Genomic DNA, 57,494 nt, shown 5'->3' on the forward strand with positions numbered 1-57,494 from the left:
GCAGGTCGGCAGGTCGGCAGGTCGGCAGGTCGGCAGGTCGGCAGGTCGGCAGGTCGGCAGGTCGGCAGGTCGGCAGGTCGGCAGGTCGGCAGGTCGGCAGGTCGGTGATGACGTACAGCTCCTGCCCGAGCGTTCCGTCGCTGTTGCGGCCGCGCTCACGCAGCAGGAATCCGCGGTGCTGAAGTTCTTCCAGGCCTGTGGTCACGGCATCGACGCGTTCGCGGCCGTGTCGGGCCAGGCCGGCGACGGTGATCTGTCAGCCGGCCCGGTGGGTGCTGACACGCTCATCGCGCCGTCCCGGGTGCAGCCGCGTACGCTGCCCACGGCAGCGCACCATACCCGCCAAGGCGGAGCGGCCGGTGGGCACGGCCGCGGAAGCGTACGTGCGTTCCATGCGATCAGCTCACCCAGCGCGCCGACCACTGAGATTCGCCGGGTAAGTGGTGGCGTGTTCCACTTACGGCTGGTGGTTGGTTTTCAAGTGTGGTCAGGCGAACCAGCTGTCGCGAGCGGCGCTCAAGCCGTCTGTCGTCGGGTCGGGGAGTAATTCGAAGAACTTCCATGCGTATTCATACGGATCGAGGCACTCGAAGTACCGCTCGCCCCACGGTGCATCGACCGGGCCGGCGATGATGGCGCATCCAGCCGAACGGCAGTAGAAGGCCGTCGCGTCGACGTCGTCCACCTCCATGCCGATGACTACACCTAGGCCCCGTGGCCCGATCTTCGTGAGGCGTTCTCGGCTGCTGTCGGGAAACGGCATGCCGTCCAGGGCATCGACGAGCAACTGGAACTCACCGCGGCGCAGGATCGCCATGACCGTCGAGCCGTCCAGACCGGGTATCGCTCCGATCGGCTCGAACCCGAGCCCCTGGTAGAACCCGACTGCCTCGGACACGTCCGGGACGCGAAGCCCGACCCGGAAGGAAGCCTCATCGGCCATGTCTCTCTCCGTTCAGCATGCTGGTCACGACCAGCACGATGTACCAACCTGGTAGACCGTGGCCAGTAGGCGGGGCTGCCCAGGCTGCCTGTGGCCGGGATCGGCCCCCGGCGGCGCCGGCGTTCGCTGCGAAATGCGGGCGGCCCCGATGAGGCCGGCCGAGGACGTCTTCGGCACCCTGGACGAGCGGACCGTCACCGTTCCCGGGAACCGAGGCGGCAGCGTTGATCGTCCCGAGCCTCGCCGGCTCACCGGCTCACCGGCGAACGGGGAACAGGTTGTGGACCGGGTGGTCCATGGCCCAGCAGGTGACAACAGTGTCGTGACGCATGGTGGCCATGACGTGGAAGACGTCCGCCTGCTCCCGCTCGAACCGCCGGCCCTTGCTGGAGCCGCAGGCGGAATCCACGGTCACCCGGCCGAACGGGATCCGGTCGGCCTGGCAGTTCTCGGTGCGGTCCGCGGTGCCGGAGTACTGCCGCTGCGCCCCGGCCGACCGCGTCCCCTTCTTCAGGAAGCCGGTGTCGTCGAGGATCAGGACGGCATCCCGGTCGCCGAGGTGTTCCACGACGTGGTCGCGGACATCGTCCAGGACCCGATCGGCGTCCCACTCGATCCGGTTCAGCATCCGCTCGATACGGTCCGGGCCGTCGTAACCGGCCTCCTCGGCCGGCGTCCAGCCGTTCTTGCGCCGAAGGGGACCTACCGGCCCCCGCATGCAGGCAAGAGGATTCACCCGGCTCCGACCTGTTGAATCGATGCACGAACCGCTCCTGCGAAGCGGTCAGTTCACCCGCCCACAACGGACCGCTGCCGGCACCACTCTTGCCCCGGATCCCGGATCGACCGAACAAGCACAGAAGAGGGGTTTTCTATCGCCATCCTCTTGTTCCACCGGAACTGAGCGGGTTGGTGGACGAGACGAGTCGGTTCCGGAAACGCCTGACAGCCTGCGGCGCGGCGAAAACCATAGGTGCGTTAAATCTTACCGAGTGGCGCCGCTCCAACGATCTTCAGGAGTCAGTCCTGCCATTCAGCAGGAAACCGATCCATCAGCGGGGATAACAGGTTTTCATCCGTGAGACCAGGCCTCCAGTTCCTCGCCGCCCATCAAGTGAGACAGCCGACGAAGACCAGTACGACCTGCCTGCACGGCCCGCGTCCGAAGCAGACCACTGGATTGAAGCGGCAAGCCTGCGCAGTTCCGGCAGGAACCGGCCCCGGTGACACACCGGCGCCCGCCGGAACACCCCGAGAAGCTCTCCGAGCAGTCCGGGGTGCCGCCCGTCGTCAGGCGGCGGGCAGCACCCCGCTCGAAGAGGTGGAAGCTACCGACGCCAGCCGTCCAGGCAGACCCAGTGCCCCCAGCCATGGTGGTGACTCCAGTAACAGTGACGGCCCCGGTCACGGTCGTGGTCTCCACCGCGGCCCCAGTCCCCGCCGCGGCCCCAGTCCCTGCCCCGGTCACGGTCGTGGTCGCGGTCGCGGTCGCGGTCGTGGTCGCGGTCGCCACCGCGGCCCCAATCGCCGGGCCGGTCACGGTCGTGGTCGCCGCCGCGGTCACGGTCGCCATCGTGGTCGACACCGGGGAGGCCCACACTCACAACCGCGGGGGATGTGACGGCACCGGGGCCCGTAGCAGCTGCCGCCGTTCCGGCAAGCGGCAGAACAGCGGCCCCGACCACCAGAACTGCGGCAGTCAGAGTTCCAGCCATACTCTTCACTGGTCGATCCTCCTTCGAAACGAAAGGAAACCCCTGTCGGGGCAACCGACACTACCCACAGATTTCGGATGTCCAATCTGGCCAACCGTCATCGAGTCGAATGGGCAGCCCGTGCCCGAAGGGAGCCAACCGGCAGGTCGGAGCACCTGAGCAAGGGGTTTCCCCAGCCCCTCCCCCATGGAAATTGAATCACCGAAAGCACTCGACCGGAGGATCAAATAAACCGGCTTCGGAAGATGCACAGGGTTCGCTTCCACTGTGCCTGTCCGGGCACACACAGATTCAAGGCTGTCTTTTTGACTTAAATACCTCGATTCCTTTGGGGAAATATTCCATATCTTTCCCATCCCTTTCCCGAGCCGCTTGCAAGGCGGTGCAGGCTTGCGGACAGACGAAGCACAGCCCCGCCTGCGGGCGCGGCAGCCGGTTCCCCGGGTGTCACAGCCGCAGCAAGCGACGGTCGCACGCAGCCGGCCGGCCCTGCCCCCGTCCGCGCACAAGACTTCCGGCGCGCCGTCGGCCCGGAAATGGCCCGCCGTAACAGCGCCGAACGCTCGGCCGACCTGCTGTCACTCATTCCCCGCATCTCGGGGGACCCTCGCACTGTCCGCCGTATCCGCCACAGCCCGTACGAACTCCTCGACGTGCGCGGTGGTGTTCCCCGTCCGCCAGACCGGGCCGCGTTCGATCGGGCGTGCATCGTGGAGGGGCACGTAGGTGACGTCAGGACGCGGGTAGTACAGGCGGGAATGCTCGCCTACCGGAAGGACCCCTTTGCCCATCGCGACGAGTGTGAGCATTTCGGAGAACGAGGCTCCGGCCGGTCCTTTCGGGATCGGGCGGCCCGACGGCGTGCGGTCCGGGGTGCGGTCCCGCTTGAACCCCACCGATGTGACCTCCGGGTACTGCACTACGGGGTGGTCCGCGAGCACCTCGACCGACACCGAACGCTCACCGGCGAGGGGATGCCCGGAAGCGACCGCGAGCACCCGCTTCTCCGTGATCAGCGCAGGACCACAAGCCATCCCGTCGAAGGGGTACGAGGCGACGAGGACGTCGACCGAACCGTCGACCAGGCTCGCACGGGAGTTGGACAGCTGCACTTCCCGGACCTCGACCCGGCAGTCGGGGTGCCGTTCGCCGAACAGCGCGACCGCCTTGAGCAGTGCGGGGGCCGTCCCCTCCCCGAGAAAGGCCACCCGGAGTTCGCCCGTGACACCTCGGCTCGCGTCGGCCGCCTTGCGCAGTGCGGTCTCCATCGCGGCGACGAGGGGGGCCAGCTCACCGGCCAACTGCTGGCCGACCGGGGTGAGTCGAACGGTCCTGCTCGTTCGCTCGAACAACGCACCGCCGATGTGCCGCTCCAATTTCCTGATCACCTGACTCACCCGGCCGGTCGTGAGCCCGAGGCGCTCCGCGGTACGGCCGAAGTGGAGCTCTTCGGCGAGAGCCAGGAAGGTCTCGATCTCCACACGCTCCAGCACGTCCCTCTCCCCCGTTCGTTGAGTCAGGCTCAACGATCGTATGGCAATGCCGCCTTGATGGCGCATCCGGTCCGGCGGATCCTGGAAGCACCCCGCCGACTCCACCATTGAGGGAAGATCTGTGATCAAGCCGAACGCCACCACCGGCCCGTCCGGAACTCACGCGTCCACGCAGGGCCACGGCCGCACTGCGCAGACCCGTCGCGAGGCATCCCGAGTGCCGTCCCTGCGGGTCAAGGCCTTCGACCACCTGGTCCTCAACGTGGCCGACGTCGAACGCTCCCTGACGTTCTACACCGGCCTCCTGGGCCTGGAGCCGGTACGCGTCGACGAGTGGCGACAGGCACAGGCGCCCTTTCCGTCGGTCAGAATCACCCCGGAGACCATCATCGACCTCGTCGCCGGCACCCGAGGGTCGGCCAACGTCGACCACATCTGTCTCACCGTCGACCCCCTGGACTGGGACGAGTTCATCGCATCCGCACCCTGCACGGTTCTCGAAGGGCCCGTCCCGCGATTCGGCGCACGCGGCACGGCCACCTCGGTCTACATCCAGGACCCGGACGGCAACGGAATCGAACTCCGCTGGTATCCCCAGGACGTCGACGACCGAGCCGGGCAAGGCCATGCTCCTCGTCACCCTGAGGGTCGGTGAACAGGCGCAGCCGGTGCTTGCCCTGGGCGATCTCCTTTTCCACGTCCCCCGCCGAGTGGGCTTGTCACCCTCGTGGTTGCGGGCAGTCCCGACGTATCGGCACTCGGCGGGACGCGCACGGCCGGGCGTAGGCTGTGACCGGCACGGAGACGGTGGGGGAGCACATGGCAGCCGAAAGCGCACGGAGTTGGGGATCGACCCTCGATGCTGTCGTGGTGTACGCGCAGGGCGCGCTCTGCCACCGACTGGCCCGGGGAACCGTGCCGCAGGACGGGCGGGTGCGCGTGACGGGGCTGCCGCGCTCCCTGGACCCGGGTTCGCTGCGGGCGCGCGTCAAAGGCTCTTCCGGACTGCGCGTGGTCGAGGCCCGGGTGGAGGTCGACGCCGAGCCGTCCGGCACCGGCTCGCACGACGAACTGCGGCGCGAGACGGAGCGGCTGCGTGAGGAGTACGCGGCGGCGCAGCACCGCCGGGACCGGCAGCTGAACCTGATCCAGGAAGTCACGGACCTGCGTCCGGTCCCGCCGGCCCGAAGGCGCGACGATCCGCACCGCCGCACCGCGGTCGACGCCTGGCTGACGCTGGCCGATTTCGTCGACGGGCGGATGACGACTCTGCACGCACGCCTGGTCGAGCTGGAGGAGGCGCTGAGCCGCATCGAGCACGAACTCGAGGTCGCCGTCGACAACCTCGCCCGAGCCTCCACCGACGCACCGTCGGCGCACGTGGACACGACGGTCTGCGCGGCCCTGACCCTCGACGGCACCGGCGAGGCGGAGATCGAACTCGAGTACGGGGTGCCTGGTGCCGTCTGGGTTCCGGCCTACCGTCTCGGGTACCGGCAGGGCGACGGCACCGGCCGACTGGTCCTGCGCGCCTCGGTCGCTCAGCGCACCGGAGAGGACTGGACCGGCGTACGCATCGCGCTGGCCACCGCCGACCTGCGGCGCCGCACCGACTTGCCGGAGCTTCGCTCGATCCGCATCGGGCGCCGCCAGCCCGCTCCCGCGCCCTCCGGCTGGCGCGAGCCCCCTGCGGGGCTCGCCGACCTGTTCACCGGGTACGACGCGGCGGGCCCGCGTCCCGCGACGTCCGCGGCTCCCCTGGCTGTCGGGGCGGCGGCCGGTGCCGGTGCGGCGGCGCCCGTATCCTTTGCGCCACCCCCGCCACCCCCGCCGCCCCCGGTCTACGGCAGGCCGGCGGCCGGTGCCGGTCCGGCCGCGCCCGTTCCCGCGGCGCCGGGATCACCGGTCTACGGCGGGCCGCCTTCCGTACCCGTGGCCCCACAGGTGCCCAGCGGCGCCGCAATGGCCTTCCCGGGCGCGGTAGCGGACCTCGCGCAGCCGGCCCGGCCGCTCGCCCGCAGCAGTTCCTTCGCCGGCCCCGCCGCCCCGGCTCCCGGCCAGGCGATGGCGCCACCGGCGCCGGCACTCGCCGCGGGAGCGCCACCGGCGCCGGCCGCCGGTCCGCCGCAGCCGAGCGACGGCGAACTCGACTACGCGTCCCTCGTCCTGTGCGGCCCCGACGACCCGGGCGATCGCAGGGGTCGGCTGTTCCCCGGCCCTTCTTTCGACCCGGTGGCCGCCGAGTACCGCCGCCGCGGTGAGGCGGTCGCCGCGCTGCCCCTGCCCGGACACGCCGTACGGCCCCGCGAGTCGGCCGGCTCCTTCGACCACCGGTTCGACGCCGCCGCCCGCGCCGACGTGCCGTCGGACGGCACCTGGCACACCGTCACGGTCACCGAGATCCCGGTCGGGCTGCGCACCGAATACCTCTGCGTACCGGCCGTGGAGCAGACCGTGTACGCGACATTGGTGGTATCCAACACCACCGACCAGGCCCTGCTGGCCGGGCCGGTGGAGATCACCGTCGACGGCGGCTTTCTGTCGACCGCCGCGCTGCCCACGCTCGCGCCGGGCGGTGTGCGCCGCGTGGGGCTCGGGCCGGCCGAGGACATCCGTGTCACCCGCCGCACGAACGTGCACGAATCGACGGCGGGCCTGCGCAACGGCACCACCGTGCTCGACCACCGTGTCCACGTGGAACTGGCCAGCCATCTCGCCAGGCCCGTCACCCTCGAGGTCCGCGAGCGGGTACCGGTCACCGCCGATGCGGACGTCCGCATCGTGGAGAACGCGGACTGGACGGCGCCCGAGGACGGCACGGGCCCCGATCAGCATGCTCCCGGTGTCCGCGTCTGGCGGGTGGATCTTCCCGCCGGCGGCTCCGTCGCCCTCGAAGGCGGTTACGAAATTCGCATCCCGACCGGCAAGGCCCTGGTCGGCGGCAACCGCAGGAGCTGACATCCACCATGTCCACGACCCCGAAGCCGATCGCGCTGCCCGTCACGGCCGTCACCTGTCTGGAGGATCGCGCCCAGGTCGAGCGGACCGCCGCGGTCGATCTGCGGGCCGGAGTCCAGCGGCTGCGGCTCGGGCCGGTCAGTGCGCTGGCCGTCGACCGCACCCTGCATGCCGAGTTGACCGCCGATCACCCGGCGACCGTGCTCGACGTGCGGATCGTCCGTAGCTGGACACCGCGCGGGCCGGTGCCGTCCCCCGACGACGACTCCGCCCTGCGCCTGCGCGCGCACGCCCTGGAGGAGGAGCAGGTCGCGCTGGAACAGCGGCGCGATCGTCTGCGTGCCCGCCTCGACCTGCTCGCCCGGCTCGCCGCCGACCTGCTGCGGGACATCGGCGAGGGGACCGGCTCCGGGGAGAGCGAGGTGCCCCGCTGGACCCGCGGGCTGGACCAGGTGGACGGCGAACGCGACACGTACGGCGAGGACCTGCGCGCCGTGGAGGCCCGGCTGACCGCCGTCGCCTGCGAGCAGGGGGAGATCCGGCGGGCCATGGATCTCGCCGAGGCGGAGCCCCTCGAACTGGTCGGCCATGTCGAGCTGACCGTGGACGCCGCGGCAGCCGGGCCGGCGGGGCTACGGCTGAGCCACCTCACCCCGTGCGCCTTGTGGCGGCCCGCCTACCGGGCCGTGCTCGTGGGGGACTCGCTCACCCTGGAGACCGACGCCGTGGTCTGGCAGCGCACCGGCGAGGACTGGTCGGACGTACGGCTGACGTTGTCGACGGCCCGGTCGGCGCTGGCCGCCGAGCCCCCGCGGCTGGGCGAGGACCGGTTGACGCTCAAGGACCGCTCCGCCGCGGAGCGGCGCACCCTCGACGTCGAGATGCGCGAGCAGGAGATCGGCGACCTCGGCCCGGCACCGACACTCGGCCTGCCCGGGCTGGCCGACGGCGGTGAGGCACGAGTGCTGCGCTCCCTCGCGCCGGTGTCCGTGCCCGGCGACGGCCGTGCGCACCGGGTGCCCATCTCCGCTTTCACCGCGGCCACCAGCAGTGAGTACGCCTGCTCCCCCGAGCTGTCCCCGCTGGTCACCCGGCTCGTCCGGTTCGGCAACGAGTCCGGACATGCGCTGCTGGCCGGGCCCGTGGATCTGATCCGCGACAGCGGATTCACCGGCCGCGGCACAGTGGACTTCGCCGCTCCCGGAGCCCCCGTGGAGCTTGCCTTCGGCAGCTGCGACGACTTCCGGGTGGTCCGGCATGCCGAGGAGTCCCGCGACTCCGTCGGGATGACCCAGAAAACCGTGATCTCCCGCACCGTCCGGCTTCACCTGTCCCGCTTCTCCGCACCCGAGGAGAACGACGAACGGACGGTGGTCGTCCGCGAGCGCATCCCGGTCTCCGAGGTCTCGGCGGTGGAGATACACCTGCGTAAGGAGGCCTGCTCCCCCGCACCCGACGTGGTCGACTCCGAAGGCATCGCCCGCTGGGACGTCACCGTCCCGCCCGGCGGCCACCGCACGGTCACCCTGGCCTACGACCTGTCGGCCAGCGCCAAGGTCACCGGCCTGTGAGCAGGACATCGTGGCGCCGGACCCGGGCCCTGCTAGCCGTCACCGCGGCATGAATCATGCGCCTTCCCAACTCCTCACCGGCGTCGCCGACCGCCACCCCCGATCACCGAGGCCTGGGCCGACGACGGCTGCAGAGCCGAAGCCGTCGAACACGCTGCCCGTCTGGGCATCGACTTCAGCGGTTGACTGTCCCGACGAATTCGGAGAGCGCGGTGAGGGCGGCCGCGAGAGTCATCGCCGTCGCAGCCGGGACCCCGAGAACCCGCCGGTCCGCGGGCCGCTGCTGACGGGCGAGTGTGAGAGCCACCCACGCCGCCTGCGCGAGTACGCCGCCGACGAAGGCGAGCAGCAGCGGCATGACGCCGTCCGGAACGGGCAATGCGCTCGCCACGAAGGCTCCCGCGATCGGACTCGAGCAAGCCAGCCCGATCCACGAAGCCACGCGCCGCCTCGGTCGCGCCCCCAGCAGTGAGGCCAACGCCAGGCCCTCGCCGGCCGCGTGCACGAGGAGCGCCGCCACCACCGCGACCGAGGCGGTCAGTGCCAAGGTCGCCCCTTCCAGGAAGCGGTGCAGCGCGAGCCCTGATGCCGCGCCGACGCCTCCCGCACGACCTGGCTTGCACGGGCAGCCGGTACGGACGACGGCACCCATCACCCCGTACGAGGCGAGTGCGGTGACCGGCACCGCCCACAGCGGCACGCCGGCCTCATGGGCCTCGTCCCACGCGTCGGGCAGAAGATCGAGAACCGCAATGCTCAGCAATATCCCTGACGCGGCGGCGAGCAGCAGCACCGACCGGCCGGATCCGCGCCGCGCCAGCCAGGCGCCCACCACGGTGGCCACAGCCACCAGCACCACGGCCACCAGCGTTTCGGTGGAGGGCAGCTGCCATCCGCTTGCGTCGTCCGTGTGCGCCCCTCCTGCGTAGAGCACGGAGGACATGTCCACTCGTCCCCTCCCTCCAAGGGTGGCGGAATCCTCGGCGCACTCCACCCATGGCGGCCCCGGCCGGGCCGGAACCGCACGACCTTCAGCAGGCCGTCTCGGAGCACAGGCGGTCAGCTGCGGTAACAGTACGAATCCGAGGAGGCGTCGCCGCCTTGCAGGCGCGTCTGGTGCACGCGCAAGCCCAGGAAGTCCGGGCCGTGCGGGTAGAAGCGGCTGTCGACGGAGAGCCCGCCGTGCAAGGTGTCGGCGTCGAGTTTGACCAGCCACGGGTCGATGCCCGCGGGATACACCTGTGCGTCCCAGGTGCTGTACAAGGAGTTCGTCAGGTACACGCGCCGCCCATCACGGCTGAGCTCGACCATCTGCGCTCCGCCGGTCAGCGGAGTGTCCGGCTCTGCGGGATGCGACTGCCGGCTGACGATGCCGCCAAGACGCACGGATGCGGTCCGCCTCGGATGGAACGGGTCGCTCACGTCGTACTGATGCAGATCGCCGGTTCCCCATGTGGATACGTAAAGCCACTGGTCGTCCACCGACAGGTCGATGTCGGCGATGAACGGGGGAACGGCGCCGAACGGCCGCAGCGCCGGAGGCAGATCCTCCGTCCGCGCGGGCTCGGCGGGGATGGTGATCACCTCGCGGACCACGAAGTCCTCGCCCTCCCGGTTCCACAGCCACACCGAGGCCGACAGGTCCTCGACGTCGACCACGGTGTTCACGAACCCCCACGTTGCCTCGGGGTCGTGCGCGGGACGCACCTCCAGCACCATCTGGTTCTCTTCCCCCAGATCGACGCGCTGCAGGTGCCGGCCGGAGTCCAACTCCCAGAAGTGCAGCGAGTGGCCGTACCGGCGATCCAGCAGCAGTTCGGGGACGAGGCCGTGCTCGTACATCGAGGGGGTGCCCCACTCGCTGGTCACGGCGACGTTCTGGCGCAGATGCCACCACAGGTCGTAGGCGAACCTCTGCGGTCCGCGGTCGCTCTCCCAGGCGCGCTGCACTTCGAAGCTTTCGTGGTCCAGGAGCGCGACGCCGCCCGGCCCGTCCTCACCGTCCGCGCCGCCCAGGCAGGACAGGAACACCCCGTCGGGACCGCAGTGGAGTGTGTGCGGACGCGAATATCCGGCCTTGGCGGCCAACTCCTCGGCCTCGACCACCTTGACCAGGCGCGGGCGGGCGGGATCGGGGTCCGTGTCGAAGATGTGCAGCCGGGAGGAACGCAGTCCCGGAACGATGAGGTAGCGCCGCGCAGCGTGATGATGACCGGCATGGGCCAGCGCGCTCGAGCAGGCGTTCCAGCCGAAGTGGTGCAGTTCGTTGCCCAGGCCGGGCAGCTCGGCGTGGGAGATCACGCGGCCGTATTCGGCGGATTCGGGGTCGGTGTCGACGGTGAACAACGCATCCGCGCGCTGTGCGGTCGGGTCGAAACCGACGACATAGGCGAGCTTCTCCGGAGGCGCGGCGACAGCATCCGCCGGAGTGCGGTACAACGTGGGGTCACTGTGGTCGTCGCGGTCGTGAGCGTGCTCAGTGGTCCTCATGGCTGTTCCCTACTCCCGAACGGAGCCTGGACCCGGGGGACTTCCGACAGGCAGCCGGACTCAACCGTTCGGGATCGATGTACCGGCTCGGGGCGGATATGCCATTGAACGAGCGTTTCACAGTCCCGGAGCACTGCCAAACCGACAGCGCGGGGCGCCGACCGTCTCGACGCGGCTCGCTTCCGGCACACCCGGGAAAGACGGCGCCGAGCGGAGACGGACCTTCCGACCGCCCTGCAGGTTGACCGTGTCGGACGACGCCGGGCCTGAGCCTCGTCGACCGCGGTGCAGACCGGGGTGAGATCCCCGGCGCGACGCGATCTGGAGCAGGGCATCGCCGCGGGCCGCTTCGACGTCCGGGACGCCACGATCGCCCTGTCCGCGCTGGGCGGGATGCTGCTGACGCTGGTGGAACTGCGCTTCGCCCGCCCCGACGTCGACGGTAGGGACACGGACACCGCACTGACCGGTCCCCCGCAGCCGGCCGGCGGGCACGGCTTTGCACGGCCGTCGTGCCGGTCGTGCAGCCCTCTCACTTCCCGAGCCCGTGACGCTCGGGCACGAGGTCAGACAGTGGCCCCGGCCGCCAGGTCGAGGGCGATGTCGGTGATCATGTCCTCCTGGCCGCCCACCAGGCCGCGTCGGCCGACCTCGACCAGGATCGTGCGGGTGTCGACCCCGTGCCGTCGCGCAGCCGCTTCGGCATGGCGCAGAAAACTGGAGTAGACGCCCGCGTAGCCGAGCGTGAGGGTCTCGCGGTCGACGCGGACCTCGCGGTCCTGGAGCGGACGCACGATGTCGTCGGCGGCGTCCATGAGGGGGAACAGATCGCAGCCGTGTTCCCAGCCCATCAGGTCGGCGACCGCGATGAACGCCTCCAGGGGGCAGTTGCCGGCGCCTGCGCCCTGGCCGGCGAGGGAGGCGTCGACCCGGGTGACGCCGTTCTCCACGGCGACGACGGAGTTGGCGATGCCCAGGCCGAGGTTGTGGTGGGCGTGGATGCCGATGCCGGTGGCCGGGTCGAGGGTGTCGCGATAGGCGCGGACCCGGTCGCGGACGCCGTCCATGGTGAGTCGGCCGCCGGAGTCGGTGACGTACACGGCGTGGGCGCCGTAGGACTCCATCAGCTTTGCCTGGCGGGCGAGTCCGGCGGGCTCGGCCATGTGGGACATCATCAGGAACCCGGCGACGTCCATGCCCAGTTCGCGGGCGGCGGCGATGTGCTGGGCGGAGATGTCGGCCTCGGTGCAGTGGGTGGCGACGCGGACCGAGCGGATGCCGAGGGCGTGGGCCTGGTGCAGGTCGTGCAGGGTGCCGATGCCGGGAAGGAGCAGGGTGGTGGGGACCGCGTGGGTGACGGCGGCGACGACGGTCTCGATCCACTCCCAGTCGGTGTGGGCGCCGATGCCGTAGGTGATGCCGGAGCCCGCGAGGCCGTCACCGTGGGCGATCTCGATCGCGGACACCCCGGCGGCGTCGAGGGCGGCGGCGATGGAGTGCGCCTGGTCGACGGTGTAGCGGTGGCGGACGGCGTGCATGCCGTCCCGCAGGGTGACGTCCTGGACGTAGAGGGGAGGCACGTTGCTCATGCGGTCACCGTCTTCGCGTGGGCGGCCATGCGCTCGGCGGTGCGCAGCGCGGCCGAGGTCATGATGTCGAGGTTTCCGGCATAGGCCGGCAGGTAGTGGGCGGCGCCCTCGACCTCGAGGAAGACGGACACTTTCGTCGCCCCTCCCGCGTGGCTGCCGGGAGGGAGCAGCGAGCGCAGTGGGTCGTCCGCGGCGACCAGTTCGAACTGCACCTTCTGCTTCAGCCGGTAGCCGGGGACGTACGTTCGTACGCGCTGCGCCATCTCCTCGACGGAGGCCGTGACGGCCGCGTCGTCGCAGTCGCCGACCAGGCAGTGGACGGTGTCCCGCATGATCAGCGGCGGCTCGGCGGGGTTGAGGACGATGATGGCCTTGCCGCGTCCGGCGCCGCCGACCTTCTCGATGGCGGCCGAGGTCGTCTCGGTGAACTCGTCGATGTTGGCGCGGGTGCCGGGGCCGGCCGAGCGGGAGGAGATCGACGCGACGATCTCGCCGTAGTGCACGGGGGTGACCGCGGAAACTGCCGCGACGATGGGGATGGTGGCCTGGCCGCCGCAGGTGACCATGTTGACGTTGGGCGCGTCGAGGTGGGTGTCGCCGTTGACCGGTGGGACGACGTAGGGGCCCAGGGCGGCCGGGGTGAGGTCGACGACCCTGCGCCCCAGGGCGCGCAGCACCTCGTCGTGGCGGCGGTGCGCCGCGGCGGAGGTGGCGTCGAAGACGATCTCGACGTCGGCGAACTCGTCCATCGCGACCAGTCCGTCCACGCCCTCGTGGGTGGTGGCGACCTTCAGGCGGCGAGCGCGGGCCAGGCCGTCGGAGTCCGGGTCGATGCCGGCCAGGGCGGCGATCTCCAGGTCGTCGGAGAGCCGCAGAATTTTGATCATCAGGTCGGTGCCGATGTTGCCGGATCCGATGACGGCGACCTTGGTGGTCATGCCGGGGTTCCTTCCGTGTCCGCGGCGGCGAAGGCGGCCGCCACCGTGCCGAGTCCTTCGATGCGGGCGGTGAACTCGTCCCCGGCTGCGGCGGCCGCCATGGGGCCCAGCGCCCCGGTGAGGATCACGTCGCCGGCCCTCAGCGGGTCGCCGAGGCCGGCGAGGGTGGCGGCGAGCCAGAGGGCCGCGGTCAGCGGGCTGCCCAGGCAGTCGGCGCCGCTGCCGGTGGAGACCGTCTCGCCGTTCTTCGTGAGTGTCATGCGAGCGGCGCGCAGGTCGAGCTGGTCCAGCGGGGCGGGCGTGCCGCCGAGGACGAACAGTCCGCAGGAGGCGTTGTCGGCGACGGTGTCGACGATGGTGATGTCCCAGTCGGCGATCCGGCTGTCGACGATCTCCAGCGCGGGCAGCGCGAACGCGGTAACTCGCAGCAGGTCGGCGACCGTCGGGTCCCGGTGCGGCAGGTCTGCCGCCAGGACCAGGGCGACCTCTGCCTCGACCTTCGGCTGGAGCAGCCGGCCCGGGGCGATCGGCCGGCCCTCGGGTACCGCCATGTCGGCGAAGAGCACGCCGAAGTCTGGCTGGGAGACGCCGAGTTGGCGCTGCACGGCCGGTGAGGTCAGACCGATCTTGCGGCCCGCCGCGCGCCGGCCGCCCGCCAGGGACCGCTCGACATGGCGGCGCTGCACCGCGTAGGCGGCTGCGACGTCCCCCTCGGGAAGCAGACCCCGCACGGGCGGACACGGTACGCCGTTGCGGGCGGCCTCCTCCAGGACGGACGCGGCCTCGGCCACCGCGGCGGAGTCAAGGACGCTCATGGCCGGGTCCCCCTTTGGTGCCGAGGTCGGCGTGACGGGTGTGAGACAGGGAAGTCCCCTCGGGGGAACGACGTGCGGGGGCTTCGTCGGGGATTCCCGCGCCGCTGAGTGCGGACACGGTGTCCTCGGGTCGGGTCAGCGATCGGGCGCCGGCCCGGAACTGGGCGAGCTTGTCCACGATGGTCTGGCCGACCGGGAGATGTCCCCAGACGCTGATGCCCTGGTGGGTGGTGGGTTCCCAGGTGTCCTCGTCGATGACGAGGGGGTTCCAGCCGACTTCCCACTCGAAGCCGGAGGGGGTGCGGGCGTAGTAGGACAGCTCCTTGTCGTTGGTGTGCCGGCCGACGGAGAGCGCCATGTCGAAGCCGAGTTCGTGGACGCGCTGGTAGCTCCGGGCGACGTCGTCGAGGGTTGCGGCCTGGATGTTGAGGTGCTGGACGCGGGTGCGGATCGGGTCGACGGGCAGGCCCTGGGTCGCGGCGACGGCGATGGAGTGGTGGCGTTCGTTGACGCGCAGGAAGCGGATCTTGAGCTTCACTCCGCTGATGGTCTCGTCGATGCAGTCGGTGAGCCGGGCGTCGAAGACGGTGTTGAAGTAGCCGCGCAGCCGGGCGGGTCTGGTGGAGGTGATCGCCACGTGTCCCATGCCGGAGTCACCGGTGACGAAGCCGGAGGCGAGCATCCGCAGTGGTTCGGCGGACAGGGTGGGGGTGGTGTAGATCTCCTGGGTGATGCCCTTGGGGCCGGGGAAGCGCAGCAGGCGTTCCACTCCGCGCAGGGCTGCCTCCTCCTCGGTGCCCTGGACGACGGGCACGCCGTGGGCCCGGACACGGGCCTCGATCTGCTCGAAGGAGGTGTGGTCGTCGATGTGCCAGCCGGTGGCGACGACGTCCTCGGCCGGACCGCGGCGGAGCAGGAAGCGGCACTCCTGGTCGTCGAGCCGGAAGCGCATGAGGTCGTGGGAGAGTGCGTCGTGGTGCATGCCGATCGCGTCGCTGCCGAAGCGGCGCCAGTCGGCGAAGCGGTCGGTCTCGATGACGATGTAGCCGAGGTGGACGGCCCCGAAGACGGAGGCGGTGGCGGTGGTCATCGGCGGCCGGCCAGGAAGTCGGCGCACAGGCGGTTGAAGAGGTCGGCGCGTTCGAACTGCACCCAGTGGCCGGTGTTGGCGACCAGGTAGAGGTCGCAGTTGGGCATCCGGTCGGCCAGCATGGGGCCGCCGGACGGCCGGTTGACCTTGTCGGCGGCGCCCCAGAGGACGAGGGTGGGCACGGGCAGCCGGTTCAGTCGCGGGTCGCGGGTGAAGTCCATCCTCCAGACGGTGCGCAGCGCGCCCGGGCCGGACGGGCGTTGCAGCGGCGGCGAGGCGACGACCTCGGGGACGATGCTCGCCTCGTAGCGTTCGTCGATGGTGGAGTCCGGCACGTCGGCGGCGTTGAAGACCAGGTAGTGGCGGATGAACTTCTCCAGCTTCGGGCGTGAGGGCCCGTCGCCCGTGTAGTAGTTCAGGAGACTGCTCAGGCCAGGTGTGGGCAGGGCGCGGGTGGTGCCGATCCCGCCGGGGCCCATCAGCACCATGCGGTCGACTCGTTCGGGAGTGTCCAGGGCCAGGCGCAGCGCGCAGGCGCCGCCGTAGGAGTTGCCCACCAGGTGGACCTTCTCCAGGTCGAGCGCGTCGAGGAGGCCACGGATGCCGTCGGCGAGGTCGCCGAACGGGTCGGCGGGGTCGATCCCCTTGGTGCTGCGGCCGTAGCCGGGCAGGTCGGGGACGATGACGCGGTACTGCTTGGCCAGTTCCGCGATGTTGCGGGCGTAGTTGGAGACGCCGGAGGCTCCGGGTCCGCCGCCGTGCAGCAGCAGGACGGGCGGGCCGTCGCCGGTCTCCGCCACGAAGATCTGGCGTGCGCCGATGTCGTAGGTGGTCTCCCGCATCACGGGCAGGCCGGTGGTCGTGGTCATGGCTTCGGTCCTCAGTGTGCGGTGATCGTCGGAGCCGGGATCGTGGCCGTCCCGGCCGGGGCCGTGCTGCCCGCGGGTGCGAATCCGTCCGGCGGGGCGGGCAGCCGCTCGCGCCCGGAGGCGTAGACGTAGGCGTCGGGGCGCAGGGCGAGCGTCGCGGCGCCGCGCGACTCCATCCAGGGCAGCAGGGTTCCGTCACTGTCGACGAGCGTGCCCTCGGCGGGCCGGGAGCCGCGGGGCGTGACCGTCAGGGAGGGAACGCCCAGCCGGTCCCAGGCCGGCCGGGCTGTGGCGGTGCGCGCGTGCAGGAGCAGCCAGCGGCCGTCGAGCACGTCGTCGAGGCGTACGCGGTCGCCGTCCGGGCCGGTCACCCAGGGCTGGGGGACCTGGAGTCCGGACGCCTTGGTGCGGGGGTGCGCCTGTAGACCCTGTGCGTAGCGGGCCACCGGGATCCAGTGGGAGTCCTGCGTCCAGTCGCTGAAGCCGGGGATCCGGCCCAGCGTGCGCAGCACCCGGTCGCGGGTCGCGGCGACCTTCGGGCGCCGCTCGGTGATGATGCGGCCGACGAACACGGCCCGCCGGGTCACCTCCTTGACGTGCGGTTTCCGTTCGGTCTCGTAGCTGTCGAGGACGGCTTGCGGCAGTTCGCGGCGCAGTACCGCGTCGAGTTTCCAGCACAGGTTGGCCACGTCACGGACGCCGGCCGCCATGCCCTGTCCGATCCACGGCGGCATCGCGTGGGCGGCGTCGCCCGCGAGGAAGACCCGGCCGGAGCGGAAGCGGGCGGCGAAGCGGACGTGGTGGCTGTAGACCGTGGCCCTGAGCACCTTGACGGCGTCCCGTGCGATCCCGTAGCGGGAGACCAGGGTGTACACCGCCTCCTCGGTGGTCAGCCGCTGTTCGTCGTCTCCGGGCAGGATGGGGAACTCCCACCGGTGGTGGCCGAGCGGGGTGGGGCAGTCCACGGCCGGACGCGCCGGGTCGCAGTGGAACCGCAGTTTGTCGTGGCCGGGCCACGGCTTGAGCATCTTGGTGTCGATGACCACCCAGCGGTCCTCGTACGTCCGCCCCTCGTAGCCGATGTTCAACTGGGCGCGGGTGAGGCTGGAGCCGCCGTCGGCGGCGATCACGTACGCGGCGCGGATCCGGCGCACGGAGTCGTCGGCCGTGCCGACCGCCGTCAGCTCGACCCCGTCGGCGTCCTGCTGCAGCCTCAGGCACTCGTGGCTCAGCAGCACCTCGACGTTGGGATAGCGCTCCACCCCGTCACGCAGAACCTGTTCCAGCGCCGGCTGGTAGATGAACATCTGCGGTGGATGGCCGTGGCCGCGCGGCGTGGGACGGGCGCTGAGGAAGGACCGGCCACCGGCATCCACGAAGTCGACGGGCCGTTCGGTCAGCATGTCCTGCTTGAGGCGTTCGGCCAGCCCGATGCGCTGCCAGATCCGGACGACCTCCTCGTCGGTGGAGATGGCCCGGGCCCGGGAGAACACCTCCGGTTCCCGTTCCAGGACGAGAACCCGCAGGCCCATGGCTCCCAACAGGTTGGCCGCGGTCACCCCCGTGGGGCCGTAGCCGATCACCACGACGTCGTACGGCTCGTCGTCCCCTGCTCTGATCCGGATGCCGTCCGCTGACATCAGGTCACCTCGCTTCATCCTTGATGTAGCGTTCACTCCAATTGGAACGAGCGCTACGCTAAGCACGGCTCGGGTATACGGTCAAGGCCCGGGTGCGACAGGAGGGACGTCACATGACCAGGCCACAGACAGTGCGCCGGAAGCGGGCCAACGGGGTGGAGTCACGGCAGCGCATCCTCGACGCAGCCGCCGACATCGCCGGTGAGCGCGGGTACGAGGGGACGTCGATCGCCGCGGTCAGCACCAAGTGCGGGCTGCCCGCCAGCTCGATCTACTGGCACTTCAAGGACAAGGACGACCTGATCGCGGCGGTGATCGAGCGCAGCTTCGACACCTGGCTGGCCGCGGTGCTCCTGCCGGGCGAGGAGTCGGGGACCACCCTGGAGCAGGCCACGGCCATGGCGGCCCGGGTGGCGAGGTCGCTGGTGGACCAGCCGGACTTCCTGAGGCTCGGCCTGATGCTCGCCCTGGAGCGGCGACCCGTCGAACCGCGCGGCCGGACCGTCTTCCTGCAGGTGCGCGACGTCGCCTCCCGCAAGATCGCCGAGACCGTCACCAGGCTCTTCCCCGGCCTGGACGATGCGGCGGTCCGCACGCTCACCACCTACGCCATCGCGGGCGCGGACGGCCTGTTCGTGCAGCAGGAGATCGGCGGCGACCCCATGGATCTGGTGGCCATGTTCGAGCTGCACGCCCGCTCGGTGCACGACCTGGCGGTCCGCCTGAGCGAGGGGTGAACGGGGCGGCCCCGTCGTCGGGCGGAGCCGTCGTCACCGTTCTCGACCGCCGCCGACGCCTTGTCACGAACGCGGCCTCGTGTATAGCGTCAGCCCCCTCACCGCCCGGCCCTCAGGGACGACTCGGGCCGGTCCGTGGTTCCGCTGCGGTACGCGAGCCGAGCCGCGCGGCCGCCACTCTCCGCGGCACGCACCTCGGCGTACGACCCGACGCGTCGGCGTCACCCGTGGTCGCCTCGCCGCCGCCCCTCACGCACGCCGCCGCGACCGACAGGCCCGTCCTCCCTCCCGCCCTGCCACGCGCATCTCGCGAAAGGCCGCTTCCTCATGACCTCTGCGCTTCAGCGAATCGACGTCCACCAGCATCTGGTGCCCGCCTTCTACCGTGACGCGCTCACGGCAGCGGGCATCGGTGAGGCCGGCGGGCGCCAACTGCCTTCCTGGAGTGTCGAGTCGGCCCTGGAACTGATGGAACTGCTCGGCACCCGCAGCGCGATCCTCTCCGTCTCGACCCCCGGTGTCGGGTTCCTAACCGACCCTGGAGAAGCAGCCGCCCTGGCTCGGCGTCTCAACGACCACTGCGCCGAACTGACTGCCGAACACGCCCCCGCCTTCGGCTACTTCGCCACCGTGCCGCTCCCGGACACCGCGGTAGCGGCCCGCGAGGCGGCACGCGCCCTGGACGAGGCGGGAGCCGACGGCGTCACCCTCCTCGCCAACAACGCAGGCACCTACCTGGGAGCTCCGGACCAGGACGAGTTGTGGCAGACGCTGGACGAACGCGGCGCGGTGGTGTTCGTCCACCCAGCCGAACTCCCGGCTCCCCCGGTCGAGGGCGTACCGCCCTTCGCCGCCGACTTCCTCCTCGACACGACCCGCGCCGCGTACCTCCTCGTCCGCAACGGCGTGATCCGGAGGTTCCCCCGCATCCGGTTCGTCCTCGGCCACGCCGGCGGATTCGTGCCGTACGCCTCCCACCGGATGGCCGTCACCATCGCCTCCGACGCCGGGCGCAGCCCGCTGGACGTACTGGACGACTTCCGCTCCTTCTACTTCGACACCGCCCTGTCCTCCAGCCCCGCCGCGCTCCCCACACTCCTCGCCTTCGCCCGCCCCGGACACGTCCTCTTCGGCAGCGACTGGCCCTTCGCCCCCACCCCGGCCGGCCAGTACTTCGCCAACGGCCTCGACACGTTCCTCACTCCGGGGCAGTCGGAAGCCGTCAACCGCACCAGTGCCGAAACTCTTTTCCCCCGCTTCGCCTCGGCGGCGTCCGTCGCCCCGCCGAGGCGCCCCGCCCCCGTCCGGCTGCGGCAGTCGGCCCAACGCGCCGCCGCCAGAATGGCCTTCAAACTCGTCCAGCCCGGAACGAAGTGAGATCCGGAGCCGTGACTCACGGGGCGGCGGCAGGGTCGTCCCCCTGCACCAGGGAATTCCCCGACGAACCCGGCCGCCCTCCGGGGGACTGCCGCTCAACGTACCCGCCCGAGGAGGAGAGGCCTCGCAAGCGCCGACCGGCCGAGCGAGTGTGGTGCGCCCGGCCGGGCCGGATCAGCCGACCGAGTCGACCAACATCTCGTTGGCCTTCTTTTGGCCCTCCTCGAAGATCTGCAAGCCCTCTTGCACCTGGGCCACCTGGTCGTCCGTCAAGCCCTCGCATTCACCAGGCACGCTGCCGTCCATGGTCGCGAGAACTGCGTTGAGGCACTGGGCGGCGGGATCGGCGTACTCCTGGTTCTGACCCGCTTGCCCGTCCGAGCCACCGGAATCGGTGCCATCCGGATCGGTCGCATCGGGATCGGCCGCATCGGAGGAGTCGGGAAGCTGCCGGCCGGTCGAGATGCCCTGTGGTTGCCGCCCGTCGGCGCCGGAGGCTCCGGTGTCATCGCCGGAGCAGCCGGTGACGAGCGCCAAGGCGGCCAGCGCGAGGGCGGCCGGGAACGTACGGTGCAAAGGATCCCCCCTGGGTCCAGAAAAATGATCAGTTGTCACGCTGGCACATCGACCAGGGAGGCACGCCTGTCGTGACGATCTCGTGACAATGGGTCGCCGCGCGACAGCAGAGAGCTACCTGCCTCCTTGGAGGAACAGGGCCTGGTGGTGCTTCGTCAGGTTCGTGCTGTGGATCTGGTGGCGGTGAGGGGGCGGCCGCGGCCGGTCTCTTCGGTGGCCTCGCCCGTCCGGGTGACACGCAGCACCGGCTCCGGGCGCGGCATGCCAAGTCGCCTGAGGACGTCCGCGCTCGGCTTCTAGGGTGACGCCAGGAGGTGGCGGATGCGGGTGGGTCTGCACGCGCTCGGCATCGGTGACGGTGCCCGCCCGGAGGTCATCCGGGCGGTGGCCGCAGCCGCGGAGGCACACGGCTTCGCCAGGCTCTGGTGCGGCGAGCACGTGGTGCTCGTGGATGCGCCCGTCTCCCCCTACCCCTACTCCGCCGACGGTCGGATCGCCGTGCCTTCCGACGCCGACTGGCTGGACCCGTTGCTCGCTCTGAGCTTCGCGGCGGCGGTCACCAGCCGGATCGAACTGGCCACCGGTGTCCTCCTGCTGCCCGAACACAACCCGATCGTGGTCGCCAAGCAGGCCGCAACACTCGACGTGCTCTCAGCCGGGAGGTTCACCCTCGGGGTCGGGATCGGCTGGTCCGCCGAGGAGTTCGCGGCGCTCGGAGTCCCCTTCGTCGGGCGCGGGCGGCGGACCGAGGAGTACCTCGCCGCGATGCGTACGGTCTGGACCGATGACCCGGCCTCCTTCGCGGGGGAGTTCACCCGTTTCGAGGCGATCCGGGTCAACCCGAAGCCCCTGCGCGGCGGCCGACTGCCGGTCGTCCTCGGCGGCAACAGCGACGCGGCCCTGCGCCGCGCCGTCACGCTCGCCGACGGCTGGTACGGCTTCAACCTTGCGGTGGCCGAGGTCCGTTCGCGCGTCGCCGTCCTCGCCGACGAATGCGCGTGCCACGGTCGCGCCTTCGACGGGTTCGCGGTTGCCGTCGCGTTGAGCGACGGCACACCGGAGGACCTGCCGGGCCTCGCGGCAGCGGGCGTCACGGAAGTCGTGGTCGTCGGCGCGCCCCCACCCGCTCCCGACGCGGCCGCCGCCTGGATCGCGGAGCTCGCCCGGACGTGGATCCGCCGCACGGCGTGACCGCGGCCGGCTGGAAGGGGTCGTGATCCTGCCGATCGCGCTCCTGTGTCCCCCACATCCGAGTCGTCCGCATCGGCAACAAGGCTCCCGCCTTCGACCCCTCCCCCTCATCGCCCGGGACGACGGTGGCCCGGGCGTCTTCATCCCCTGCTCAGCGGTGCAGTCGTACAAGTCCGGGCCCCTCATGGAGACCGGACACGGAGTGGGCTTTTCGGATCGTCGGCACGAGGCATGAGGGCGCCGCCGAGGGCCGCGCGCGGGCGGCGCCCTCATGTGGTCCGTCAGCTCGGGATGGCGTCGCCCGCGGGGGCCTGGCTGCGCCGGTCGGGCTTGGCGACGAACAGGTACACCAGGCCCAGGCCGATGACGAGGGCAGCCGAGATGATCACCAGGTAGTTGTCGTACCAGGCCGCGTCCGGGGTGCGCGGCCACGCCATGTTGACCGCGGCCGCCACTCCGTAGACCAGGGCGGCGATGTTCACCGGCAGTCCCCAGGCACCGAGGCGGAACGTACCGCTGGGCCGCCAGCCCCTCAGCCGTGCCCGCAGCGCGGCCAGGACGACCATCTGGAAGCCGACGTAGATCCCCAGCGCGGCGAAGGAGACGATCCGGGTCAGCGCGTTGGCGGAGACCGTCGAGCCGAGGATCACCAGCGCGGGCAGGATCGCGGTCACGGCCAGCGCGTACGGGGGCACGTGCCGGGCCGGGGAGAACCGGGCCAGGTACGTGCTGCCGAAGATCATGCGGTCGCGGGCGTAGGACTGCAGCAGCCGGCTGCCGGCGGCCTGCAGGCTCAGGGCACAGGACAGGAACGAGATCAGTACGACGCAGAGCACGATCCGGGTGCCGATGTCGCCGAAGGCGCCGCGCAGGACCGTGTACACGGGGTCGGCGTCCTGGCCGCTGATCACGGCCCCGAAGTCGGGCACCGCGAGCAGCAGGGCGACGGCCACGAAGGTCGCGGCGGCACCGCCGACGTAGATCGTCATGCGCATCGACTTGGGGATGCGCCGGCTGGGGTCGCTGACCTCCTCCGCGACGTCACCGCAGGCCTCGAAGCCGTAGTAGAGGTAGAGGCCGACCAGCCCGGAGGCGAGGAAGGCGGAGGTGTACGAGCCCGACGACCCGGCGCCGAAGGTGTGCAGCACGACGCCCAGACCGTGCTCGCGGTGGGTGGTCAGCAGCCAGATCCCCACCACGACGGCACCCGCCAGTTCGGCGGCGAAGCCGAAGATGGCGGCCGAGGTCATGACCCGGGTACCGCCGAGGTTGAGCAGGGTGGCGATGAGGATGACGGCGAGGGCGCACAGGACGGTGCTGGTGGTCCCGGGTGCGAATCCCAGGATCAGCGCGACGAACGGGCCGGCGCCGTAGCTGACCGAGGCGATGGTCGCCAGCAGTGCCAGCGCGTACACCCAGCCCGCCATCCAGGCCCAGCGGCGTCCCCACAGTCTGCGTGCCCACGGGTAGATGCCCCCGGACACCGGGAACTGGGAGACGATCTCGCCGTACACCAGGGAGACGAGCAACTGGCCGACGCCCGCGATGACCAGGCTCCAGATCATCGGCGGGCCGCCGGTGGCCAGGGCGAAGCCGAACAGGGTGTAGACGCCGACGACGGGCGAGAGGTATGTGAAACCGAGGGCGAAGTTGCCCCAAAGGCTCATCTCCCTCTTGTACTCGGAGGTGTAGCCGAGGGCGGCCAGCGCGGCGGCGTCGTCCTCCGGCGGAGAGGATTCGTCGCCCGTTCTCAATGCATCGGTTTCGGCCATCGGGGCTCCCAGGTCTGTTCTCGGAGGCTCGACGGGAAGGCTTCGCAGCCCCGTTCGAGTGGGGTCATGTTAGGTTTCCGCCACTCGGCGGCAGCCGCGCCGAATCGTTGAGATTCAGCCTCGCCGCCGCTCCAACCTGTCCAGGGACGCGATGTCCTGGACCAGTGCTGTCCGGAGCGTTGACATGCCGGTGACCGTCGCCGATCTCCTCGGCCTTCCCGGGCTGGGCCTTCGCCTGCTCACCGGGGATGCGCAGCGGGTCGTACGGTGGGCGCACGCCGTGGAGTTGCCCGATCCGACCCCCTGGCTGCAGGGCGGCGAACTCGTGCTGACCACCGGTCTGCGGCTCGGCCGCTCCGCACAGGCGCAGCGCGAGTACGCCGACCGGCTGGCCGACGGGAAGGTCACCGGGATCGGCTTCGGCACCGGCCTGAGCTACGACCGCGCGCCGACGGCGCTCGTCAAGCAATGCGCGGCCCGCGGCCTGGTGTTGGTGGAAGTCCCGTTGGCCACACCGTTCCTGGCCGTCAGCCAGGCTGTCGCCGCGGCACTGGCGCAGGAGCAGAACGCGGCCTTCAGACGGGTGCTGGCCCACCAGCACCAGATGACCAGGGCCGCACTCGGCAAGGGCATCCCCGGCATCCTGCGGCACCTGGCCAAGGCGCTCGACGCCGAGGTCGCGGTGACCGACGCCCATCAACGAGTTCTCGGAGCGGCGCCCGGGGACGGCGCCGCTCTGGTCGACCGGGTGCGGGCCGAAGTCGGTTCGGACGGCGGCCGGGCGGCGGGACCGCTGGGGCTGAGCGTCCGCGACGGGAGCAGGCATCTCATGGTCCAGTCGCTCGGGGTCGCCGGGACCCGGCGCGGGCTGCTGGCGGTGGCGGCCGACGCGGAGTTCACGCCCCTCGACCAGTTGCTGCTCACCCACGCGGCCTCGCTGCTGTCGCTGGAACTCGAACGGCCGCAGGAGGCCGTGGAAGCTCACCGGGCGCTGCGCGCGGCCGTCCTGGGCACACTGCTCGACGGCGGCCTCACCGCGCAGGCCGCGCACCGGTCTCTGCGCCACCTCGGCTTCGCGCCGTCCGACCGACTGGTGGTCCTGCTGTTGCTCCAGGCCAGATACCAGCGGCCGGTCCTCGTGCAGCAGGCCGCACGCGGCCTCGACGGCCTCGCCTCGTGTCCCTATCTCCTGCGGGAGGAAGAGGACGGCGTGGTGGTCGTGACCCGCATCGCGGATCTGGACGTGGTGCTGGACACTCTCGAAGCGGCCGACGTGACCATCGGGGTCAGCGGCTCCGCGGCACCGGACGACCTGTCCGCCGCGCTGCGCGCCGCACGATACGCGGCCGCCCAGGCGAAGGCGGATCGTCGGCGAGTGGCGCGTTACGGGCAGTTGCGGCTTCCCGCGCTGCTCGCGGACGCCGGCGTGCGCACGGCCGTCGGTCATCTGGCCGACGGCCTGCTGACGCCGCTCGAGGAACATCCGGTGCTCTACCAGTCGTTGGAGGCCTTCCTGCAGCACAACGGCGGGTGGGAGCCGGCTTCCCGGGCGCTGGGGGTGCACCGGCACACCTTGCGCCACCGCATGGCACGCGTGTCGGAACTCACCGGCCTCGACCTGGAATCGGCCCAGGACCGGGCGGCCCTGCTGCTGGCGGTCCTCTCACGCAGGCTGTAGAGCGGTACGGCGCGGTCCTCGCGCCGTACCGGCCCCGCGGGCGGGACCGGGGAGTCTCCCGTCCCGGCCGTATGCCTGCGGCCCCCCGACGCCGAGGCCGACAGGGCGGCGGCCTGCGTCAGTTGTCCCGCAGGATCCCTTCCAACGCGGCCACCGCGTGCCCCCGGTGCTCGTCGAGCAGGCGTACCGCTTCCTCCACCTGCCCGGCCCGCAGCGCGTCCAGCACCATGCGGTGCTCACGCAGCACATGGTCGCGGTGGCCCTCTTCGGCGTAGTACAGGGCGCGGTAGGCGTCGGTGGTGTCCCACAGGGTGGCGATCAGCCGGACCAGGCGCGGCATGCCCGCCGCCTCGTAGAGGATGAAGTGGAAGTCACGGTTCGCCCGCGTCATCGCGGTGACGTCGGCTGCCTGCGCCGCGGACTCCACCTCGCCCTGGGCCGCCTCCAGCGCCTGCGTCGTCGCCGCGTCCCACCGCGCGCCCGCCTGCCGTACGGCCTCGGCCTCCAGGATCTCCCGCAGCCGGTAGACCTCGCGGAGGTCGACCAGGGACAGGACGGCGACGAAGTAGCCGCGGTGCGCCTCGTGGCGCACCAGACCCTCCGCCTCCAGGGTCTTCAGGGCCTCCCGCAGAGGGAGCCTGCTGACGCCGAGCCGCTCGGCCAGCGCGTCCTGCCGGACCGGTGCGCCCGGCTCCAACTGTCCGCTGGTGATGGCCCGTCTGAGCTCCCCCAGCACGAACTGCTGGGTGGTGGGCGGTCGCCGCCTCGGGGTCGGGCTGGTCATGGCGGGGCTCTCCAATAATGCCGTCGTGGCCGGGATTTCAGGCCGGTGGGACAGATCGGCGGGTCAGTGGTCCGGTCGCCTGACGGCGGCACCCTGCGGACGCGGGGCGTTCGGGCGGACGGTCCACGAAGTCGCGTCCGGAGGGCCGGGACGCCGCCCGAACCGGGCGAGGACCTCGTCGGTGTGCTCGCCGAGCCTCGGCGGCGCGCTGTGGTAGGCGGCGGGCGTGGCACCCAGCCGGATGGGGTTGGCGACCTGCTCCACCGGCTGGTCGCGCCGCGGATCGCGGATCGTGACCCGGGCTTGCAGACCGAGCCCGTCGGCGAGTTCGAAGGCCGCCGCGAGATCGTTGATCGGTCCGCACGGAACGCCGACGGCGGTGAGGACCTCGAACCATGTCTGCGCCGGACGCGTGCGCAGCGGTGCGTCGAGTGCGGCGAGCAGGTCCTCGCGGTGGGCGACCCGGGCCGGATTGGTCGCGAAGCGCGGGTCGTCGGACAGTTCCGGGACACCCAGCTCGCGGCAGAGCGCCGCGAACTGCCGGTCGTTGCCGACGGCGAGGGCGAGGGGCCGGTCGGCCGCCTCCACCACTTCGTACGGCGCGATGGACGGGTGCCGGTTGCCCATGGCCCGCGGGACGATCCCGCCGGCGACGTACGCCGAGGACTGGTTGCTGAGCGCGGAGAGGAGCGAGGCGAGCAGGGAGACCTCCACCCGCTGCCCCTCCCCCGTGCGCTCGCGGTGGCGCAGCGCGGCCAGCACGCCCATGCCCGCGTGCAGTCCGGTGATGACGTCGACGAGGGCGACACCGGCCTTGGTGCCGGATCCGTCCGGCTCGCCGGTGACGCTCATCAGGCCGCCCATCGCCTGGACCAGCAGGTCGTATCCGGGCAGCGCGGCGCCGCCGTCCGTCCCGAAGCCGGTGACCGAGCAGTAGACCAGGCCGGGGTTGAGGGCGCTCAGCTCCTCGTAGCCGAGGCCGAGGCGCTCCATGGTGCCCGGCCGGAAGTTCTCCACGAGCACGTCGGCGCGGACGGCGATGTCCCGTGCGGCGGCCCGGTCGCGGTCGTCGGTCAGGTCCAGGGCGACGGAACGCTTGTTGCGGTTGACGCCCAGGAAGTAGGTCGCCTCGCCGTCGGCGTAGGGCGGGCCCCAGGCCCGGGTCTCGTCGCCGGTGACCGGGCGTTCGATCTTGACGACCTCGGCGCCGAGGTCCGCCAGGAGCATCGTCAGGTACGGGGCGGCCAGCACGCGGCCGAAGTCCGCGACGACGATCCCGGACAGGGCGCCGGGCGGGGCCGTTCGGTCGGGTGACATGCGGGCTCCCTTCATGTCTTGGCAAGCACTGGGCGTGCGGCTACGATCCGAATTGGATCCAACATCCGAGATCCGATATCCATGACCGGCATGCTAGCGCCGCCCCTCACCGTTGTCAGCACGTCAGGAGAGCCCGTGTCCGCCCAGCCCGTGCACCCCCTCGATCTGTTCGCAATCGACACCCTGCTCAGCGACGAGGAGCGCGACATCCGCGACACCGTCCGCGCCATGGGCGACCGCGAGCTACGGCCGCACGTCGCCGAATGGTTCGAGACGGGCGCCGTTCCGGCCCGCGAACTCGCCCTCTCCCTCGGCGAGTTGGGCGTCCTCGGCATGCATCTGCAGGGCTACGGCTGCGCCGGCACCAGCGCGGTCGCCTACGGCCTCGCCTGCATGGAGCTGGAAGCCGTCGACTCCGGCCTGCGCAGCCTGGTCTCCGTCCAGGGCTCGCTGGCGATGTACGCGATCTGGAAGTACGGCTCCGAGGAGCAGAAGCAGCAGTGGCTGCCCGGCATGGCCGCCGGCCGCCTCATCGGATGCTTCGGGCTGACCGAACCGGACGCTGGCTCCGACCCCGGTTCCATGCGCACCCGCGCCACGCGCGACGGATCCGACTGGATCCTCGACGGCACCAAGATGTGGATCACCAACGGCTCGGTGTCGGACGTGGCGGTGGTCTGGGCCCGCACCGACGACGGCGTGCGCGGCTTCCTCGTCCCCGCGGGTACTCCCGGCTTCACCCGCAACGACATCAAGCAGAAGCTGTCCCTGCGGGCCTCCGTCACGAGCGAGCTGGTCCTGGAGGGCGTCCGCCTCCCCGCGGACGCGATGCTGCCCCAGGCCCGGGGCCTGTCCGGTCCGCTCGGCTGCCTCAACGAAGCCAGGTTCGGCATCGTCTTCGGCGCGCTGGGCGCCGCCCGGGACTGCCTGGAGACGGCGATCTCGTACGCCGGCGACCGCACCGTCTTCGACCGCCCGCTGGCCGGCTTCCAGCTCACCCAGCAGAAGCTGGCCGACATGTCCCTGGAACTCGGCAAGGGCATGCTGCTCGCCGTGCATCTGGGCCGCCTGAAGGACGCGGGCCGGATCACCCCGGAGCGGATCAGCGTCGGCAAGCTCAACAACGTCCGGGAGGCGATCGCGATCGCCCGCGAGTGCCGCACCGTCCTCGGCGCGAACGGCATCACCCTCGAATACCCGGTGCTACGTCACGCCAACAACCTCGAGTCGGTCCTCACCTACGAAGGCACCAGCGAGGTCCACTCGCTGGTCATCGGCGGCGCGGTGACCGGTGTCGCCGCCTTCCGCTGAGCCTCCCGGCCCGCCGCAGGCCCCGGAACGGGGCCAGGCGCTCGGAGCGGGCGCTTCCCGGGCCCGTTCGCGCTCCGGCGGAACACCGCGCCGGGCGGGCTCCAGCACCAGCTCGGTGCCCTCCGGGCCCTCGGGCGAGACCACGGTCGGCCACCGGTGCTCGCCGAGCGGGACCTCGTGCTTCTTCACGAACCCCGGCACCTCCGTGCAGAAGCGCAGGGCCCGGTCCTGGTCGTCGACGCGGACGCTCGAGAGGTGGATCCTCGTTTTCCGGTCTCCGGTGCATCGGGCTTGAGCCACCGGGCAACGATCTGCTCGAGCGGTTCGGTGGTGAGGTCGTGGAAAAGCCGGACGTGCCACGTGGGCCCGCCGGGCCGGATCGACGAGACGGGCCTCGCGGCCGCCGGGCGGGCTCGCGTCGTCATGCGCGGACAGGACGGTCTCGACGCGCTCCCACAGCCGCACCACCGCCCTCGCGCACCTCTCTCCTCCGACCCTCTGCGTGGGTGGGGCCACGGGGACGGGCGGCGGTCTGCTGCGTGACGCTCGGCCACCCGGCCCCGCTCGTGTTCCTCCCTCCCGTCGAACCTCAGATCTCGCTCACCCCGTCGGCTCGTCGGGAGGCCATGGCGCCGCAGGGCGCCACCGGGGGTCGTCCGCCGGGTCCCGGTAGGGCACGGCGAAGCGATGCTGCCCGCAGCCGACCTCCTGCCGCTCGGCCCCCGGCAGCGCGACGACAGCGGTCGAGCCGGTCGGCACGGTCACCCGCACCCGCAGCTCACCGGCAGCGCGTTCCCAGGCGACCTCGGCGAGCCCGTACGGCGTGCGGTGCGCGGTGCGGGCCCAGGTGAGCCCGCCGCCGGGACGCGGCTCGACGAGCAGGGTCCGGTAGCCCGGCGATCCCGGCGCGAGCCCCGCCACCACGCGGTGCATCCAGTCGGCCACCGCGCCCAGTGCGTAGTGGTTGAACGACGTCATCTCACCGGGGTTGATCGAGCCGTCCGGGAGCATCGAGTCCCATCGTTCCCAGATCGTGGTGGCGCCCATCGTCACCGGGTACAACCAGGACGGGCATTCGGTCTGGAGCAGCATCCGGTAGGCGTCGTCGACCGCTCCCGCGGAGGTGAGCGCGTCACAGATCACCGGCGTTCCGAGGAAACCGGTGGCCACTTTGTGCTCCTTCTCCCGTACCAGCCGGACCAGTTGTCCGGCGGCACGGGCACGCTGATCGGCGTCGGTCAGGAGGCCGAACTCCAGGGCGAGCGCGTAGCCGGTCTGTCCCGAACCGGCGATCCTGCCGTTCTGGGTGACGAACTCGTCGTGGAACGCCTGACGCACGCCGTCGGCGAGTTCGGCGTACTTCGCCGCGTCCGCCTCCTGCCCGATCACCTCGGCGATGCGGGCCATCGTGTCGGCCACGTGGGCCCGGTAGGCGGTGGCCACCAGATGCGCGTCCGTCTCGGCACGCCACGGCGCGTCCGGCGGCGCGGCCGGGTCCAGCCAGTCCCCTAGCTGAAGGGCCGGCTTGTCGAAGAGGCCGGCGGGACCGAGCAGGTCGGTGAGCCCGTCGACCCAGGCCCGCATGCTCGCGTACTGGCGGCGCAGCAGCCCCGTGTCCCCGAAGCGCTGGAAGAGGACCCAGGGCACGATCACCGCGGCGTCGCTCCAGCCGGCCGTCGGCGCGGGATCCGCGAAGGGGCCGGGGAAGTCGACCCGTGGCACGAACAGCGGTACGACGCCGGTTTCGGTCTGGTCCGCCGAGAGATCCGCCAGCCACGACGTGAGAAGTCCGGCGCTGTCGTAGAGGTAGGAGGAGGTCGGGGCGAAGACCTGGACGTCGCCGGTCCAGCCCAGCCGTTCGTCACGTTGCGGGCAGTCCGTCGGGATGTCGACGAAGTTCCCGCGCATGCCCCAGACGACGTTCGCGTGGAGCTGGTTCAGCATGGGCTCGGAGCACTCGAACCATCCGGTGCGGCGCATGTCGGAGTGGTAGACGACGGCGACGGCGTCGAGGTCGTCGTAGTCGCCGCCGACCTCGGCGTAGCGAAAGCCGTGGAGGGTGAAGGACGGTTCCCAGCGTTCGCCCTCGAGGTCACCGCGCAGGATGTAGCGGTCGGTCGCCTCGGCGGTGCGCAGCGGCCGCACCCCGAGTTCGCCGTTCTCCAGCACCTCGGCGTGACGCATCGTGATCGTCGAGCCGCGGCGGCCCCGTACCGAGATGCGCAGGCGCCCGACCATGTTCTGCCCGAAGTCCAGCACGGTGCGGCCCGAGGGAGTGGTGATCGTCTCCATCGCGGTGCGCTCCTCGATCGCGCGGACGGGTGGCCCGGTCGGCGCCACGAGGGTGGCGAGGTCCCTCTGCCCACGTCGGACCCCGGCCCACTCTCGTTCGTCGTACCCGGGGGACGACCATCCGGGCCTCTCCTTCGTCGCGTCGTACGTCTCGCCCTCGTAGAGATCGGCCTTGCGGATCGGCCCGGTGGCCGACCGCCAGTTGTCGTCGGTCGCGACCACCTGGCGGCGGCCGTCGGCGTACTCGATCTCCAGCTGCGCCAGCAGACCGAGCGAACTGCCGTACGTGTCACGCCACTCGGGTACGAATCCCACGCGGCCGCGCCACCAGCCGTCGGCGACCTGTACGCCGATGGCGTTCTCGCCGGCCCGGAGCATCGCTGTGACGTCGTACGTCTGGTGGCGCAGCCGGTGCCGGTAGCTGGTCCAGCCCGGTGTCAGCGTGTGGTCCCCGACTCGCTCACCGTTGAGTTCGGCCTGGTACATGCCGTGCGCGGTGATGTGGAGCCTCGCGCGGACGACGTCCCCTCGCGCCGTGAACGAGCGGCGCAGCAAGGCCGCGGGGCCGCGTTCGTCGTGAGCGGGCTCGATCAGGGCGGCCTGCCATTCGCGCACGGTCAGCCCGCGTTCGACGGTCACGGGGTCGCTCCAGTCGGAGACCTCCCCGTCCGCGCCGATCACGCGCGCCCGGACCTCGCGCGCCTCCCTGGGCTCCAGCGGCGTGGCCGGCCAGGGCACCAGCACCGAGTCCGCCGACTCGACGTGGAAGAACTCCTCGCCGATCGTGAGCTCGTAGGCGGTCTGCCGCCAGCCGGGCCGGCCGGCGATCTGCCAGGAGAGGCGGGGGCGCTCCTCGCCGATGCCGAGGGGGTCGTCCCGGTGCTCGAAGCGCACCACCGAGATCTCATCCATGGCGCAGGTCCGCCACGAGCGCGCCGTAGACGCCCGCGCTGGGTTTCGGCGTGCGGTCGAAGGTCACCGGGTCGACACTGTGCAGGCCGAACCGGGGGCCGAAGCCGAAGATCCACTCGAAGTTGTCCATCAGGGTCCAGTGGAAGTAGCCGAGCACCGGGACGCCGTCGGTCATGGCTTGCTGGAGACCTTCCAGCGACGGCTCGATGAAGGCCGCCCGCTCGGTGTCGTCGTCGGCCTGGATGCCGTGCTCGGTCACCATGACGGGAACGCCGCTCACCGCGTGGGCGTAGCGGGCACAACTGCCCAGCGAGGCCGGGTCGGTGCGGTTCATCACGCCGCCCTGCGCCGCAGTGCCGTCGGCGTTCACGGCGCCCTCGGCGTCGTAGTAGTGCCGCTCGTAGTTCTGGATCCCGACGAAGTCGTCCTCGCGAGCGATCTCCAGCCACGGCTGGTAGACCTCGGCTCGTTTGCGGTCCCGCAGCGTGGCGTCGGTGCCGTGGACCAGGTCGTCGACGATCGCGATCGACAGGCCGGTCGGCAGATCCGGCCGGCGGGCCTTGATCGCGGCTCGGGCGGCCCGATGGCCCGCCGCCTGTCCGGCGAAGAGGGCGTCGGCCTCCTCGGCGACGGTGATGTTGGTGAGTCGGTAGCGTTCGACGCCCGCGGCCCGGGCGCACGCTTCGAGCGTGGCGCGCTCGAGGTCACGCACGACGTCGGGGAGTCCCGCCCAGGCCAGCATGGGCGGCAGATTGGGCTCGTTCATCGTCACGGCCGCGGCGATCCGGTCGCCGAACGCGGACATCACCCGGTCGCAGAACCGGGCGAAGCGCTCCGGAGCCCGTTCGCCGAGCCATCCGCCCTGCATCGCGAACCAGTGGGGAGCGACGAAGTGCTGGAACGTGACCACCGGTGCCAGACCGCGCTCGAGGCAGTGGTCGACGATCTCCTCGTAGTGGGCGAGCGCCTCGGTGGAGAACTCGCCCTCGGCCGGCTCGATCCGTGCCCACTCGACCGAGAACCGGTAGGCGGTGAGATGCATCCCGGCCGCGAGGTCGACGTCCTCGCGCCACCGCTCCCACCCGTTGCAGGCCTTGCCGGACCTCTCCTGGAAGACGGTCGGCGTCACGTTCTCGGCGAACCAGCAGTCGCTGGTGACGTTGTCACCTTCGTTCTGGTGTCCGGCGCCTGCCACGCCCCAGAGGAAGTCGGCGGGGAATCGGTGCATGGGTCTCTCCATCGTCGTCGTGGTGATGAGCGGTCGTCAGCGGGTGGCGAGCAGGGCGGGCACCTCGCCGACGCGATGGCAGGCGGCTTGCGAGTCGCCCGCCGGGACCAGTGGCGGACGCGAGCGTCGGCACTCGTCCACGGCGAGCGGACAACGGCTCGCGAACGGGCATCCGGCCGCGGCCGCGACGGCCGTGCCCGCCGCGCCGATGCCGAGCGCTTCCCGAGCGGCGCGGCGCGCTTGCTGCTCGGCCGGGTGCGGCACGGGCGCCGCCGCGGTGAGAGCCACCGTGTACGGGTGCCGCGGCCGCTGGGTGACCGCCTCGACGTCGCCCGCCTCCATCGCCCGGCCGCGGTAGAGCACCACGACGCGCTGGGAGAGGAACCGCACCACGCCGAGGTCGTGCGCGATGAACAGCAGCGCGAGCCGGCGCTGGTCGCGCAGATCGGCGAGCAGGTTCAGCACCTGGGCCTGGGTCGACAGATCGAGGGCGCTGACCGGCTCGTCGAGCACGATCACCTTCGGGTCGCAGACCAGCGCCCGGGCGATCGCCACCCGCTGACGCTGGCCGCCGGAGAACTGCGCCGGGTAGCGGTCGATCGCGTCGCCCGGCAGTCCGACGGCCTCGAGCGCCGCACGGGCCCGCTGCCACTGTTCCGGCTTCGGCACCCGCAGCACACGCAGGGGTTCGACCAGCGTCTGGCCTATGGTCCGGGCGGGGTTGAGCGACGAGTACGGGTCCTGGAAGACGACCCGCAGGTCGATCGCGCTGACCCGGCGCTGCCGCGACGACGCCCTGGTGATGTCCACGCCGTCGAGGAGGACGGAGCCGGAGGTCGGCGGCTGGAGGCCCAGGACGGCTTTGCCGATGGTGGACTTGCCCGAGCCGGACTCTCCGACCAGGCCCAGTGTCTCGCCCGGGGCGATGTCGAAGCTGACGTGGTCGATCGCCGGAGGTGTCCTGCGGCGCCGTCCGTAGTGGACGACGAGGTCGCGGACGGAGAGGGCGGGCCGGTTCATCGGGCGGCTCCGGGTTCGCTCGGGGCGACGGTCGTCGCCGTGGACAGCGGGTGGACGCACCGCACGGTGCCGTCGCGGTGTGCCGGTGCCGCCTCGATCGGTTCGTGACACCGGGAGGTGGCCAGGGCGCAGCGCCGTGCGAACCGGCAGCCGTCGGGCCAGTCCTCGGGCGCCGGCACCGTGCCCCGGATGGACGGCAGTCGGTCGGGCACCGCTTCGCCCCGCGGAATGTGGGGGTTCGCGCTCAGCAACGCGCCGGTGTAGGGGTGTGCGGCGTCGTCGAGGACTGCGGTGACGGTGCCCGACTCGACGACCTGACCCGCGTACATCACCGCGATGTCGTCGCACAGGTCGGCCACCACACCGAGGTCGTGGCTGACCAGCACCACGGAGAGGTCCGAGGTCCGCACCAGTGAACGCAGCAGGCTGAGGATCTCGGCCTGCACGGTGACGTCGAGCGCGGTGGTGGGCTCGTCGGCGATCAGCAGTTTCGGTGAGCCGGTGAGGGCCAGCGCGATGCAGACGCGCTGTGCCATGCCGCCGGAGAGTTCGTGGGGATGACTGCGCAGGACCCGCTGGGGGTCGACGATGCCCACCTGGGCGAGCAGGTCGAGGGCCGCGCGGCGCGCCTCGCGGCGACCGACGCCGCGGAAGCGGCGGATCGGCCGGGTCAGTTGGTATCCGACGGAGAACATCGGATCCAGGGCGACCATCGGCTCCTGCGAGATCATGGCGATCTCGCGGCCGCGAACGGCTCGCAGTTCGCGCTCGGTCAGGCCGACCAGGTCCCGGCCGCCGAAGTGGATGGAGCCCTCGGTCACGGCGACGCCGTCCGGCAGCAGCCCCAGCAGGGAGCGGGCCGTCATCGTCTTGCCGCAGCCCGACTCACCCACCAGGCCCAGTACGGTGCCGGGCCTGATGCGCACCGAGACGCCGCTCACCAGCTCGGGTCCGTCGTCGACACCGACATGCAGGTCGCGCACCTCGAGCAGCGCATCGCTCGTCCTGGCCGCACTCGGCCGTACGCCGGTCGGGGCGATCCGGCCCGTCCGGCGGGCGGGCTTGCGCGCCGGCGCGGTCCGCTCGCGCTCCCCGGCCGACGAGTCGGCGATCTGGTTGGCCGCGATGACGGTGAGCGCGAGGACGACTCCGGTCGGCACCATCATCCACGGGTCGTCGTAGATGTGCTGCTGCGCGTCGCCTATCAGCCCGCCCCAACTGGGCGTCGGTACCGCGGGCCCGTAGCCCATGAAGGCGAGTCCGGCCTCGATCAGGATGCCCAGGGCGAAGAGCTGGGCCGCCTGGACGGCGATGGTGGTGGCCAGCCCCGGCAGGACATGGCGCAGGTTCACCTGGAGCGATCCGACCCCGTTGGCCTTCGCCGCGTCGACGTACAGCCGGGTGCGCAGCGACTGGGCCAGTGCGAGGAGTATCCGGTAGACGGGCGCGGAGAGCAGCAGACCGAGCACTGCCATGATCGCCCAGACATGGACGCCGACGGAGCCGACGAACGCGAGCAGGATGACCGTGGTGGGCAGCGCCAGGAGCAATTCGGCCACCCGGCTGCAACTCCACTCGGCCCGTCGGCCGTGTTCCGCCGCCAGGAGAGCCATCGGCACCCCGACGCCGAAGGCGACGGCCACGGCGAGCAACGCCGGACCGATCGAGATCCAGCCGCCGGCGACCAGGCGCGAGAAGATGTCGCGACCCAGTTCGTCGGTGCCCAGCAGATGCCTGGCGGTCGGTCCGCCGAGCACCTGGCCGAGGTCCTGGTGTCCGGCGGGGAAGGGAGTCCACCAGCGGGCGGTGGCCGAGGCGAGAACGACCAGGACCAGCCATGCGCCGGCGACGATCGTGCCCGGTCGGCGCAGCCCGCGCGGAAGGCGTCGGCGCGTCGACGGCTCGGCGGGGGACGGCAGTTGGATCGGCTCGGTCGAGACGCTCATGCGGCACGCACCTTCGGGTCGAGGGTGGCGAGGACGAGGTCGAGGACCAGGTTGGTGGCGACCACCACCACGGTCGCGATGACGACGACGCCCTGGACCGCCGGGAAGTCATGGGTGTTGATCGCGTTCTGCGCGGCCTGTCCCAGGCCCGGCAGCGCGAAGAGCTGCTCGATGATCACCGAGCCGCCGAAGAGGGCGATGAACTGGACGCCGAGCACGGCCACCACCGGGGCGCCCGCGAACCGCAGGGCGTGGAGGTAGCGGATCCGCCAGGGCGGTGTGCCGAGGGCACGCAGGGTACGGATGTGCTCCTGCCGCAGGGCGTCGACCATCCCGGCGCGTGTGGTGCGCGCGATGACCGCCGCGCCCGTCAGGCCGAGCGCCAGCACCGGGAGCGTCAGACTCCGGGCGTACTGCGACGGCGAGGCGGTGAACGCGACGTAGCCGGTGGCCGGCAGGAGGCGGCCCTTCACCGCGATCAGGTAGACGAGCACGATCCCCACCCAGAACTGCGGCAGTGAGAGCGTGATCCCGCTCAACGTGGTGATCACGCGGTCGAGACGGCCGCCGCGGACCGCCGCGAGCACTCCCGGCAGGATCCCGAGGACGCCGCTGACGAGCGTCGCGAAGACGGCCGTCGAGGCGGTGACGGGCAGCCGCTGCGTCAGGTCCGGCCAGATGGTGTGGCCGTCGATCAGCGAGGCGCCGAGGTCACCACGGACCGCGTGCGTCAGCCAGGTCGCGTACTGCGCCGTCAGCGACCGGTTCCAGCCGAGGCGATCGTTCTCGGCGGCGATCTGGGCCTTGGTCGCTCCTTCCCCCGCGGTGATGACGCCAGGACTTCCTCCGGAGGCGTGGACCAGAAGAAAACTCAAGACCGACGCCACCAGCACGGTGACGACGCCGAGCCCGAAGCGTCGGGCGAGGTAGGTGAGCATGAGAGGTCCTCTTCGAATCTGTCTCGGTGGTCGGCCCGGGCGGACGGCCGAAGGACGCCGGTCCGCACCGGGCCGCCGAACGAGCGGCTGTGGCAGGGGCTGTCAGGCGACCGGCCGGAAGGCGCTGAGGAGCGGGTAGCCGTCGGTGCCGGGGAAGGCCGGCGCCTTGAGCGCCTTGGAGTCGTAGCCGACGTACGCGTACTGCTCGGCGATCGGGATCAGCCAGCCCTCGTCGATCAGCGCCTCGTTCAGCTTCTGCAGGGCGGCGGGGCGGTCCGACGCGGCGGCGTTCGTCGCGGCGCCCAGGGCGGCGCCGACGGCCGGGGACTGCGTCTTGTGCGGGTTGGCGAAGCCGCCCACCAGGACACCGGCCGTGATGCCGATCTCATTGCTCATCGTCAGAGGTATGAATCCCAGCGGCTGGGTGTTGACCGCGGCGAAGATCTGGTCGGTCGAGCTGGTGACGTCGATCTTCATCGTGACCCCGACGGCCTTGAACTGGTTCTGCAGGAATTCCAGGTCGGCCTTGTCGGTGGGGCTGGCCGTGACGGTGAACGAGAAGCCCTTCGGGTATCCGGCCTTCGCGAGGAGTTGCCTCGCCTTGGTGGTGCTGTGGGCGTACCGCGTGTCGAGGCCGGGAACGTAGCCCGGCGACGACTTCGGGAAGGCGTTGGCCGTCGGCTCCGCCCCCTTGGCCACGGTGTCGACGAAAGCCTGGCGGTCGATGGCGTGGCTCAGTGCCAGACGGACGTCCGGGTCGGCGAACGGCCTGGATGTCGCACCGCTCTTGTCGAAGACCAGGATGTCCAGCATCGTGCCGCCGTTCCTGGCGAGCGCGACATGGTTGGACGCCGCTGTCCGCTCCGTCGACGTGTCGATGATCGACGCGTCCGTCTGGCCCGAGATCTGGGCGTTCAGGCGTGCGTTCTTGTCCAGGTAGGCCTTGTACACGACCGTCTTGAACGGATGGGTGGTCGCGCCGGCCCCCGGCTGCCGGGTCATGGTGTAGCTGCTGCCCTTGACCGAGGCCGTCATCCTGTACGGCCCGGAGCCGTCGGGCCCCTGGTTCAGCGTGCTCGGGTCGCTGATCGCCCGCTGCCCGACGATCATGCCGGGGATGCCTGCCAGGTTGGTCTGGAACGTGGCCTGCGGTGCCGCGAAGGTGAGGACGACCGTGTCGGTGCTCGCGGCCTTCACGTCCTTGATCTCCGTGGCGCCGCCCTTCGCGAAGCCCGCGTACGACTGGAGCTTGGAGTTGCTGCGGCGGTCGAGGTTGTCCTTGACGAGCTGCGCGGTGAGCTCTGAGCCGTCGGTGAAGGTGACACCCGACTTGAGCTTCAGCGTCATCTGGGTGTTGGCCTTGTTGTAGCCGAAGCTCGAGACCAGTTCCGGGACGGCCTGTCCGTCGGCGCCCTCGGCGAAGAGCGACTGGTACACCGATTCGTAGAAGAGGCGCTGGCCGGCACCGTAGAGCAGCGGGTCGTAGCCCTGGGGAGCGGGATCCGAGTCGTATCCCAGGGTGAGTGCGGTGCCGGGGGAACCGCCCGCACCGTCGGTCGAGCCGCCGCAGGCCGTCACGGAGACGGTGATCGAAGCCAGAGCCAGCGCGCTGACCCCCAGGCGCTTGAAGTTGAAGCCGGTCATCGGAGCCTCTTGGGTGTCCAGGTCGGGGCCTTCGCCCAACTTGCCGAGAAGAATGGGTGGCGCACCTCACACCCGTCAGCAATGATTGCCATTGAATGAAACGTGTTTCCGAAAGGTGTCGTGTGAGTGACGCAGCCGCCCCCGCCCGGCCCAGGGGCAAGCGCCCGCCCCACGGCGAGCCCGTCGTCGACCGGGCCCTGGCCCTGCTGGCGGCCTTCGACGCGACCCGGCGCCGACTCAGTCTTCGCGAGCTGAGCCGGATCAGCGGCATACCGACCAGCACCACGCTGCGCTTGGCCGGCCGCCTGCTGGAGTGGGGTGCCCTCGAACGGGACGAGGCCGGCTACTACACGATCGGGCTGCGCCTGCTCGAGATCGCCTCGCTGGCACCACGGGGGCACGGCCTGCGCCAGACCGCGCTGCCCTTCATGAGCGACCTCGGCGCGGTGACACGTCAGCATGTGCAGCTCGCGGTGCGCGAGGGACTGCAGGCGACCCTGGTCGAGCGCCTGTCGGCCCACAGCGCGGTCCAGGTGCACTACCGGGTCGGCGGCAAGATGCCGTTGCACGCGACCGGCATGGGCCTGGCGCTCCTCGCGTTCGCGCCGGTCGACGTACAGGAGGAGATCCTCTCCCGTCCGCTGCACAGTGAGCCCGACAAGCGGCTGATCCCGGCCGCGGCGATGCGCCGGACCCTGGCGGAACTGCGCAGGGAACGCGTCGCCATCTTCCGCCGCGCCGAACTGGAGACGCTGGTGGCGGTGGCGGCTCCGATCTTCGACGAGAGCGACGAGGCGGTGGCCGCGATCGGCGTACTGCTTCCCGAACGCGAAGCGCAGCCGCGCCGGCTCAGCTACGCGGTGCGCACCGCCGCCCAGGGCATCTCACGTGCCCTGGGCGCCCCGAGCGCGGCCATGGTCTGAACTGCCCCCCTCAGCGGGTGACGAGGTGCCTGCCTGGACCGAGGAGCCGGACCGCCCCGGCCGGCACGGCGACCTCCGCCGAGGTTCCGGGGGGCACGGTGACCTCGAGCCGGAATCCCTCCGCCGCGATCCGCCATGCCGCCTCGATGCGCCCGTACGGCGATTCCAGCGTCGCCGAGGCGGCCGTCAGACCGCCGCCCGGCACCGGTGCCACGCGGAAGCGCCGGTACCCGGGTTCCAGCGGCCGCAGACCCGCCGTGCAGCGATGCAGGAAACTGATCACCGCGCCCTTCGAGTAGTGGTTCAGCGACTCGTGCGGAGTGCCGTCGTCGTCGATGCCGTTCCACCGCTCCCAGATCGTGGACGCGCCGCGGTCGATCATGTGCAGCCAGGAGGGCGGGCTGTCCTGGAGCAGCAACTCGTAGGCCAGGTCGGCCCGGCCGTGTTCGACCAGGGTGGGCAGCAGGAGGGGCGTCGCGAGGAAGCCGGTGGCGAGATGCGTCCCGGCCGCCCGGATCCGTTCCACGAGCTGGGCGACGACCGTGGCCCGATGTTCCTCGGGCACCAGGCCGAAGGCGAGTGCGCGCACGAGGTTGGCCTGGGTGGCCGGGCGCACCATGCCGTCCGGCATGGCGAACTCGGCCCGCCAGGCGGCGGTGACCCGCTCCGCGAGTTCGCGGTAGCGAACCATGTCGGCGGGTCGGTCCAGCACCTGCGCGATCCGCGCCATCAGCCGCGCGGAGTGCGCGAAGTACGCCGTCGCGACATCGCTCTTGTCGGCAGCCAGGAAGGCACCGAAGTCGTCGACGTCGTTGCCCGGCTCTAGCCATTCGCCCCAGTGGAATCCGGTGTCCCACAGGTACCGCTCGTGCGGGGCCCGCGGCCCCGTGCGGGCCGGATGTCTGCCCGATGCCGCCATCCGTTCGCTGCGTTCGAGCCAGCGCACCATGCTGGGCCACATGTCGGCCAGGATCCGCTCGTCGCCGTAGGCGCGGTAGAGCTCCCACGGCACGATCACGACGGCGTCACCCCAGCCGGCCGAGCCCTGCAACCGCGCCGTCGGACCCTGCCGGCCCTCCATCGGACCGTGGGGGGAGATGTTGGCGACGGTGCCGTCCTCCCACTGCTCGACGGCGACGTCGGCGAGCCACTTCGCCGAGAAGCCCGCGACGTCGTAGAGGAAGGCGGCGGTGGGCACGTACAGCTGCCAGTCGCCGGTCCAGCCCGCGCGCTCCCGGTGCGGGCAGTCGGTCGGGATCTCACAGGCGTTGCCGCGGAAGCTCCATACCGCCGCCTCGTGCAGCCGGTCGATCCGCTCGTCGCTGCACGAGAACCAGCCGGTGCGGCGCAGGTCGGTGTGCACCACCACGCCGGTCAGGTCCGCGGGGCTCAGTTCCTCGGGATGTCCCTCGATCCGGACGTACTGGAAGCCGTGGGTGGTGTGCCGCGGCTCGAAGGCGTCACCGGCCCGGCCCGCGGAGACCACGGTGTCGGTCTGTCCCGCCGGGAGCGGCTCGGGCAGGAAGGGCACGGCCGGCTTCAGGTGCTCGGTGGTGACGTCGCCGTCCGGGCCGAGTGCTTCGCCGTGTGTCAGGGTCAGTTCGGTGCCTTCGGGGCCGAGCCGTTCGAGCCGGACCCAGCCGTTGATGTTCTGCCCCAGGTCGACGACCTGGCGGTCCCCGACCCGGGTGACGGACCTCGGGTGCAGCTCCTCGATCCGGCGGACCGGTGGAGCCGGGGACCAGACGAGCGTCCCGTAGCCGAGCGGGGCGACCTCCACCGGCTCCCATCCGGCGTCCGGATCGTTCGCCCCGCCCCCTCCACGCCGGTCCTCGGTCACGCCGGCGATGAGGTCGGCGCGGATCAGGGTCGAGACCCGCCACTCCCAACCGGCGTCCGTGCCGAACACGGTCACAGCGCCGTCGACGTACTCGACCTCCAGCTGCGCCAGGAACGCCGTGCGTTCGCCCCACTGGTCCGCGGCCCGGAAGATGCCGAGCTGGCCACGGAACCAGCCGTCGCTGAGCAGTGCGCCGAGCGTGACCTCTCCGGGCGCGAGGAGGGCCGTGACGTCGTAGGCCTGGACAGGCAGGCGACGGGTGTAGTGGGTGTATCCGGGTGCGAGTTCGACGTCGCCGATGCGAGTGCCGTCGAGGAACGTCTCGTAGACGCCGTGCGCGGTCGCGTAGAGGCGGGCCCGGCGCACCGGCCGGTCGACGACGAACCGGCGGCGCAAGGCGTAGGCCGGGCGCCGACCGGCCGGGGCGACCCCGGGCTCCCGGGGGCGGATCCAGTCGGCGGACCAGTCCCCCTCGTCCAGCAGCCCGGTCTCGAAGACGGCCCGTTGCGACCAGGCGGACTCGCCGAGATCGGTCCGCAGCCGCACCCGCCAGGCGACCTCGGCCGCCGAGCCCAGCGGCGCGAACGGCCAGGCGACCAGTACGCCGTCGCCGCCCTCGATCCAGCCCGTGTCGTGCTCGGTGCCGTCGATCTCGGCCAGGATGCGGTACGCCTCCTGCGCCGCCGTTCCCTCCGGAAGGCGCCAGGACAGCCGCGGCGAGCGTTCACCGAGGCCGAGCGGGCGGGCTCCGAGATGCTCGACGGCAAGGGAGTTCGGGACGCTCATGCCGTGATCCGTTCCGCCTGGCGCACGGTGGAGGAGATGAGATCCAGAGCCCTCGCCGTGGGCTCCAGGGTGGCCGCCCAGTTCAAGAAGCCGTGCGGCATGGTGCGCACCATCACCTGGCGGACGTCGGCACCCGCCCGGGCGAGTGCCGCCGCGAACCCCTCGCCGGAGACCCGCAGGTCGTCGTACTCGCCGTTGAGCACCAGCGTCGGACACGAGCCGCGCAGGTCGCCGAGGATCGGGAACGCGTAGCCGTCGGCCCCGCTGAGCGGGCCGCCGAGGTAGTTGTGGTTGAAGAACCGGTGCGTCGCGGGCGGCATCCGCATCTCCTGCGGCAGTTCGTCCATCAGCGCCAGATACTCCGGCGGCAGAGCCGGCAGGACCGCGTGGGCCACTCCGTAGGCGAAGACCAGGCAGGCGAGGGGACGCTGGTCCTCGTCGCGGAGCCTCAGCGCCGCGCCGGCCGCCAGATTGGCCCCGGCGCTCGCGCCTCCGGCCGAGACCCGGTCGGGGTCGACACCGAGTTCGGCGGCGCTCTCCCGGACCCAGCGCACCGCCGCGACCACGTCGTCGTGCGGCACCGGGTGGTGGACCCCGTCCCGGCAGAGCCGGTAGTCCACCGAGACGACGACCACGTCGCCGCGGACGGCCACTTCGCGCGCGGTCCAGTCGGCCTCGGGCATGTCGAGGTCGCCCATCATGAAGGCCCCGCCGTGCATCCAGACCAGGCACGGCCGCGGGCCCGCACCGGGACGTTCCCCGTAGACCCGTACCGGCACCGGGCCGTGCGGCCCCGGTGCCGTGGTGTCGCGTACGGGGAGGTCGGGCACCTCGTAGTCCGGCCAGGACCGGTAGGCCGCACGCCGCTCGGCGTACTGCGGATCCTCGAAGAAGGCCCGCATGTCGGGCGCGCCTTCGATCAGTTTCAATCGCCTGAGAACTTCGGGGTGAATCGGCATGGACCGCAGGGTTCCGGAAGCCGTGCGCCCGGTCACTGCGCCGTGCCGTTCAATGAAACGTCAGGCGCGTCCGGTGTAGCGCAGCCGGCGGACGATCACGTCGCCCTCGCTCGCGAAGGGGCCGACCACACGGCCGGTGAACGCCTTGGCCGTCTCGAAGCACCAGTGCCGGCCGTCGAGCTCGGCCAGGGTGACCTGGGTGCCGGCCGACCGGGCGGTCAGGCGGATCCGGTCGCCGCCGACCGCGCCCGCGGAGAAGTCGGCGGGCGGCGGCGTCATCGTGAAGGTGAGCTCGACCTCGCCGGTCGGCAGGGTCGCGTGCCAGCTCCGGTCGAAGCCGGCCACGACGGCGCGCGCGGTGACCTCGACTCCCGCGGCGCTCGCACGCGCCTCCAGCGCGACGACGTTGTCCTCCGCATTGCGCAGGGCCAGGCCGCCGGTCCCCGCACGGACGTCGAACGCCGCGCTGACGGTGGCCGCCAGGTGCCGCTGCCTGCGGCCGAGGAACGCCGGGCGCAGCCCGTCAAGCCCGGTGCTTGCGGCACTCGAGATCAGCAGCCCGCCGGGGACGGTCCGGGCGAACTCGGCCGCCGGCCGGCGCACCGCGATCCACTCGGGGTCGCGGAGCGCCGACGGCGTCGTGAAGTCGTGGTCGACCTCTTCCGGTGGCGACGGCGGCAGGTCGGCCAGTCGGGCCTGCGGCCAGCCGTCCACCCAGTCGACGGTCCCCAGGAAGGTCTCCCTGCCGAGGGGGGAGAACGACTTGGCCAGTCCCACGGGCCGGACGCCCAGGCAGACAAACGCCGTGCCCCGATCGGTCTCGACCAGGTCCGCGTGACCGAGGTTCTGCACCGGCGAACCGGTGCCGGAAGCCGTCAGGACGGGGTTGGCCGGGCAACCCTCGAACGGGCCTTCGGGACGCCGTGCGCGGGCGACCGTCACGGCGTGGCCGCGGTCGGTGCCGCCTTCGGCCACCACGAGGTACCACCACTCGCCCCGCTGGTAGAGGTGCGGCCCCTCCGGGGAGTACAGCCCGCTGCCCCGCCAGATCGCCCGCGGCGCCTCCAGCGCCTCCCCCGTGGAGAGGTCGACCCGGACCTGCTGGACCGGGTCGGGATGGCGCGCGAAGGTGACGATCGCCGTGCCGTCCTCGTCCCAGGCGAGATCGGGGTCGATGCCGTCGACCGCCGGAATCGGCACGCCGTCGCTCCACGGGCCCGCCGGGTCCGTCGCGGTGAACACGACGCAGCCGCGCCCGCCGAGGAAGACGGTGACGATCAGGTGGAAGACGCCGTTTCGGTACCGCAGTGTCGGGGCCCAGACACCGCCCGGAGTCGGCACCCGGTCGAGCCGGACCTGTTCGGGACGGGTCGCCACGTGCCCGATCCGACGCCAGTTGCGCAGGTCGGTGCTGTGATGGACCGGAAGCCCGGGAAGGTATTCGAACGACGAGGTGACGAGGAAGTAGTCGTCTCCCACCCGCACCACGCTGGGATCCGGGTTGAAGCCCGGCAGCAACGGACGACTCATGCCTCCGCCAGGTCACGCAGGAACCCGATCGCCTGTCGGTGGATGGCCGACGGGTCCTCGGCACCGTCCCAGAAATGACCGGCGCCGGGCACGAGGACGAGTTCGGCGGTGCCGCCCGACGCGATGAGCGCGGACACGAAGGTCGTGCTCTGGCTGTACGGCACCATCGTGTCGCTGTCTCCGTGCACGACCAGCATCGGCGGCGCGTCGGCGCGGACGTGGGTGATCGGGCTCGCCTCGCGTGCCAGCTCGGGCACCGCGCCGGTGGGAGCGCCGAGGAACAGGGCCTCGCGCGTCCGCGGGTCGGACGATCCGGGCATGGCGGCCAGGTCGGTCACCGGGAACCAGGCCACCACGCCGGCCGCCTCCGCGCCGGTGAGCGCCGCCAGCAACGCGAGGTGGCCGCCCGCCGAGTCACCCCACAGGAAGACCGGGCCCGCGCTCACCCCGTGTTCGGCCAGCAGCCCGGCGACCGCCGCCACCGCGGCCCGGACGTCCTCGACAGCCGCCGGATAGGTCGCCTCGCCACTGAGGCGGTAGTCGATCGCGGCGACGGCGAAACCCGCGCGCACCATCGCCGGGTAGAACTCCTCCCGGAGGCGGGGCAGTGGGTGGCGGCGCGAGCCGCGTCGCCACCCGCCACCGTGCACGTGGACGATGACCGCCACCCGGGACTTCGCCTCGTCGGCGGAGAGCTCGGGCACGTGCAGATCGAGCTCCAACGGACGAAAGCCCGGGACCGCGCCGTACTCGACGCCGGAAAAGCTCCTCATGCGACGGACAGCGCGAGCCGGTCGGCCCGCTTGTGGAAGCGGCCGCCCTGCATGATGGCGAGAAGGTTGTCGGCGTCCTGGAGCACCGTGACGTCCTGGGTCGGGTCGCCGTCCACGACGAGAACGTCCGCCAGGTGGCCCGGGACCAGGTGACCGACCGGCATGTCGAGCACCTGACCGCCGTAGAAGGTGGCGGCCTTGAGCGCCTCGAGCGGGGTGTAGCCGAAGAGCTTCACGAACAGCTCGAGGTCGCGGGCATTGCGGCCGATCGGATTGTTCGGGAAGCCGTAGTCGCCACCGGGCAGCACGCGCAGACCGCGCTTGCGCAGCTCGGGGTAGAGCCGCGTCATCGCCTCGAGCGACTTCACCGAGCCCATCTCCTCGGCCGTCGCCGGGTCGATGCCGAACTCCTCGCCCTCGTGGACATTGGCCCACATGATGCCGACCGCCGGCGAAAGGAAGATCGAGTCCTTCGCCTCGTCGAGCAGATCGACGGCCTCCGCGTCCGCGTAGGAACAGTGGTAGATCGAGCGGAAGCCGCTGGTGACGGCCAGCTTGATGGACTCGGGGTTCTGGGCGTGGCAGTTGAGCCACACTCCGGACTCGCGGGCCTGCTCACCGGCGGCACGCGCCTCCTCTGCGCTGTACTGCGTGACCATCGAGCCGCCGGCAAAGAAGACGTCGTCGTTGCTCATCAGAAGCTTCACGCTGTCGAAGCCGAGAGCCGCCTGTTCGCGGATGAACTCGCGTACGGCGTCCGGACCGGTCTTCTGCTCGCGCGGACCGTCGGGACCCATCCGCACCGGGTTGTTGTCCCGCTCGAAGGACGCCGCGCGCATCCGCGGTCCGACTGCCGCACCGGCCTTGATCCGGTCCCGCAGGACGACCTCGGTCGGTACCGGAGTGAGCGAGCCCGCCGAATAGGCGCTGGTGAAGCCCTGGTCGAGCAGGATGCGAGCGTTGCGCCCGGCGATCTCGAGGTGCTCGTCCGGCGTCGGCATGTGATGGAAGAAGCTGACGTCCAGCGGCGGGTTGAAGGTCGGATCGATGTGCCCGACCGCCGAAGGGAAGGTCAGGTGGCAGTGGGACTCGACCATGCCGGGCATGACCGTCCTGCCCGCGCAGTCGACGACCCGGTCTCCCGGCCGCGCCGCCACGCCGCCTCCGGCGACCACGGCCTCGATCGTGTCGCCTTCGACCACCACGTCGGCGGTGAACGCCGGCTCTCCCGATCCGTCGAAGACAGCACCGTTGACGAAGAGGACGCGCTGGGCAGTCATGTCAGGCTCCGATCATGTTGTAGCCGCCGTCGGCCACGAAGTAGCTGCCGGTGATGTGGGTGGCGTCGGGCGTCGCGAGGAAGAGCGCCGCGCCTGCGACCTCCTCGGGCCGGGGAATGTGGCGCATCGGTGTCATCTCCCGCAGCTTGTCTCCCCGGCCGGTCCTGTAGTCCTCCCTGCCGAGCATCCGCTCCGTCTCCATGAAGCCCGGCGCGAAGGTGTTCACCCGGACCTTGGGCGCAAACGCCTGTGCGTAGGACTTGGTGATGCCCAGAACGCCGTACTTGGCGGCCGCGTACTGAGGCGCGCGGGCGCTGCCGCGCACCACGACGGTCGAACCCACGTTGACGATCGCGCCCCCTTGGGGCTGCTCAAGCATGCGTGAGCCGAATTCGTGGGTGCACATCAGGGTGCCCTTGAGGTCGACGGCCAGAGTGTGATCGACGGCCTCTTCGGTGATCTCCCGCCAGGACATCTGCTCGCTGGCCATGTCGCCCACGTTGTTGACGGCGACATCGAGGCGGCCGAAGTGGTTCCACACCTCGTCGGCCATGCGCTTGATCTGGGCCCACTCGACGATGTCGGCCCTGACGAGGAAGGCCTTGCGCCCTTCCGCCTCGACCCGTTCCGCGGTGCGGCGGGCCCCGGCCTCGGAGCTGCGGTAGTGGATCGCGACGTCGGCGCCCTCTTGTGCGGCACGGACGGCGATCTCAGCACCGAGGCCCGTGCCGGCGCCCGTGACCAGAACGACCCTGTCGGCGAATCGATGGGGGGAAGTCATGAGAAGTGCTGCCTTTCAGACAAGGGTCCGGCCGCCGTCGACGTACATGACGTGGCCCGTCACGAACGCGGACCGGGCGGAGCTGAGGAAGAGGAGCGGTCCGACCAGGTCGTCGGTCGTGCCGAGACGGCCGGCCGGCACCAGGCCGACCATGGATTCCCGCATGCCGGGCCTGTCCAGGTAGGTGCGCGTCAGGTCGGTCTCGGTGTAGCCGGGTGCGATCGCGTTGACCGTGACCCCGTGGGGTGCCCATTCACGGGCCATGACCCGGCAGAGCTGGTTGACGCCGCCCTTGGTCGCGGCGTACGGCGCGTGATGGGCGTGGGCGAGCAGACCGGAGACGGACGAGACGAACACGATCCGGCCGTACCCTGCGTCGACCATCAGCGCGCCCGCCGCCTGCGCCGTCCAGACCGCGCTCTTGAGGTTCACGTCGATGATCCGCTGCCAGACCTCGTCGGGCGTCTCCAGAGCGGGCCGCCGGTCGTTCGTCCCGACGGCGTGGAGGAAGACGTCGAGGCCTCCCAGCGCTGCGGCGGCACCGGCGACGGCCTTGCGGGCGTCCTCGGCGTCGGTGAGGTCGGCGACCCGCGTGTCGAGGCCCACGCCGAGTTCGGCGGCCTGCTCCGTCAGTCCTGCCAGCCGTTCCTCGTCGACATCCGCCACCACCACGCGCGCGCCCTGTCGGGCGAGGGCCAGCGCGGCCGCCGCGCCGATGCCACCGGCACCGGCGACGAGAGCAGCGCGATCATGAAGTCCGAGCCAATCCGTCATGCCGAGCATCCAAGGCGGCCCGGGTGACGCGCACTACAGGTGTTTCATTCACCGGCACACGCCGGGTCCGGCATGCCATTGCCCGGCATGCCCGTCGCCACGGCCCGGCGTCCGCCGCAGGGTGAGGGCATGACCCGCCTCCCCCGCCTCACACCCCATGAACTGGACGCCGCGCAACGTGTCCTCTACGACGCCATCGCGGGCGGCCCCCGAGCGAACGGTCCACAGCACTTCTCCCTCACGGACGGCGAAGGACGTCTGAACGGACCGTTCAACGCGATGCTGCACGCCCCGGCCGTCGGATCCGCGTTGCAGGAACTCGGATCGGCCCTCAGGTACCGCTCCACACTGAGCGACCGCGTTCGTGAGACGGCCGTCCTGATCGTCGCGGCGCACTGGGACTGCGCCTTCGAGCGGTACGCCCACGAGCCGATCGGCCGAGCGGCCGGCCTCAGCGACGCCCAGCTCGTCGCCATCCGCTCCGGCACGGCACCGGAGCCGAGCGACCCGGCGGAAGCGGCCGCGGCCGATCTCGTGACGGCGCTGGTGGCGAGCGGCGACGCCGACGACGCGCTCTTCGGCCGCGCCGTTTCATTGAACGGCATGGAGGCGGTGGTGGAGCTCACCGTCCTGGTGGGCTACTACGCGACGCTCGCGCTCCAGCTGCGCGTCTTCCGCGTCGGACAACCAGGAGACCCCGCATGAAACTCGTGACCTTCGACAACGGCCAGGTCGGCCGCCTCGACGGCGATGACGTGGTGGAACTCGACGTTCCGTCGATGCGCGACTACTTCGAGCGCGGCGGCGAGGTCGGCGAGACCGGCCGGCGCTTCGCCCTCGCGGACGTACGTCTGCGGGCACCGATCGTGCCGAAGAAGTTCTTCCACACGGCCGGCAACTTCACCGACCACCACGACGAACTGACCGCCGTGGACTGGTCGCACCCGGTGCACAAGGGCATCGTCTTCTTCCAGAACGTCGACGCGATCATCGGCCCCGACGAGGCGATCGTCTACCCCGAGGGACTCACCGAGGAGCTCGACTACGAGCTCGAGCTGGCGATCGTGATCGGCAGGAGCGGCAAGTTCTTCGGCCCGGAGGAAGCCGAGGACTACATCGCCGGCTACACCGTTTTCAACGACATCACCGCCCGCGACATCCAACGCCGCGAGATGCAGTCCGGCGTCTTCTCCTTCTCCAAGGCGATCGACACCTTCTGCCCCATCGGCCCGTGGATCGTCACCAAGGACGAGGTGCCGAACCCGCAGGCGCTCGCCATGGAGCTGCGCGTCAACGGCGAGCGGCGGCAGACCGGCAACACACGGCAGATGGTGATCTCCATCCCGCATCTGGTGGCCTACCACTCGGCGCAGGGCTACAGCGCCGGCGACATCGTCACCACCGGAACGATCTCGGGGGTCGCGGCGGTGCAGCCCAACCCCTTCGACTTCTACCTCCGAGCGGGCGACCGGATCGAAGCCGAGATCGAAGGGGTCGGCACCCTGCGCAATCCGGTGATCGCCTGGAAGGACGCGCACGACAGCGAACCGTACTCGATCGACCTCTACGGTCCGACGAACTGAGGAGAGCCGGATGCGACTCGCCACGCTGGCCGACCGCGCCGTCCTCCTCGTCGGGGACGGGGCGGTCGACATCGCCACCGCCTCCCACGGCCGCTTCGGCTCCGACCCGATGCAACTCCTGGCCGAATGGGACGAGTTCGTCGCCTGGGCCGGGCAGGCGGAACTGCCCGCCCCGACGCCCTACCGCGAAACCGACCTGAACGCACCCGTCCCCCGTCCCCGGCAGGTATTCGCCGTCGCCTTGAACTACCGGCCGCACGCGGCCGAGGCGGGCTACGTCGCTCCCGAGATCCCGCTGCTCTTCACCAAGTTCCCCTCGTGCATCACGGGCCCCCACGCCGAGGTCGAACTGCCCGACGGCAACGTCGACTGGGAGCTGGAGATGGTGGCCGTGATCGGCCGGGCCTGCCACCGTGTCCCGGCCGCCGAGGCATGGGAGGTCGTCGCCGGCCTGACCGTGGGCCAGGACCTGTCCGAACGGCGGCTGCAACTGACCGGCAAGCCGGCCCAGTTCTCCTTGGGCAAGTCCTATCCCGGCTTCGGCCCGACCGGACCTGCCCTGGTCACCCCGGACGAGCTCGCCGACCGTGACGATCTGGCCATCGAGTGCCTGCTCAACGGCGAGAGCGTCCAGGCCGCCCGGACCAGCGAGATGATCTTCTCGGTTCCCCGGCTGATCGAGTTCATCAGCGCGGTCTGCCCGCTCCACCCGGGTGACCTCGTCTTCACGGGAACGCCTTCGGGCGTCGGCAACCGTCGGGTGCCGCAGCGCTTCCTCGGCCCCGACGACGTCCTGGTCAGCCGAATCCAAGGTCTGGGCGAGCTGCGCCAGACCTTCCGCCCGGATCCGGAGGCCTTGCGGCCTGCTTCGACCTGAAGTCATCGCCGGGCGCACGAGGGTGACAACCACCGGCGTGCGCCCGCCCGGCCGACGGCAGACCCGGCGTGCCGTCGTCTTCGGCCTCGGCGGCACCACCTGCTGCGACTCCAGCGGTATCACCGTCCTGATCGCCTGCCGCGACGTCGCCCCTCCAGGCCCACGCCGGCATCGCCCCGGCCGCCGCCTCCGAGCGCGTCAGCCGGATCTTCGGCATCGCCGGACTCGACCAGGTCCTCCCCACCCACCCCTGAACATGAGCGGGGTACAACACCGCGTCAGTACGCCCGATGCGCGCCGCTCGCGGGCGCACTGGGCCCGGTCGTCCCCGGCTGCCCCGCCACGCAGCTCCCGACCCGCGTGTCATGCGCCCCTCGCGGCCCGTGCGCCGGGCCCGAGCGGATGCATGGAGCCTTCGAACGCATGGAAGGCTCACCGGCAGATCCGGCAGATCCGGCAGCGAACGGCCCGGGAGTGGGAGCCGTCGTCCAGAGATGTTCTCGGGCACGGCGGGAACAGCCGGTCCGGCCGGCGCTGTTGCACCGGTCGAGGGAGCGGGGCCGCGCGGGCGGGGCACGGAGATACCGGAAGGTCGTCCGCCGGAGGCGATCCTGGGCCCTCGGGTCGGGTGCGTCCGGCCACCCGATGCCGGGGCGGCCACCCGTCCGTCCGCCCCGGGTTCGGACAGAAGCCTTTTCACACCGGAGGACTTGTTCATGAATGACCGGCCCTTGACGCTCATGGCGGTACACGCCCACCCCGACGACGAGGCCACGGGGACGGGAGGTGTCCTCGCGCGCTACGCGGCGGAGGGCATCCGCACGGTCCTCGTGACGTGTACCGACGGCGGTTGCGGCGACGGACCGGGGGGTGTCAAGCCGGGCGAGCCCGGGCACGATCCGGCGGCCGTCGCCTCGATGCGACGTCGCGAACTCGAGGCGAGCTGCGAAGTCCTGAAGGTCAGCCACCTGGAGACGCTGGACTACGCCGACTCCGGGATGATGGGCTGGCCGGACAACGACGCCCCCGGATCCTTCTGGCGGACGCCCGTCGAGGAGGGCGCCGCCCGGCTCTCGGAACTCCTGCGGCGCTATCGGCCCGATGTGGTCGTCACCTACGACGAGAACGGCTTCTACGGCCACCCCGACCACATCCAGGCCAACCGCATCACGATGGCGGCGCTCGCCATGACCGCGCGGACACCGAAGGTGTACTGGACGACCGCGCCCCGCTCGATGATGCAGCGGTTCGGGGAGACCATGCGCGAGTTCGGCGCCGACTGGCAGGAGCCGGATCCCGCCGAGGCCGCCGCGATGGCCGAGATCGGGCTCCCCGACGAGGAGATCACCACCTGGGTGGACACCTCCGCCTTCGGCGCTCAGAAGTTCGACGCGCTGGCCGCGCACGCCAGCCAGGGCGAGAACATCTTCTTCCTCAAGATGGGCCGGCAGAGGTTCACCGAGCTGATGGGGGTCGAGACCTTCGTACGCGTCCAGGACACCACCGGCGCGGCCGTGCCCGAGAACGACCTCTTCGCCGGGCTGCGTTGACCCGCCCGCCCGCCGGGGCCCGTCGGCCGCCGAGTCGACCCGTCACCGAGCGTCGACTCGGCGACCGACGGGCTCGTGCGGCCGCCAGGCCGAGACGGTCGCGGACACCGTCTGCGCCGCCGTGGCACGGGCGTACCCGGGGCTCCCTGCCATGGACCCCGTGCACGACGGGATGCCCGAGGCTGCCCGTCTGCGCGAGGTGCCGGCCGCAGGCTACCCATCGGCCGGGTTCCTTCACTCCGGCCTGATCCGCGCCGGACCGCTGCCGGGGCCGCCCGGGGCGAGCGCGGCCGCGTCGTCGCCGGTCGTGATCGCTGTCGCGGTGGCCGGCACGGCCGCCGCGACAGACCCGCGCCGAGGCTCCGGGTCCTCCGCCCTCGTATCGTCCGTGGAGAGCGACCCGCCGTCCCCGACAGGAACTGTGTTGTGACCGATCAGACCCGCCCCTCCACCGTTCGCGTGTTCATCGCCCTCGCCCCGCCCGACCACGCCAAGGAGGAACTGGCCCGGGAACTGCACTCCGCCTACGGCACGCATCCGCACATGCGATGGAACCGGGTGGAGGACTGGCACATCACTCTGGCGTTCCTCGGAGAGTTGCCGCCCGAGACAGCGCTGCTGCTGCAGGCGCCGCTCGCCGAACTCGCTGCCGGGCGACAGCCGATCCCCCTGTCCCTGCGCGGCAGCGGAGACTTCGACGACCGCGTGCTGTGGAGCGGAGTCGACGGAGACCTCGATGCGCTGCACGTGCTCGCCGCCGATGTGCGTACCGCGGTCAAGAACTGCGGGATCGCCTTCGAAGAGCGGCCCTTGCGCCCCCATCTGACGCTGGCGCGTGCCCGCCGAGGAGATCGGTCGTCGGCTGGGGAGATCGCTGAAGCCCTGGCCGAATTCACGGGTCTGCCCTGGCCTGCCGAACGTCTGCACCTGGTCGGCAGCAATGCCGGGCGCAGCCGCGGGCCGATCCATTACCGCGACATCGAGTCGTGGGCTCTCGGCAGCGGCGCCCCCACCGGTTCCCGAACGGACCGACAGTTCCCGAGGTGACCGGCGCAGCGCCTCACAGCACGTGGTCCTCCGGGGAGTCGCCCTGGGGGAAGTGAGGGCTGGACGGGGGCAGGGACTGTCCGCCGCGGGCCTTGACAAACGAATTGGTCTGGACCAAATTGAGCGCGCTCCGCAGTTCAACCACCCCCCACCCGGAGGCACTTGTGGACCGCCCCAGACCTGTCCTCGCCCTGCTGACGACTGCGGCACTGGCCGTGTCCGGTATCGCCGCACTCACGTCGGCCGCACAGGCCGCCGACGCCGAACTCATCCGCAACGGCGGCTTCGAGGCGGGACTGGACGGCTGGAGCTGCACGGCCGGCAAGTCGGTCACCAGCCCCGTCCGCACCGGCACCTCGGCACTGCAGGCGATCCCGGCCGGCAATGACTACGCGCAGTGCTCGCAGACGGTGACCGTACAGCCGAACTCCCAGTACACACTGTCCGGTTACGTCCGCGGGTCCTACGTCTACCTCGGCGCGAGCGGCACCGGCACCACCGACGTCTCCACGTGGACCCAGGCCGCCTCCGACTGGCAGCAGCTCACGACGACGTTCCGCACCGGCGCGTCCACCACCCAGGTGACGATCTACACCCACGGCTGGTACAACACCGGCGCGTACTACGCCGACGACGTCTCCGTGTTCGGTCCGGGCGCCCCGGCCGGCCAGCCGCCCGCCGCGCCGACCGGCCTGACGGCCGGTGCCGTCACCTCCTCCAGCGTCGCCCTGTCCTGGTCGGCGGCAAGCGGCGCGACGAGTTACGCGGTCTACCGCGACGGCGTCAAGGTCCAGACGGTGACCGGCACTTCGGCCACCGTGACCGGCCTGGCCGCCGCCACCGCGTACACGTTCCAGGTCGCCGGTGTGAACACCGCCGGCGAGTCGGCGAGGTCGACGGCGGTGACGGCGACGACGACCGCGGGGTCGGGCGGCGGAGGATCCGCCGACCTGCCCACCCATGCTCTGGTCGGCTATCTCCACGCGAGTTTCGCCAACGGCGCCGGCTACACGCGCATGGCCGACGTCCCCGACAGCTGGGACGTCGTCGACCTGGCCTTCGGCGAGCCCACGTCCACCACTTCGGGCGACATCCGCTTCACCCGCTGCCCGGTCACCGAATGCCCGAACGTGGAGAGCGACGCAGACTTCAAGGCGGCGATCAAGGCCAAGCAGGCGGCCGGCAAGAAGGTGCTCATCTCCATCGGCGGACAGAACGGTCAGGTCCAGCTGACCACGACGGCAGCCCGCGACACCTTCGTCTCGTCCGTCTCGAAGATCATCGACGAGTACGGCCTCGACGGCCTGGACGTCGACTTCGAGGGCCACTCCCTGTCGCTGAACACCGACGACACGGACTTCAAGAACCCGAAGACGCCGACCGTCGTGAACCTCATCTCGGCGCTGAAGACCCTGAAGGCCAGGTACGGCTCCAAGTTCGTCCTGAGCATGGCGCCCGAGACCTTCTTCGTGCAGATGGGCTACCAGTTCTACGGCACGGGCCAGTGGGGCGGCCAGGACCCGCGGTGCGGGGCCTATCTTCCGGTGATCTACGCCCTGCGCGACGACCTGACCCTGCTGCACGTCCAGGACTACAACTCGGGCCCCATCATGGGCCTCGACAACCAGTACCACTCCATGGGCGGCGCGGACTTCCACATCGCCATGACCGACATGCTGCTCTCGGGCTTCCCGGTGGCCGGCAACGCCAACAACGTCTTCCCTGCGCTGCGCCCGGACCAGATCGCGATCGGCATGCCGGCGTCCACCAACGCCGGCAACGGCTACGTCGCCCCGGCCGAGGTCACCAAGGCCCTGGACTGCCTGACGAAGAAGACCAACTGCGGCTCGTACACGCCGCATGGCACCTGGCCCGCCCTGCGCGGCCTGATGACGTGGTCGGTCAACTGGGACCGCTTCGCGGGCGGGGAGTTCCAGCGGACGTTCGACAACTACTTCGGATGACGTCGGCGCCCGTCTGCGGCGGGTCACCCCGGTGATGACCGAGCTGACCCGCCACTGCACCGGACGAGCGTGATCACGCGGGGCTGAGCAGCTCCGCGTGATGCCGCTCCGCGACGAGCGGATGCGCCCGCAGCTTGCCCTTCAGCTCGTTGAACCCGTACTCGGCGAACAGAGGATTGGCCGGATCGTCGGTCACGCCGGGGGCGGCGGAGGCGTGCGGGAAGGGCAGCGGCTCCACGCGCGCGTCCAGCCGGGGATTGTAGAAGAACGGCACGGAGAACCGCTCGACGGCACTGGGCGGCGACACCACCCGGTGATTGGTGGCGACGAGATATCCATTGGTGGCCACCTCCAGCAACTCCCCCAGATTCACGACGAAGGCACCGGGCAGCGGCGGCACGTCGTGGAACAGCCCGTCCTCCCGCTGCACCTGAAGCCCACCCACCTGATCCTGGAGCAGCAAGGTCAGGAACCCGTAGTCCTTGTGGGCTCCCACCCCCTGATCGGCCCCGTTCCCCGCATTCCCCGGATACCGCACCAGCTTCAGATGCGGATGTGCCCGCTCCCCGAAGACCGAGTCGTAGAAATCGGCGGGCGCCCCGATCGAGGCGAGCAGTTCGTGCAGCAGCTTCTCGGCGACTGCACTGAGCCGCTCCACCCACCGCAGGGCGGCCACCCGCAGCTCGGGAAGCCCGGCCGGCCACTGATTGGGCCCCTGCAGCCACCAGTACGCCGGTTCGCCGGGCGCCGGCACCCGCGCGGGCCGCTCGGCCCCGATGTCGAGCTGATCGCGCCAGTCCTGCCGGCCGCCGGTCCGCTCGTCACCCGTCCTTGTGTATCCCCGGAAGTGCGGCGAGTTCACATTGTCGATCGTGAGCCGTTCGGCCTCCGTCAGGGCGAAGAACCGTCGCATGGCGGAAAGCAACCCCTGAGTCTCCGCCTCGCTCACCCCATGCCCCACGAGCTGGAAGAAGCCCACGTCATGGGCGGCACTGCGCAAGTGGCTGTGCAGCAGCGCGCGGGCCTGCGGCCCTCGGTCGGCGGCGGAAAGATCGATGATCGGCAATTGCCGGTACGACGGCTTCGCGGTCGTCCGGGTCACGTTCGTCATGGTGCATCCGCGGGTGTACGGGGTCCCGCGCGCCCGCCATGGGTGAGCTGGCGCAGGGGTGCCGGGTGGACGGAGAAGAGGAAGCGCGGGCGGCTGTGAACCGCAGATAACGCAGAAGCGCGAGACCGCGCAGAGAGGCCGGACGGCTCAGAGGAAGCGTCGACAGCCCATGCTTGTGACGCGGACGTAGTCCACGTGGCGGCGTCGAACGAGCGAAAGCATGTGCTCAGCGTACTGCCTCGCCGAAGATCCGTACGTGGCGCGCATCACGTACGGGAAACTCTGCGGAAACGGGCCCGGAAGCGCAGACGGTCTGCGTCCCGGGCCCTGCAGCGGAGGGGCCGAGCGGGCGTACCGGCGACTCGCGAGTCGGGTGACCGCCCATGGATCTATTCGGCCCAGGCACGCTCCAACTGGGTGCGGAGGGTTGCGGGCTCCCGCTCGATCAGCTCGGCCAGCGTCGAGTCGACGGCGGCGAACTCGCCGTTGCGCGCCGCGGCGAAGATGCCCAGCAGCAGGTCGGCGATCGGGGCCGCGGCGCCGTGCGCCAAGGCCTGCTCGCGGAAGGCCCCGTCGGGGACGACGGTACGGGTGAAGGGCCGTCCGGTGGCCCGTGACGCGATCTCGGCGACGGCGCCGAAGTCGAGCGCCGCCGGTCCGGTGAGCGGCGGGGTGGGCCCCTCGAAGCGGGCCTCCCCGGCGAGGATCGCCGCAGTGGCCTCGGCGAGGTCGTCGTGGCCGGTCCAGGCGACGGGGCCGTCGGCGGGGAGGGCGATGTCGCCGGTGTGGCGGGCGGACTCCAGGAACTGCAGGGCGCTGGAGGCGTAGAAGCCGTTGCGCAGCGCGGTCCAGGGCAGGCCGGTGGCACGCAGCAGGTCCTCG

Annotated in this window: 45 protein-coding genes and 3 pseudogenes (1 of these 48 cut by a window edge); 16 read left to right on the forward strand and 32 right to left on the reverse strand. The window is 71.2% G+C overall.

Features of this window, described 5'->3' with window-relative positions; translation table 11 throughout:
- The 4 genes and pseudogenes from ACWC24_RS19255 to ACWC24_RS19270 all read right to left on the reverse strand — a co-directional run.
- A pseudogene (locus ACWC24_RS19255) lies at positions 1-205 on the reverse strand (hypothetical protein); the annotation flags it as partial.
- A gap of 282 nt (positions 206-487) precedes the next feature.
- Complete coding sequence (locus ACWC24_RS19260) at positions 488-943, reverse strand: VOC family protein (RefSeq protein WP_450664028.1); 456 nt, start codon at positions 941-943, stop codon at positions 488-490.
- Between the two features lie 268 nt (positions 944-1,211).
- Positions 1,212-1,746, reverse strand: a pseudogene (locus ACWC24_RS19265) (transposase); the annotation flags it as partial.
- 1,490 nt (positions 1,747-3,236) lie between these two features.
- Positions 3,237-4,295: a LysR family transcriptional regulator gene (locus ACWC24_RS19270; RefSeq protein ID WP_450664029.1), complete on the reverse strand. Its 1,059-nt coding sequence runs from the start codon at positions 4,293-4,295 to the stop codon at positions 3,237-3,239.
- Positions 4,296-4,377: 82 nt separating this feature from the next.
- Between ACWC24_RS19270 and ACWC24_RS19275 the strand changes: the two genes are divergently transcribed.
- The 3 genes from ACWC24_RS19275 (at position 4,378) to ACWC24_RS19285 (ending at position 8,680) form a co-directional block, all read left to right on the forward strand.
- Positions 4,378-4,806, forward strand: coding sequence for a VOC family protein (locus ACWC24_RS19275; protein ID WP_450664113.1), 429 nt, complete (start codon positions 4,378-4,380; stop codon positions 4,804-4,806).
- Between the two features lie 164 nt (positions 4,807-4,970).
- Positions 4,971-7,109, forward strand: a complete 2,139-nt coding sequence (locus tag ACWC24_RS19280) for a DUF4139 domain-containing protein (protein ID WP_450664030.1) — start codon at positions 4,971-4,973, stop codon at positions 7,107-7,109.
- Positions 7,110-7,117: 8 nt separating this feature from the next.
- Positions 7,118-8,680: a DUF4139 domain-containing protein gene (locus tag ACWC24_RS19285; protein WP_450664031.1), complete on the forward strand. Its 1,563-nt coding sequence runs from the start codon at positions 7,118-7,120 to the stop codon at positions 8,678-8,680.
- Positions 8,681-8,855: 175 nt separating this feature from the next.
- Here ACWC24_RS19285 and ACWC24_RS19290 read toward each other — a convergent pair whose 3' ends face one another.
- Entirely contained in the window at positions 8,856-9,623 is a 768-nt protein-coding gene (locus ACWC24_RS19290; protein ID WP_450664032.1) for a hypothetical protein, read from the reverse strand.
- 116 nt (positions 9,624-9,739) lie between these two features.
- Positions 9,740-11,170 (reverse strand): selenium-binding protein SBP56-related protein, encoded by a 1,431-nt coding sequence (locus ACWC24_RS19295; protein ID WP_450664033.1) that lies wholly within the window; start codon positions 11,168-11,170, stop codon positions 9,740-9,742.
- 297 nt (positions 11,171-11,467) lie between these two features.
- Here ACWC24_RS19295 and ACWC24_RS19300 point away from each other — a divergent pair.
- Positions 11,468-11,617: pseudogene (locus ACWC24_RS19300) on the forward strand (TetR/AcrR family transcriptional regulator); the annotation flags it as partial.
- Between the two features lie 119 nt (positions 11,618-11,736).
- On the opposite strand, the gene dmpG reads toward ACWC24_RS19300, so the two are convergent.
- Genes dmpG through ACWC24_RS19330 form a run of 6 tightly spaced genes read right to left on the reverse strand, consistent with a single transcriptional unit; the run spans position 11,737 to position 18,111 of the window.
- On the reverse strand, positions 11,737-12,759 hold the full coding sequence (gene dmpG, locus ACWC24_RS19305) for a 4-hydroxy-2-oxovalerate aldolase (RefSeq protein WP_450664034.1): 1,023 nt from the start codon (positions 12,757-12,759) through the stop codon (positions 11,737-11,739).
- Entirely contained in the window at positions 12,756-13,697 is a 942-nt protein-coding gene (locus ACWC24_RS19310) for an acetaldehyde dehydrogenase (acetylating) (RefSeq protein ID WP_450664035.1), read from the reverse strand. The genes dmpG and ACWC24_RS19310 overlap by 4 nt, the downstream gene beginning before the upstream one ends.
- Entirely contained in the window at positions 13,694-14,512 is an 819-nt protein-coding gene (locus ACWC24_RS19315) for a 2-keto-4-pentenoate hydratase (protein ID WP_450664036.1), read from the reverse strand. The genes ACWC24_RS19310 and ACWC24_RS19315 overlap by 4 nt, the downstream gene beginning before the upstream one ends.
- Positions 14,499-15,602, reverse strand: a complete 1,104-nt coding sequence (locus ACWC24_RS19320; protein WP_450664037.1) for a VOC family protein — start codon at positions 15,600-15,602, stop codon at positions 14,499-14,501. The genes ACWC24_RS19315 and ACWC24_RS19320 overlap by 14 nt, the downstream gene beginning before the upstream one ends.
- The gene (locus tag ACWC24_RS19325; RefSeq protein WP_450664038.1) at positions 15,599-16,471 is read right to left on the reverse strand and encodes an alpha/beta fold hydrolase; all 873 of its coding nucleotides are present in this window, start codon (positions 16,469-16,471) and stop codon (positions 15,599-15,601) included. Before ACWC24_RS19325 ends, ACWC24_RS19320 begins: the two co-directional genes overlap by 4 nt.
- 11 nt (positions 16,472-16,482) lie before the next feature.
- Positions 16,483-18,111: a bifunctional 3-(3-hydroxy-phenyl)propionate/3-hydroxycinnamic acid hydroxylase gene (locus ACWC24_RS19330; protein WP_450664039.1), complete on the reverse strand. Its 1,629-nt coding sequence runs from the start codon at positions 18,109-18,111 to the stop codon at positions 16,483-16,485.
- Positions 18,112-18,224: 113 nt separating this feature from the next.
- Here ACWC24_RS19330 and ACWC24_RS19335 point away from each other — a divergent pair, with 113 nt between their 5' ends.
- Both ACWC24_RS19335 and ACWC24_RS19340 read left to right on the forward strand, forming a co-directional pair.
- Positions 18,225-18,848, forward strand: a complete 624-nt coding sequence (locus tag ACWC24_RS19335) for a TetR family transcriptional regulator (RefSeq protein ID WP_450664040.1) — start codon at positions 18,225-18,227, stop codon at positions 18,846-18,848.
- Between the two features lie 327 nt (positions 18,849-19,175).
- Positions 19,176-20,225, forward strand: coding sequence for an amidohydrolase family protein (locus tag ACWC24_RS19340; RefSeq protein ID WP_450664041.1), 1,050 nt, complete (start codon positions 19,176-19,178; stop codon positions 20,223-20,225).
- A 174-nt stretch (positions 20,226-20,399) separates the two neighbouring features.
- Here ACWC24_RS19340 and ACWC24_RS19345 read toward each other — a convergent pair whose 3' ends face one another.
- The gene (locus ACWC24_RS19345) at positions 20,400-20,801 is read right to left on the reverse strand and encodes a hypothetical protein (RefSeq protein WP_450664042.1); all 402 of its coding nucleotides are present in this window, start codon (positions 20,799-20,801) and stop codon (positions 20,400-20,402) included.
- Between the two features lie 321 nt (positions 20,802-21,122).
- Between ACWC24_RS19345 and ACWC24_RS19350 the strand changes: the two genes are divergently transcribed.
- Positions 21,123-21,992 carry an LLM class F420-dependent oxidoreductase gene (locus ACWC24_RS19350; protein ID WP_450664043.1) on the forward strand — a complete coding sequence of 290 codons (870 nt, stop codon included), beginning with the start codon at positions 21,123-21,125 and terminating at the stop codon, positions 21,990-21,992.
- Positions 21,993-22,273: 281 nt separating this feature from the next.
- On the opposite strand, the gene ACWC24_RS19355 is transcribed toward ACWC24_RS19350, so the two are convergent.
- Positions 22,274-23,764, reverse strand: a complete 1,491-nt coding sequence (locus ACWC24_RS19355) for an APC family permease (protein WP_450664044.1) — start codon at positions 23,762-23,764, stop codon at positions 22,274-22,276.
- Positions 23,765-23,948: 184 nt separating this feature from the next.
- Between ACWC24_RS19355 and ACWC24_RS19360 the strand changes: the two genes are divergently transcribed.
- Positions 23,949-25,442, forward strand: coding sequence for a PucR family transcriptional regulator (locus ACWC24_RS19360; protein ID WP_450664045.1), 1,494 nt, complete (start codon positions 23,949-23,951; stop codon positions 25,440-25,442).
- A gap of 118 nt (positions 25,443-25,560) precedes the next feature.
- On the opposite strand, the gene ACWC24_RS19365 is transcribed toward ACWC24_RS19360, so the two are convergent.
- Both ACWC24_RS19365 and ACWC24_RS19370 read right to left on the reverse strand, forming a co-directional pair.
- Positions 25,561-26,226, reverse strand: coding sequence for a GntR family transcriptional regulator (locus ACWC24_RS19365; RefSeq protein WP_450664046.1), 666 nt, complete (start codon positions 26,224-26,226; stop codon positions 25,561-25,563).
- A gap of 63 nt (positions 26,227-26,289) precedes the next feature.
- Positions 26,290-27,543: a CaiB/BaiF CoA transferase family protein gene (locus tag ACWC24_RS19370; RefSeq protein WP_450664047.1), complete on the reverse strand. Its 1,254-nt coding sequence runs from the start codon at positions 27,541-27,543 to the stop codon at positions 26,290-26,292.
- Between the two features lie 90 nt (positions 27,544-27,633).
- Between ACWC24_RS19370 and ACWC24_RS19375 the strand changes: the two genes are divergently transcribed.
- Entirely contained in the window at positions 27,634-28,854 is a 1,221-nt protein-coding gene (locus ACWC24_RS19375; protein ID WP_450664114.1) for an acyl-CoA dehydrogenase family protein, read from the forward strand.
- Here ACWC24_RS19375 and ACWC24_RS19380 read toward each other — a convergent pair.
- The 7 genes from ACWC24_RS19380 to ACWC24_RS19410 all read right to left on the reverse strand — a co-directional run bounded on the left by ACWC24_RS19380 (position 28,747) and on the right by ACWC24_RS19410 (position 38,834).
- A complete protein-coding gene (locus ACWC24_RS19380) occupies positions 28,747-29,154 on the reverse strand; it encodes a VOC family protein (protein ID WP_450664048.1) in 408 nt (135 codons plus the stop codon). The genes ACWC24_RS19375 and ACWC24_RS19380 overlap by 108 nt on opposite strands.
- Before the next feature lie 300 nt (positions 29,155-29,454).
- Positions 29,455-32,058, reverse strand: coding sequence for a glycoside hydrolase family 78 protein (locus tag ACWC24_RS19385; protein ID WP_450664049.1), 2,604 nt, complete (start codon positions 32,056-32,058; stop codon positions 29,455-29,457).
- On the reverse strand, positions 32,051-33,286 hold the full coding sequence (locus tag ACWC24_RS19390; protein WP_450664050.1) for a family 1 glycosylhydrolase: 1,236 nt from the start codon (positions 33,284-33,286) through the stop codon (positions 32,051-32,053). Before ACWC24_RS19390 ends, ACWC24_RS19385 begins: the two co-directional genes overlap by 8 nt.
- 36 nt (positions 33,287-33,322) lie before the next feature.
- Positions 33,323-34,306, reverse strand: a complete 984-nt coding sequence (locus tag ACWC24_RS19395) for an ABC transporter ATP-binding protein (RefSeq protein ID WP_450664051.1) — start codon at positions 34,304-34,306, stop codon at positions 33,323-33,325.
- The gene (locus ACWC24_RS19400) at positions 34,303-36,252 is read right to left on the reverse strand and encodes a dipeptide/oligopeptide/nickel ABC transporter permease/ATP-binding protein (RefSeq protein ID WP_450664052.1); all 1,950 of its coding nucleotides are present in this window, start codon (positions 36,250-36,252) and stop codon (positions 34,303-34,305) included. Before ACWC24_RS19400 ends, ACWC24_RS19395 begins: the two co-directional genes overlap by 4 nt.
- The gene (locus ACWC24_RS19405; RefSeq protein ID WP_450664053.1) at positions 36,249-37,190 is read right to left on the reverse strand and encodes an ABC transporter permease; all 942 of its coding nucleotides are present in this window, start codon (positions 37,188-37,190) and stop codon (positions 36,249-36,251) included. Before ACWC24_RS19405 ends, ACWC24_RS19400 begins: the two co-directional genes overlap by 4 nt.
- Positions 37,191-37,292: 102 nt before the next feature.
- Positions 37,293-38,834, reverse strand: coding sequence for an ABC transporter substrate-binding protein (locus ACWC24_RS19410; protein ID WP_450664054.1), 1,542 nt, complete (start codon positions 38,832-38,834; stop codon positions 37,293-37,295).
- Between the two features lie 122 nt (positions 38,835-38,956).
- Here ACWC24_RS19410 and ACWC24_RS19415 point away from each other — a divergent pair, with 122 nt between their 5' ends.
- Entirely contained in the window at positions 38,957-39,757 is an 801-nt protein-coding gene (locus tag ACWC24_RS19415; protein WP_450664055.1) for an IclR family transcriptional regulator, read from the forward strand.
- Positions 39,758-39,767: 10 nt separating this feature from the next.
- On the opposite strand, the gene ACWC24_RS19420 is transcribed toward ACWC24_RS19415, so the two are convergent.
- The 7 genes from ACWC24_RS19420 to ACWC24_RS19450 are packed head-to-tail and all read right to left on the reverse strand — an operon-like array spanning position 39,768 to position 48,480.
- Complete coding sequence (locus tag ACWC24_RS19420) at positions 39,768-42,383, reverse strand: family 78 glycoside hydrolase catalytic domain (RefSeq protein WP_450664056.1); 2,616 nt, start codon at positions 42,381-42,383, stop codon at positions 39,768-39,770.
- A complete protein-coding gene (locus tag ACWC24_RS19425; protein ID WP_450664057.1) occupies positions 42,380-43,342 on the reverse strand; it encodes an alpha/beta hydrolase in 963 nt (320 codons plus the stop codon). The genes ACWC24_RS19420 and ACWC24_RS19425 overlap by 4 nt, the downstream gene beginning before the upstream one ends.
- Before the next feature lie 60 nt (positions 43,343-43,402).
- Positions 43,403-44,872, reverse strand: coding sequence for a family 43 glycosylhydrolase (locus ACWC24_RS19430; protein ID WP_450664058.1), 1,470 nt, complete (start codon positions 44,870-44,872; stop codon positions 43,403-43,405).
- Positions 44,869-45,645 (reverse strand): alpha/beta hydrolase fold domain-containing protein, encoded by a 777-nt coding sequence (locus tag ACWC24_RS19435; RefSeq protein WP_450664059.1) that lies wholly within the window; start codon positions 45,643-45,645, stop codon positions 44,869-44,871. The genes ACWC24_RS19430 and ACWC24_RS19435 overlap by 4 nt, the downstream gene beginning before the upstream one ends.
- Positions 45,642-46,925 carry an amidohydrolase family protein gene (locus ACWC24_RS19440; protein WP_450664060.1) on the reverse strand — a complete coding sequence of 428 codons (1,284 nt, stop codon included), beginning with the start codon at positions 46,923-46,925 and terminating at the stop codon, positions 45,642-45,644. The genes ACWC24_RS19435 and ACWC24_RS19440 overlap by 4 nt, the downstream gene beginning before the upstream one ends.
- Position 46,926: 1 nt before the next feature.
- Positions 46,927-47,706, reverse strand: coding sequence for an SDR family NAD(P)-dependent oxidoreductase (locus ACWC24_RS19445; protein ID WP_450664061.1), 780 nt, complete (start codon positions 47,704-47,706; stop codon positions 46,927-46,929).
- Between the two features lie 15 nt (positions 47,707-47,721).
- Positions 47,722-48,480 (reverse strand): SDR family NAD(P)-dependent oxidoreductase, encoded by a 759-nt coding sequence (locus tag ACWC24_RS19450; protein WP_450664062.1) that lies wholly within the window; start codon positions 48,478-48,480, stop codon positions 47,722-47,724.
- A gap of 129 nt (positions 48,481-48,609) precedes the next feature.
- Between ACWC24_RS19450 and ACWC24_RS19455 the strand changes: the two genes are divergently transcribed.
- From ACWC24_RS19455 to ACWC24_RS19480, 6 genes are all read left to right on the forward strand, one after another.
- The gene (locus tag ACWC24_RS19455) at positions 48,610-49,185 is read left to right on the forward strand and encodes a carboxymuconolactone decarboxylase family protein (protein WP_450664063.1); all 576 of its coding nucleotides are present in this window, start codon (positions 48,610-48,612) and stop codon (positions 49,183-49,185) included.
- Positions 49,182-50,063 carry a fumarylacetoacetate hydrolase family protein gene (locus ACWC24_RS19460; protein ID WP_450664064.1) on the forward strand — a complete coding sequence of 294 codons (882 nt, stop codon included), beginning with the start codon at positions 49,182-49,184 and terminating at the stop codon, positions 50,061-50,063. Before ACWC24_RS19455 ends, ACWC24_RS19460 begins: the two co-directional genes overlap by 4 nt.
- 10 nt (positions 50,064-50,073) lie before the next feature.
- Complete coding sequence (locus ACWC24_RS19465; protein WP_450664065.1) at positions 50,074-50,940, forward strand: fumarylacetoacetate hydrolase family protein; 867 nt, start codon at positions 50,074-50,076, stop codon at positions 50,938-50,940.
- Positions 50,941-51,656: 716 nt separating this feature from the next.
- Positions 51,657-52,490, forward strand: a complete 834-nt coding sequence (locus ACWC24_RS19470; RefSeq protein ID WP_450664066.1) for a PIG-L family deacetylase — start codon at positions 51,657-51,659, stop codon at positions 52,488-52,490.
- 426 nt (positions 52,491-52,916) lie between these two features.
- Entirely contained in the window at positions 52,917-53,537 is a 621-nt protein-coding gene (gene thpR / locus ACWC24_RS19475; RefSeq protein ID WP_450664067.1) for an RNA 2',3'-cyclic phosphodiesterase, read from the forward strand.
- Between the two features lie 164 nt (positions 53,538-53,701).
- A complete protein-coding gene (locus ACWC24_RS19480) occupies positions 53,702-55,501 on the forward strand; it encodes a chitinase (protein WP_450664068.1) in 1,800 nt (599 codons plus the stop codon).
- A 73-nt stretch (positions 55,502-55,574) separates the two neighbouring features.
- Here the strand turns inward: ACWC24_RS19480 and ACWC24_RS19485 are convergent, their stop codons facing one another.
- Both ACWC24_RS19485 and ACWC24_RS19490 read right to left on the reverse strand, forming a co-directional pair.
- A complete protein-coding gene (locus tag ACWC24_RS19485) occupies positions 55,575-56,612 on the reverse strand; it encodes an isopenicillin N synthase family dioxygenase (RefSeq protein WP_450664069.1) in 1,038 nt (345 codons plus the stop codon).
- Positions 56,613-57,001: 389 nt separating this feature from the next.
- A protein-coding gene (locus tag ACWC24_RS19490; protein ID WP_450664070.1) for an SDR family oxidoreductase crosses the window boundary here: on the reverse strand, positions 57,002-57,494 show its 3' portion. Its footprint extends 368 nt past the window's final position; 493 of the gene's 861 nt are visible here — the last part of the coding sequence; its start codon lies beyond the right edge, outside the window; its stop codon occupies positions 57,002-57,004.

The sequence above is a fragment of the Streptomyces sp. NPDC001443 genome, from assembly GCF_053597355.1.

Excerpts from the sequence above, each read along its gene's own strand:
- ACWC24_RS19400 (WP_450664052.1), bottom strand. The coding sequence starts at position 36,252 with ATGAGCGTCTCGACCGAGCCGATCCAACTGCCGTCCCCCGCCGAGCCG.
- ACWC24_RS19445 (WP_450664061.1), bottom strand. The coding sequence starts at position 47,706 with ATGACTTCCCCCCATCGATTCGCCGACAGGGTCGTTCTGGTCACGGGC.
- ACWC24_RS19350 (WP_450664043.1), top strand. The coding sequence starts at position 21,123 with ATGCGGGTGGGTCTGCACGCGCTCGGCATCGGTGACGGTGCCCGCCCG.
- ACWC24_RS19410 (WP_450664054.1), bottom strand. The coding sequence starts at position 38,834 with ATGACCGGCTTCAACTTCAAGCGCCTGGGGGTCAGCGCGCTGGCTCTG.
- ACWC24_RS19430 (WP_450664058.1), bottom strand. The coding sequence starts at position 44,872 with ATGAGTCGTCCGTTGCTGCCGGGCTTCAACCCGGATCCCAGCGTGGTG.
- ACWC24_RS19395 (WP_450664051.1), bottom strand. The coding sequence starts at position 34,306 with ATGAACCGGCCCGCCCTCTCCGTCCGCGACCTCGTCGTCCACTACGGA.
- ACWC24_RS19425 (WP_450664057.1), bottom strand. The coding sequence starts at position 43,342 with ATGCCGATTCACCCCGAAGTTCTCAGGCGATTGAAACTGATCGAAGGC.
- ACWC24_RS19470 (WP_450664066.1), top strand. The coding sequence starts at position 51,657 with ATGAATGACCGGCCCTTGACGCTCATGGCGGTACACGCCCACCCCGAC.
- ACWC24_RS19360 (WP_450664045.1), top strand. The coding sequence starts at position 23,949 with ATGCCGGTGACCGTCGCCGATCTCCTCGGCCTTCCCGGGCTGGGCCTT.
- ACWC24_RS19435 (WP_450664059.1), bottom strand. The coding sequence starts at position 45,645 with ATGAGGAGCTTTTCCGGCGTCGAGTACGGCGCGGTCCCGGGCTTTCGT.
- ACWC24_RS19485 (WP_450664069.1), bottom strand. The coding sequence starts at position 56,612 with ATGACGAACGTGACCCGGACGACCGCGAAGCCGTCGTACCGGCAATTG.
- ACWC24_RS19405 (WP_450664053.1), bottom strand. The coding sequence starts at position 37,190 with ATGCTCACCTACCTCGCCCGACGCTTCGGGCTCGGCGTCGTCACCGTG.
- ACWC24_RS19460 (WP_450664064.1), top strand. The coding sequence starts at position 49,182 with ATGAAACTCGTGACCTTCGACAACGGCCAGGTCGGCCGCCTCGACGGC.
- ACWC24_RS19315 (WP_450664036.1), bottom strand. The coding sequence starts at position 14,512 with ATGAGCGTCCTTGACTCCGCCGCGGTGGCCGAGGCCGCGTCCGTCCTG.
- ACWC24_RS19455 (WP_450664063.1), top strand. The coding sequence starts at position 48,610 with ATGACCCGCCTCCCCCGCCTCACACCCCATGAACTGGACGCCGCGCAA.
- ACWC24_RS19260 (WP_450664028.1), bottom strand. The coding sequence starts at position 943 with ATGGCCGATGAGGCTTCCTTCCGGGTCGGGCTTCGCGTCCCGGACGTG.
- ACWC24_RS19465 (WP_450664065.1), top strand. The coding sequence starts at position 50,074 with ATGCGACTCGCCACGCTGGCCGACCGCGCCGTCCTCCTCGTCGGGGAC.
- ACWC24_RS19290 (WP_450664032.1), bottom strand. The coding sequence starts at position 9,623 with ATGTCCTCCGTGCTCTACGCAGGAGGGGCGCACACGGACGACGCAAGC.
- ACWC24_RS19440 (WP_450664060.1), bottom strand. The coding sequence starts at position 46,925 with ATGACTGCCCAGCGCGTCCTCTTCGTCAACGGTGCTGTCTTCGACGGA.
- ACWC24_RS19325 (WP_450664038.1), bottom strand. The coding sequence starts at position 16,471 with ATGACCACGACCACCGGCCTGCCCGTGATGCGGGAGACCACCTACGAC.
- ACWC24_RS19295 (WP_450664033.1), bottom strand. The coding sequence starts at position 11,170 with ATGAGGACCACTGAGCACGCTCACGACCGCGACGACCACAGTGACCCC.
- ACWC24_RS19370 (WP_450664047.1), bottom strand. The coding sequence starts at position 27,543 with ATGTCACCCGACCGAACGGCCCCGCCCGGCGCCCTGTCCGGGATCGTC.
- ACWC24_RS19335 (WP_450664040.1), top strand. The coding sequence starts at position 18,225 with ATGACCAGGCCACAGACAGTGCGCCGGAAGCGGGCCAACGGGGTGGAG.
- ACWC24_RS19390 (WP_450664050.1), bottom strand. The coding sequence starts at position 33,286 with ATGCACCGATTCCCCGCCGACTTCCTCTGGGGCGTGGCAGGCGCCGGA.
- ACWC24_RS19420 (WP_450664056.1), bottom strand. The coding sequence starts at position 42,383 with ATGAGCGTCCCGAACTCCCTTGCCGTCGAGCATCTCGGAGCCCGCCCG.
- ACWC24_RS19320 (WP_450664037.1), bottom strand. The coding sequence starts at position 15,602 with ATGACCACCGCCACCGCCTCCGTCTTCGGGGCCGTCCACCTCGGCTAC.
- ACWC24_RS19375 (WP_450664114.1), top strand. The coding sequence starts at position 27,634 with ATGCTAGCGCCGCCCCTCACCGTTGTCAGCACGTCAGGAGAGCCCGTG.
- ACWC24_RS19450 (WP_450664062.1), bottom strand. The coding sequence starts at position 48,480 with ATGACGGATTGGCTCGGACTTCATGATCGCGCTGCTCTCGTCGCCGGT.
- ACWC24_RS19355 (WP_450664044.1), bottom strand. The coding sequence starts at position 23,764 with ATGGCCGAAACCGATGCATTGAGAACGGGCGACGAATCCTCTCCGCCG.
- ACWC24_RS19280 (WP_450664030.1), top strand. The coding sequence starts at position 4,971 with ATGGCAGCCGAAAGCGCACGGAGTTGGGGATCGACCCTCGATGCTGTC.
- dmpG (WP_450664034.1), bottom strand. The coding sequence starts at position 12,759 with ATGAGCAACGTGCCTCCCCTCTACGTCCAGGACGTCACCCTGCGGGAC.
- ACWC24_RS19310 (WP_450664035.1), bottom strand. The coding sequence starts at position 13,697 with ATGACCACCAAGGTCGCCGTCATCGGATCCGGCAACATCGGCACCGAC.
- ACWC24_RS19330 (WP_450664039.1), bottom strand. The coding sequence starts at position 18,111 with ATGTCAGCGGACGGCATCCGGATCAGAGCAGGGGACGACGAGCCGTAC.
- ACWC24_RS19385 (WP_450664049.1), bottom strand. The coding sequence starts at position 32,058 with ATGGATGAGATCTCGGTGGTGCGCTTCGAGCACCGGGACGACCCCCTC.
- ACWC24_RS19285 (WP_450664031.1), top strand. The coding sequence starts at position 7,118 with ATGTCCACGACCCCGAAGCCGATCGCGCTGCCCGTCACGGCCGTCACC.
- ACWC24_RS19340 (WP_450664041.1), top strand. The coding sequence starts at position 19,176 with ATGACCTCTGCGCTTCAGCGAATCGACGTCCACCAGCATCTGGTGCCC.
- ACWC24_RS19365 (WP_450664046.1), bottom strand. The coding sequence starts at position 26,226 with ATGACCAGCCCGACCCCGAGGCGGCGACCGCCCACCACCCAGCAGTTC.